At 69.1% G+C, this 57,671-nt stretch carries 49 protein-coding genes and 1 tRNA gene (2 of these 50 cut by a window edge); 28 read left to right on the top strand and 22 right to left on the bottom strand.

The genetic code is table 11. The annotated features are described in order from the left end of the window. The 3 genes in view from IEY87_RS01815 to IEY87_RS01805 are tightly spaced (at most 6 nt apart) and all read right to left on the bottom strand, a layout consistent with a single transcriptional unit that may run on beyond the window. Window positions 1-1,713 carry the 5' portion of a dipeptide/oligopeptide/nickel ABC transporter permease/ATP-binding protein gene (locus tag IEY87_RS01815; RefSeq protein WP_189136680.1) on the bottom strand. The gene continues 240 nt to the left of window position 1, outside the view, so the window shows 1,713 of its 1,953 coding nt (coding positions 1-1,713); its start codon is at window positions 1,711-1,713; its stop codon lies beyond the left edge, outside the window. Further along, window positions 1,710-2,669, bottom strand: a complete 960-nt coding sequence (locus IEY87_RS01810) for an ABC transporter permease (protein ID WP_189136679.1) — start codon at window positions 2,667-2,669, stop codon at window positions 1,710-1,712. Before IEY87_RS01810 ends, IEY87_RS01815 begins: the two co-directional genes overlap by 4 nt. 6 nt (window positions 2,670-2,675) lie before the next feature. Beyond that, complete coding sequence (locus IEY87_RS01805; protein WP_225276835.1) at window positions 2,676-4,283, bottom strand: ABC transporter substrate-binding protein; 1,608 nt, start codon at window positions 4,281-4,283, stop codon at window positions 2,676-2,678. A gap of 187 nt (window positions 4,284-4,470) precedes the next feature. Between IEY87_RS01805 and IEY87_RS01800 the strand changes: the two genes are divergently transcribed. Together IEY87_RS01800 and IEY87_RS01795 are read left to right on the top strand one after the other, a co-directional pair. Then, the gene (locus tag IEY87_RS01800) at window positions 4,471-5,190 is read left to right on the top strand and encodes a FadR/GntR family transcriptional regulator (protein ID WP_189136677.1); all 720 of its coding nucleotides are present in this window, start codon (window positions 4,471-4,473) and stop codon (window positions 5,188-5,190) included. Between the two features lie 90 nt (window positions 5,191-5,280). Continuing rightward, window positions 5,281-6,129 (top strand): DUF4429 domain-containing protein, encoded by an 849-nt coding sequence (locus IEY87_RS01795; RefSeq protein WP_189136676.1) that lies wholly within the window; start codon window positions 5,281-5,283, stop codon window positions 6,127-6,129. Window positions 6,130-6,132: 3 nt separating this feature from the next. On the opposite strand, the gene IEY87_RS01790 is transcribed toward IEY87_RS01795, so the two are convergent. Beyond that, complete coding sequence (locus IEY87_RS01790) at window positions 6,133-7,797, bottom strand: catalase (protein ID WP_189136675.1); 1,665 nt, start codon at window positions 7,795-7,797, stop codon at window positions 6,133-6,135. A gap of 167 nt (window positions 7,798-7,964) precedes the next feature. Beyond that, on the bottom strand, window positions 7,965-8,789 hold the full coding sequence (locus IEY87_RS01785; protein WP_225276836.1) for an alpha/beta fold hydrolase: 825 nt from the start codon (window positions 8,787-8,789) through the stop codon (window positions 7,965-7,967). A gap of 3 nt (window positions 8,790-8,792) precedes the next feature. Between IEY87_RS01785 and IEY87_RS01780 the strand changes: the two genes are divergently transcribed. After that, entirely contained in the window at window positions 8,793-9,458 is a 666-nt protein-coding gene (locus tag IEY87_RS01780; protein ID WP_189136674.1) for a TetR/AcrR family transcriptional regulator, read from the top strand. Window positions 9,459-9,573: 115 nt separating this feature from the next. Here the strand turns inward: IEY87_RS01780 and IEY87_RS01775 are convergent, their stop codons facing one another. After that, window positions 9,574-10,578, bottom strand: coding sequence for a LacI family DNA-binding transcriptional regulator (locus IEY87_RS01775; RefSeq protein WP_225276837.1), 1,005 nt, complete (start codon window positions 10,576-10,578; stop codon window positions 9,574-9,576). A gap of 79 nt (window positions 10,579-10,657) precedes the next feature. Here IEY87_RS01775 and IEY87_RS01770 point away from each other — a divergent pair, with 79 nt between their 5' ends. From IEY87_RS01770 to IEY87_RS01750, 5 genes are all read left to right on the top strand, one after another. Next, window positions 10,658-11,947 (top strand): polysaccharide pyruvyl transferase family protein, encoded by a 1,290-nt coding sequence (locus tag IEY87_RS01770; protein WP_189136672.1) that lies wholly within the window; start codon window positions 10,658-10,660, stop codon window positions 11,945-11,947. Next, a complete protein-coding gene (locus IEY87_RS01765) occupies window positions 11,940-12,851 on the top strand; it encodes an ABC transporter permease (RefSeq protein WP_189136671.1) in 912 nt (303 codons plus the stop codon). The genes IEY87_RS01770 and IEY87_RS01765 overlap by 8 nt, the downstream gene beginning before the upstream one ends. Window positions 12,852-12,862: 11 nt before the next feature. Further along, window positions 12,863-13,819 (top strand): carbohydrate ABC transporter permease, encoded by a 957-nt coding sequence (locus IEY87_RS01760; protein WP_225276838.1) that lies wholly within the window; start codon window positions 12,863-12,865, stop codon window positions 13,817-13,819. Window positions 13,820-13,852: 33 nt separating this feature from the next. Beyond that, window positions 13,853-15,475 (top strand): extracellular solute-binding protein, encoded by a 1,623-nt coding sequence (locus IEY87_RS01755; protein ID WP_189136670.1) that lies wholly within the window; start codon window positions 13,853-13,855, stop codon window positions 15,473-15,475. A gap of 99 nt (window positions 15,476-15,574) precedes the next feature. Then, on the top strand, window positions 15,575-18,994 hold the full coding sequence (locus IEY87_RS01750) for an alginate lyase family protein (RefSeq protein ID WP_189136669.1): 3,420 nt from the start codon (window positions 15,575-15,577) through the stop codon (window positions 18,992-18,994). 236 nt (window positions 18,995-19,230) lie between these two features. Here the strand turns inward: IEY87_RS01750 and IEY87_RS01745 are convergent. From IEY87_RS01745 to IEY87_RS01735, 3 genes are all read right to left on the bottom strand, one after another. Further along, window positions 19,231-19,304 (bottom strand) — tRNA-Lys (locus IEY87_RS01745). 57 nt (window positions 19,305-19,361) lie between these two features. Next, window positions 19,362-20,288, bottom strand: a complete 927-nt coding sequence (locus tag IEY87_RS01740; protein ID WP_189136668.1) for a nucleoside hydrolase — start codon at window positions 20,286-20,288, stop codon at window positions 19,362-19,364. A 333-nt stretch (window positions 20,289-20,621) separates the two neighbouring features. Continuing rightward, entirely contained in the window at window positions 20,622-21,014 is a 393-nt protein-coding gene (locus tag IEY87_RS01735) for an OsmC family protein (protein ID WP_189136667.1), read from the bottom strand. A 52-nt stretch (window positions 21,015-21,066) separates the two neighbouring features. Between IEY87_RS01735 and IEY87_RS01730 the strand changes: the two genes are divergently transcribed. Then, window positions 21,067-21,774, top strand: coding sequence for a ferredoxin reductase domain-containing protein (locus IEY87_RS01730; protein ID WP_189136666.1), 708 nt, complete (start codon window positions 21,067-21,069; stop codon window positions 21,772-21,774). 72 nt (window positions 21,775-21,846) lie between these two features. On the opposite strand, the gene IEY87_RS01725 is transcribed toward IEY87_RS01730, so the two are convergent. Then, on the bottom strand, window positions 21,847-22,116 hold the full coding sequence (locus tag IEY87_RS01725) for a hypothetical protein (protein ID WP_189136665.1): 270 nt from the start codon (window positions 22,114-22,116) through the stop codon (window positions 21,847-21,849). 138 nt (window positions 22,117-22,254) lie between these two features. Between IEY87_RS01725 and IEY87_RS45400 the strand changes: the two genes are divergently transcribed. Together IEY87_RS45400 and IEY87_RS01715 are read left to right on the top strand one after the other, a co-directional pair. Continuing rightward, window positions 22,255-22,635 carry a phage holin family protein gene (locus tag IEY87_RS45400; RefSeq protein ID WP_225276839.1) on the top strand — a complete coding sequence of 127 codons (381 nt, stop codon included), beginning with the start codon at window positions 22,255-22,257 and terminating at the stop codon, window positions 22,633-22,635. A gap of 7 nt (window positions 22,636-22,642) precedes the next feature. After that, the gene (locus tag IEY87_RS01715; RefSeq protein ID WP_189136663.1) at window positions 22,643-24,022 is read left to right on the top strand and encodes an aromatic amino acid ammonia-lyase; all 1,380 of its coding nucleotides are present in this window, start codon (window positions 22,643-22,645) and stop codon (window positions 24,020-24,022) included. On the opposite strand, the gene IEY87_RS01710 is transcribed toward IEY87_RS01715, so the two are convergent. Next, window positions 24,019-25,014 (bottom strand): LacI family DNA-binding transcriptional regulator, encoded by a 996-nt coding sequence (locus tag IEY87_RS01710; RefSeq protein WP_189136662.1) that lies wholly within the window; start codon window positions 25,012-25,014, stop codon window positions 24,019-24,021. The two genes, IEY87_RS01715 and IEY87_RS01710, sit on opposite strands and share 4 nt — an antisense overlap. Before the next feature lie 181 nt (window positions 25,015-25,195). Here IEY87_RS01710 and IEY87_RS01705 point away from each other — a divergent pair, with 181 nt between their 5' ends. Together IEY87_RS01705 and IEY87_RS01700 are read left to right on the top strand one after the other, a co-directional pair. After that, window positions 25,196-26,056: an amidohydrolase family protein gene (locus IEY87_RS01705; RefSeq protein ID WP_189136661.1), complete on the top strand. Its 861-nt coding sequence runs from the start codon at window positions 25,196-25,198 to the stop codon at window positions 26,054-26,056. Further along, window positions 26,053-26,637, top strand: a complete 585-nt coding sequence (locus IEY87_RS01700) for a cysteine dioxygenase (protein ID WP_189136660.1) — start codon at window positions 26,053-26,055, stop codon at window positions 26,635-26,637. The genes IEY87_RS01705 and IEY87_RS01700 overlap by 4 nt, the downstream gene beginning before the upstream one ends. On the opposite strand, the gene IEY87_RS01695 is transcribed toward IEY87_RS01700, so the two are convergent. Continuing rightward, complete coding sequence (locus IEY87_RS01695; RefSeq protein WP_189136659.1) at window positions 26,609-27,274, bottom strand: (2Fe-2S)-binding protein; 666 nt, start codon at window positions 27,272-27,274, stop codon at window positions 26,609-26,611. The genes IEY87_RS01700 and IEY87_RS01695 overlap by 29 nt on opposite strands. Window positions 27,275-27,300: 26 nt before the next feature. After that, the gene (locus IEY87_RS01690) at window positions 27,301-28,464 is read right to left on the bottom strand and encodes a CynX/NimT family MFS transporter (protein ID WP_189136658.1); all 1,164 of its coding nucleotides are present in this window, start codon (window positions 28,462-28,464) and stop codon (window positions 27,301-27,303) included. Between the two features lie 69 nt (window positions 28,465-28,533). Here IEY87_RS01690 and IEY87_RS01685 point away from each other — a divergent pair, with 69 nt between their 5' ends. Beyond that, a complete protein-coding gene (locus tag IEY87_RS01685) occupies window positions 28,534-29,514 on the top strand; it encodes a LacI family DNA-binding transcriptional regulator (RefSeq protein WP_225276840.1) in 981 nt (326 codons plus the stop codon). A gap of 37 nt (window positions 29,515-29,551) precedes the next feature. On the opposite strand, the gene IEY87_RS01680 is transcribed toward IEY87_RS01685, so the two are convergent. Then, window positions 29,552-29,764, bottom strand: a complete 213-nt coding sequence (locus IEY87_RS01680; RefSeq protein WP_189136657.1) for a hypothetical protein — start codon at window positions 29,762-29,764, stop codon at window positions 29,552-29,554. Further along, on the bottom strand, window positions 29,761-30,168 hold the full coding sequence (locus tag IEY87_RS01675) for a hypothetical protein (RefSeq protein ID WP_189136656.1): 408 nt from the start codon (window positions 30,166-30,168) through the stop codon (window positions 29,761-29,763). The genes IEY87_RS01680 and IEY87_RS01675 overlap by 4 nt, the downstream gene beginning before the upstream one ends. A 158-nt stretch (window positions 30,169-30,326) precedes the next feature. On the opposite strand from IEY87_RS01675, the gene IEY87_RS01670 reads away from it, so the two are divergent. The 4 genes from IEY87_RS01670 to tgmC are packed head-to-tail and all read left to right on the top strand — an operon-like array spanning window position 30,327 to window position 33,902. After that, window positions 30,327-31,457, top strand: a complete 1,131-nt coding sequence (locus tag IEY87_RS01670; RefSeq protein ID WP_189136655.1) for a helix-turn-helix domain-containing protein — start codon at window positions 30,327-30,329, stop codon at window positions 31,455-31,457. Window positions 31,458-31,472: 15 nt separating this feature from the next. After that, window positions 31,473-31,802 carry a putative ATP-grasp-modified RiPP gene (tgmA, locus tag IEY87_RS47080; RefSeq protein ID WP_373294319.1) on the top strand — a complete coding sequence of 110 codons (330 nt, stop codon included), beginning with the start codon at window positions 31,473-31,475 and terminating at the stop codon, window positions 31,800-31,802. A gap of 4 nt (window positions 31,803-31,806) precedes the next feature. Further along, window positions 31,807-32,784, top strand: a complete 978-nt coding sequence (tgmB, locus tag IEY87_RS01660) for an ATP-grasp ribosomal peptide maturase (protein WP_189136653.1) — start codon at window positions 31,807-31,809, stop codon at window positions 32,782-32,784. After that, window positions 32,772-33,902, top strand: a complete 1,131-nt coding sequence (gene tgmC, locus IEY87_RS01655) for an ATP-grasp peptide maturase system methyltransferase (protein ID WP_189136652.1) — start codon at window positions 32,772-32,774, stop codon at window positions 33,900-33,902. The genes tgmB and tgmC overlap by 13 nt, the downstream gene beginning before the upstream one ends. A gap of 102 nt (window positions 33,903-34,004) precedes the next feature. On the opposite strand, the gene IEY87_RS01650 is transcribed toward tgmC, so the two are convergent. The 4 genes from IEY87_RS01650 to IEY87_RS01635 form a co-directional block, all read right to left on the bottom strand. Then, window positions 34,005-34,523, bottom strand: a complete 519-nt coding sequence (locus tag IEY87_RS01650; RefSeq protein ID WP_189136651.1) for a transposase — start codon at window positions 34,521-34,523, stop codon at window positions 34,005-34,007. Between the two features lie 155 nt (window positions 34,524-34,678). After that, window positions 34,679-34,936, bottom strand: a complete 258-nt coding sequence (locus tag IEY87_RS01645; protein WP_189136650.1) for a DUF7660 family protein — start codon at window positions 34,934-34,936, stop codon at window positions 34,679-34,681. Beyond that, on the bottom strand, window positions 34,920-41,618 hold the full coding sequence (locus tag IEY87_RS01640) for a polymorphic toxin-type HINT domain-containing protein (protein WP_189136649.1): 6,699 nt from the start codon (window positions 41,616-41,618) through the stop codon (window positions 34,920-34,922). The genes IEY87_RS01645 and IEY87_RS01640 overlap by 17 nt, the downstream gene beginning before the upstream one ends. 379 nt (window positions 41,619-41,997) lie before the next feature. After that, entirely contained in the window at window positions 41,998-43,296 is a 1,299-nt protein-coding gene (locus IEY87_RS01635) for an MFS transporter (RefSeq protein ID WP_225276842.1), read from the bottom strand. Between the two features lie 86 nt (window positions 43,297-43,382). Here IEY87_RS01635 and IEY87_RS01630 point away from each other — a divergent pair, with 86 nt between their 5' ends. From IEY87_RS01630 to IEY87_RS01590, 9 genes are all read left to right on the top strand, one after another. Continuing rightward, the gene (locus IEY87_RS01630) at window positions 43,383-44,369 is read left to right on the top strand and encodes an ArsR/SmtB family transcription factor (protein ID WP_225276843.1); all 987 of its coding nucleotides are present in this window, start codon (window positions 43,383-43,385) and stop codon (window positions 44,367-44,369) included. 130 nt (window positions 44,370-44,499) lie between these two features. Continuing rightward, complete coding sequence (locus IEY87_RS01625) at window positions 44,500-45,453, top strand: sugar-binding transcriptional regulator (RefSeq protein ID WP_189136648.1); 954 nt, start codon at window positions 44,500-44,502, stop codon at window positions 45,451-45,453. Window positions 45,454-45,698: 245 nt separating this feature from the next. Continuing rightward, window positions 45,699-46,793 (top strand): ABC transporter substrate-binding protein, encoded by a 1,095-nt coding sequence (locus IEY87_RS01620; protein WP_225276844.1) that lies wholly within the window; start codon window positions 45,699-45,701, stop codon window positions 46,791-46,793. A 10-nt stretch (window positions 46,794-46,803) separates the two neighbouring features. Continuing rightward, window positions 46,804-47,607 carry an ATP-binding cassette domain-containing protein gene (locus IEY87_RS01615; RefSeq protein WP_189136647.1) on the top strand — a complete coding sequence of 268 codons (804 nt, stop codon included), beginning with the start codon at window positions 46,804-46,806 and terminating at the stop codon, window positions 47,605-47,607. Next, a complete protein-coding gene (locus IEY87_RS01610) occupies window positions 47,604-48,839 on the top strand; it encodes a sugar ABC transporter permease (protein WP_225276845.1) in 1,236 nt (411 codons plus the stop codon). Before IEY87_RS01615 ends, IEY87_RS01610 begins: the two co-directional genes overlap by 4 nt. Then, window positions 48,839-50,314: an FGGY-family carbohydrate kinase gene (locus tag IEY87_RS01605; RefSeq protein WP_189136646.1), complete on the top strand. Its 1,476-nt coding sequence runs from the start codon at window positions 48,839-48,841 to the stop codon at window positions 50,312-50,314. The genes IEY87_RS01610 and IEY87_RS01605 overlap by 1 nt, the downstream gene beginning before the upstream one ends. Next, window positions 50,311-51,924, top strand: coding sequence for an FGGY-family carbohydrate kinase (locus IEY87_RS01600; protein WP_189136645.1), 1,614 nt, complete (start codon window positions 50,311-50,313; stop codon window positions 51,922-51,924). The genes IEY87_RS01605 and IEY87_RS01600 overlap by 4 nt, the downstream gene beginning before the upstream one ends. Further along, window positions 51,921-52,583, top strand: coding sequence for a histidine phosphatase family protein (locus IEY87_RS01595; protein ID WP_189136644.1), 663 nt, complete (start codon window positions 51,921-51,923; stop codon window positions 52,581-52,583). The genes IEY87_RS01600 and IEY87_RS01595 overlap by 4 nt, the downstream gene beginning before the upstream one ends. Then, window positions 52,580-53,629 (top strand): 2-hydroxyacid dehydrogenase, encoded by a 1,050-nt coding sequence (locus IEY87_RS01590; RefSeq protein ID WP_189136643.1) that lies wholly within the window; start codon window positions 52,580-52,582, stop codon window positions 53,627-53,629. Before IEY87_RS01595 ends, IEY87_RS01590 begins: the two co-directional genes overlap by 4 nt. Here IEY87_RS01590 and IEY87_RS01585 read toward each other — a convergent pair. The 3 genes from IEY87_RS01585 to IEY87_RS01575 form a co-directional block, all read right to left on the bottom strand. Next, entirely contained in the window at window positions 53,592-54,449 is an 858-nt protein-coding gene (locus IEY87_RS01585; RefSeq protein ID WP_189136642.1) for a carbohydrate ABC transporter permease, read from the bottom strand. The two genes, IEY87_RS01590 and IEY87_RS01585, sit on opposite strands and share 38 nt — an antisense overlap. Continuing rightward, window positions 54,446-55,327, bottom strand: a complete 882-nt coding sequence (locus IEY87_RS01580) for a carbohydrate ABC transporter permease (RefSeq protein WP_189136641.1) — start codon at window positions 55,325-55,327, stop codon at window positions 54,446-54,448. Before IEY87_RS01580 ends, IEY87_RS01585 begins: the two co-directional genes overlap by 4 nt. Window positions 55,328-55,390: 63 nt before the next feature. After that, a complete protein-coding gene (locus tag IEY87_RS01575; protein WP_225276892.1) occupies window positions 55,391-56,647 on the bottom strand; it encodes an ABC transporter substrate-binding protein in 1,257 nt (418 codons plus the stop codon). A gap of 201 nt (window positions 56,648-56,848) precedes the next feature. On the opposite strand from IEY87_RS01575, the gene IEY87_RS01570 reads away from it, so the two are divergent. Next, a protein-coding gene (locus IEY87_RS01570; RefSeq protein WP_189136639.1) for an ABC transporter ATP-binding protein crosses the window boundary here: on the top strand, window positions 56,849-57,671 show its start. It continues 1,040 nt past the right edge of the window; the window shows 823 of its 1,863 coding nt (coding positions 1-823); its start codon is at window positions 56,849-56,851; the stop codon falls past the right edge of the window.

Here is a 57,671-nt window from a genome sequence, read left to right as displayed (position 1 = left end):
CGAGCCCAGCAGCCCCCGGGCGTAGTGGTGGGCCGGCGCGCCGACCAGGGCCGCGGTGGTCCCGGTCTCCACGATCTGCCCGCCGTACATGACCACCACGCGGTCGGTGACGTCGGCGACCAGCGCGAGATCGTGCGAGACGAGGATGAGCGCGAAGCCCAGCTCCTCGCGCAGCCGGAGCAGCAGCTCGATGACCTGCGCCTGGACGGTCACGTCGAGGGCGGTGGTGGGCTCGTCGGCGACGATCAGCTTGGGCTCGCGGGACAGCGCCATCGCGATCAGCACCCGCTGCCGCTGCCCGCCGGACAGCTCGTGCGGGTAGGAGGTGAGCGTGCGGCGCGCGTCCAGGCCGACCAGGTCCAGCAGCTCGGCCGGAGTGCGCCGGCCGCCCCGGCGGGTGACCTGCTTCAGCTGGGCCTTGATGGTCATGGCCGGGTTCAGGGAGGAGAGCGCGTCCTGGTAGATCATCGCCATGTCATGGCCGAGCAGCTTCCTGCGCGCCTTGCGGGGCAGGGTGAGCAGCTGCTCACCGGCGAAGGTGATGTCGCCGGTGACGCGGGCGTTGCCCGGCTGCAGGCCCATGACCGTCAGCGCGGTCAGCGACTTGCCGCAGCCGGACTCGCCGACCAGGCCGAGCACCTCGCCCGGCCGGACGTCGAAGCTGATGCCGTCGACGATGTCCACCCCGGCGTCGAACCCGATTCGCAGGTTCGCCACCGACAGGATCGGCGGCCCCTGCGGCAGTGGGCGGGCCCGCTCGGCCAGCCTGCGGGCGGCCTCGGCCAGGCCCGGCAGCTCGGTGATCTCGCCGGTGCCCGGCTCGGCCCGCTCGAAGGCGTCGTCGGCCTTGGGGACCGGGCGCCGGGCGGCCGGGGCGGCCCACGCGTCGGAGATGCCCTCGGACAGGATGTTCAGCGCGAGCACCGTGACCAGGATGAGCAGGCCGGGGAAGACCGTGCCCCACCAGCCGCCGAGCAGCACCAGGTTCTTGCCGTCGGCGATGACGCTGCCCCAGGACGGGTCCGGGGGGCGCACGCCCGCGCCGATGAACGACAGCGACGCCTCGAACACGATCGCGTCGGCCACCATCACCGTGCAGAAGACCAGCACCGGGGCCGCGCAGTTGATCGCGACGTGCTTGACGAGGATGTGCGGGGTGCGGGCGCCGATGACGCGCTCGGCCGCCACGTAGTCCTCGCCGTACTGGGCCAGCACGTTCGCCCGCACCACCCGGGCCACCGACGGCATGTAGAGGAAGGCCATGGCCATGACCAGCACCGTGATGCTGCCGCCGAACACGGCCACCAGCACCGCGGCCAGCGCGATCCCGGGGAAGGCCATGATCACGTCGAGCAGCCGCATGATCGTCTCGTCGACGGCCTTGCGGGAGGTGGCCGCGACCGCGCCGATGATCGCCCCGGTCACCAGGGCCAGACCGGTCGCGCCGAGGCCGATGATCAGCGACCAGCGGGCGCCGTACAGCAGCCTGGAGAAGATGTCGCGGTTGGCGCTGTCGAGCCCCATCCAATGCTCGGCGGACGGGCCGCCGCCGAGCGAGTTCTGGAAGTACGGCGAGTGCGGCGCGAGGAGCGGCGCGAACAGCGCCGCCAGCACGACGACCAGCACGATGCCGACCGCCAGCCACGACAGCGGCGGCAGCCTCCTGAACGTCATGCCCGGCCGGGCCAGGCGCTCTGTCAGTCCTCGTCTCATGCGGCACTCCTGAGCCGGGGGTTGACCAGCAGGTAGAGGACGTCGACCGCGAGGTTGACGACCATGAAGCCGACCGCGATCGTCAGCACCACGCCCTGCACGACGGCGGGATCGCCGTCGCGCACCGCGTTGATCATGAGCTGGCCCATGCCGGGCAGGCCGTAGATGGTCTCGATGACCACGGTGCCGCCGATCAGGTAGCCGATCCGCAGGCCGAGCACGGTCAGCGGGTTGATCAGCGCGTTGCGCAGCACGTTGCGGCCGACCACCACGATCGGCGGCAGGCCGCTGCCGATCGCGGTGCGCACGTAGTCGCGGTCGAGCTCCTCCACCATCGAGGTCCGGATGATCCGGATGAGCTGGGCGGCGATCGGCAGCGACAGCGACAGGGCGGGCAGCGTCATGGAGCGCAGCCAGCCGGGGAAGGAGTCCGCCGGGTTGATGTAACCGCCCGTCGGGAACAGGCCCTCACCCACCGCCAGCCACTGGATCATCAGCAGCGCCAGCCAGAACGACGGCGCCGCCACCCCGATCAGCGACACCATGCGGATCACCTGGTCCGGCCAGCGGTCCCGGAACAGCGCGCCGGCGACGCCGAACACCAGCGACAGCACGACGGCCACGGCCAGGCCGAGGAAGGTGAGCTGGAGCGTCAGCGGCAGCGCCGTCATGATCGACTCGATCACCGGCTTCTTGGTCAGCACGCTGGTGCCCATGTCGCCCTGCAGGAGGTCGCCGACGAAGCGCAGGTAGCGCAGCGGCAGCGGGTCCAGCAGGCCGTTCTCGACCTGGAACCGGTGGATCTGCTCGGCGGTCGGGTTGGCGCCCTGGAAGTAGGCGTACTCCGGCTTGCTGTTGGAGAAGCGCATCACGACGAAGACGAACGCGATGACGCCGAGCACGAGCGGGACCAGGATGAGGACCCGCCGCAGCAGCATTCTGGCGATGAGGACCATGGCGACTCAGGTGCGCTTGGCTTGGAGCACGTTGATGCCCGGGTAGGCCTGGGCCCGCACGCCGGAGATCTTCTTCGGGTCCCAGGCGGTCATCAGCTCGGTGTGCACGACCGGGTAGAGGACGGCCTGCTCAGCGATCACGTCCAGATATTTCTGGACCTTGGTGGTCTTGGCTGCCTTGTCCGGCTCCTGGGTGGCCTCGTCCATCAGCTTGAACAGGGCCTTGGCATCCTTGCTGCCGTCGAAGTGGGCGTACTTCATCCACAGGCCGCCCTCGACGAAGTTGTAGCGAAGGATCAGGTCGGCGTCCATGCCGAACTGGTTGGGGTTCGAGGCCGCCGCGACCACCTGATAGTCCTGGAACTGGTCCATCTTGGTGAACAGCGCGGCGGTGTCCTGCGGCTCCAGCGTGGTCTTGACGCCGATGGCCTCCCAGGAGGCGGCGATGGTCGGCAGGCAGTCGGCGAGCCAGCTCACGTTCACCGCCATCAGGTTGACCGTCAGGTTGTCGGCCCCGGCCTCCTTGAGCAGCGCCTTGGCCTTGTCCGGGTCGTAGTCGTAGACGACCGAGGCCCGCTTGTGGTCGGGGTGTCCCTCGTTGAGGAAGGAGCTGGAGGCGGTGCCGTGGCCCTTGAGCGCCACGTCGATCATCTTCTGCTTGTCGATCGCGTAGTGCAGCGCCTGCCGCACCCGGACGTCGTCGAACGGCTTGGTCGCGGTGTTGAACATCAGGAACATGTGGTTCATGCCCGCGCCGCCCTCGACCGTGAGCCCCTGCTGCTTGAGCTGGTCCACGTTGGCGTACGGGATGTTGTCGGCGATCTGCGCCTCGGCCGAGCCGCCGGAGATCTTGGCGACCCGCGCCGCCGCGTCCACGATCGTCAGCCAGTTCATCTTCTGAACCGTGGCCGGGCGCGGCCCGTTGTAGTCCGCGAACGCCTCGAAGGCGGTGTTGGACTTGGGGTTGTGCTGGACCAGCTTGTACGGTCCCGAGCCGACGGCCTTGCCGCCCTTGGCCTGGTCCCACGCGCCCTGCTGGCCGAAGACGTGCTTGGGCATGATCTTGGCGATGGTCAGCCTCGGCGCCGCGTCCGGGAAGGCGTACTTGAAGGTGAGTTCGACCGTGCGGTCGTCGACCTTCTTGACCTCCCGCAGCCAGGACCGGAAGAAGTTGCCCACCAGCACGTTGGCCTCGGGGTCGAGGATCCGCTCGAAGGTGAAGACCACGTCGTCGGCGGTGACCGGCTTGCCGTCGTGCCACTTGGCGCCCTCGCGGAGGGTGAACGTCCAGGCGGTGGCGTTCGGATCCGTGGGCAGGGCCGTCGCGAGCGCGGCGTAGGGCTCCCGGGTGATCGGGTCGGTGTCGAGCAGGCCCTCGTAGATGTGGTTGATGCCGGCCATGGCGAAGGCCGAGGCCGTCTGCGTCGGGTCCCAGCTCTGGTCGTTGCCGTAGCCGATGACGGCGGTGATCAGGTCCTTGTTCGATCCGGCGCCGACGGAGCCGGTCGAGGCCGGGCCTCCGCTGCAGGCGGCGAGCGTGGACGCGATGATCGCGGCCGCGCCTGTCGCACCGCTGTAACGCAGGAAGTCGCGGCGGCTGAACTCAGAGCTCACGGATGCCTCCCGGGGGGTTGGTGCAGTATTGCTACCTGCGATAGGCCGCTCGGGGCGGCTATCGTAGAACGTGGGACATCCCATGTCCTATGTTGTGCGTACGGTGGACGCTAGATGCCCGGCAGGGTTGTGGTCAACAGGAGGTTTCCGGAATGTTACGCAAAGGCCTAATGGAAAGGGATCCTTCATGACCGCTGTCCCGCGCCCCCGGCCCCGTCCGAGCCGGGCCGTCGAGGCCCAGGAGGGGGTCAAGGAGCTCATCCTCCAGCGCGGGCTGGTGGCCGGCGCCCCACTCCCCACCGAGTCCGAGCTGATGGAGGAGCTGGGCGTCAGCCGCAACTCCATCCGGGAGGCGCTCAAGGCGCTGCAGGCCGTCGGCATCGTCGACATCCGGCACGGCTTCGGCATGTTCGTGGGCCGCATGTCCCTGGCCGGCCTCGTGGACGAGCTCGCCTTTCACAGCCGCATCACCCTCCAGGACGGCCGCAACGCGCTGGCCAACCTCATCGAAATCCGCGAGATCCTGGAGATCGGCCTGGTCCAGCGCCTCATCGACCTGGGCCCCGACGTCGACCTGACGCCCGTCGCCGACGTGATCGCCCGCATGGAGGCCGAGGCGGTGGTGGACGCCGTCTCACCGGAGACCGACCGGCTCTTTCACGACCTGCTCTACCGGCCGCTGGACAACGCGGTGGTCAGCCAGCTCCTGGGCGCGTTCTGGGACGTCTACCACCAGCTCCGCGACCACCTCGGCGCGCCTGACGAGACACCGGACGACGTGGTCCGGCGCCACCGCGACATCTACACGGCGGTGCTCGCGGGCGACAAGGCGCAGGCGATGGCGGCCGTCTACGCCCACTTCGACGGCGTACGCAACCGCCTGGCCAGGCTGCGCCCGCCCACCTGACCGACCTCTGCCGTGCCGTCCCAGGCCGGTGGTCGATTACCGACCAAAGGAGGTTATCGATCTCTGCCGTGCTGTCCTAGGCTGGTGGTCATGGCCGAAATGGCGGTGTCCGACGGGGTGTGGACGTTCAACGGCGAGACCCTGCGGGTCGTGCCGGGCAGCGGCCGGGACGTGCACGAGCTGCGCAAGACACTCGGCGAGCTGGTGATCTCGATCGAGGCGATCGCCGGCGTCACGTTCGAGCCGTCCCGCAAGGGCGGGCACCTGCGGTTGCGGCTGCGCAAAGGGGCCGATCCGCTGACCGACGCGGTCGCCGGCTCGCTCACCGCCCCCGCCGACCCCTACCGGCTGGCGATCCCCAAGGGGCGCACCGGCGCCGCCGAATACTTCGCCGACGAGATACGTGACGTGCTGACCGTGTGGCAGACGCCGAGCGCGCCGAGCGAGGAGTTCCTGCTGCCCGGCCCCGCGGTGCCGATCACGACCAGCGCGGGCGACGGCACCGTCCACTTCGACGGCGAGCGGGTGCGCCTGGAATGGACCCCCTTCGCCAGCAGCGCCAAGGACGAGGCGGGCCCGCAGGAGTTCGCGCTGGCGGACCTGGCGGGCGTGGAGTGGAAGCCGCTGACCGGCCTGGGTTACGGCTCGCTGCGCTTCCGGCTCAAGGACGAGGGCCCCGACAAGCCGCCGCAGAAAGACCCGCGCTGCGTCTCCTGGGGCGTGCAGAAGTTCGGCGGCACGACCGCGCTCGTCGCCGCGGCCGTGCTCGCCCGCATCCCTCGTGGCCTCGCCGAGCTGCCCCCGCCGCCGAGCACGCCCGGCGAGACGGAGACCGTCCTGCGCCACCTGGCGGAGCTGGGCGAGCTGCACCGCTCCGGCGTGCTCACCGACGAGGAGTTCAGCACGGCCAAACAGGCCCTGCTACGCCGCCTGGAGTGAGGCTCACGCCCGCTCGGCGTGCGCGGCCCGCTCGTTCGGCACGCAGTGCGTCATCTTCAGCCCGTGCACGTCCCGCTGCCCGTTCGCGCCCAGCTTGGCCAGGCGGTCGCGGTCCTCGTCGGTCAGGTCTTGACTGGCGAGCGGCTCCAGGCCGCTGACGTCGTCGGGCGTGATGCCGAGCCCTTCGCCGACGCGCAACCCCAGCTCGTCCTCCACGAGCAGCAGGTGCCACACCATGCGCTCGGCGACCCGGCGCTCGCACTGCTTGAACAGGGCGACGAAGTTGTTCACCAGGTCGTCCCGCTCCCACTGCTCCATCAGCAGATAGCGCTGGCCGGCCTGCGCGTAGTCGTTGGTCCGGGGAATGCGCTTACGGGTGAGCCGCCCGGAGATGACCGGCCCCTCCTCGTCCACGGTCGGATACTCCGCCTCGCGCAGCCCGCCGAGCAGCGACGGCTCGTAGTTGATGTGCGGCGACTCCCCGGCCGAGTCCACGAAGTACGTCATCTGGCCGTCGCGCTGGTTGGTCCTGATCTCCGCGTTCTTCGCCTGGTTGACGGGCAGCTGCAGGTAGTTCGGGCCGACCCGGTAGCGCTGCGTGTCGCTGTAGGAGAAGGTCCGGCCGACCAGCATCTTGTCCTCGGAGAAGTCCAGGCCGTCGACCAGGACGCCGGTGCCGAAGGAGATCTGCTCGTTCTCGGCGAAGTTGTTGCCCACCGCCTTGTCGAGCACCATCCGCCCCACCGGCCTGGCCGGGAACTCGTTCTCCGGCCACACCTTGGTGTCGTCGAGCGGGTCGAAGTCCAGCTCAGGATGCTCCTCGTCGCTCATCATCTGCACGAGCAGCTCCCACTCGGGATACTCGCCCCGCTCGATGGCGTCGCGCAGATCCTTGGTGGCGTGCCCCAGCTCCTGCCCCTGGATCACCGCCGCGTCGGCCTCGGTCATGCTCCGCACGCCCTGCTTGGGCATCCAGTGATACTTGACCAAAACCGTGTCGCCCTGCTGGTTGACCCACTTATAGGTGTTGACGCCGAATCCCTGCATGTGCCGGTAGTCGGCGGGGATCCCGCGCGGGCTGAACAGGTTGACGAGCATGTGCATGCACTCCGGCGTCTGCGACATGAAGTCGAAGATCCGGTTCGGCTCCTGCCTGAACGTGACCGGGTCCGGCTTGAGCGCGTGGATCACGTCAGGGAATTTGATCGCGTCCCTGATGAAGAAGACCGCCAGGTTGTTGCCGACCAGGTCCCAGTTGCCGTCCTCGGTGTAAAACTTGACCGCGAACCCCCGCGGGTCCCGCGCGGTCTCCGCCGAGTCCCGCCCGCCGATCACGGTGGAGAACCGCACCGCCACCTCGGTCCGCTTGCCCGCCTCCTGAAACAGCTTGGCCCGGGTGAACCGGCTGATCGGCTCGTCGCCGAACGTGCCGTACGCCTCGAAATAGCCGTAGGCCGTCGTCCCCCTGGCATGCACGACGCGCTCGGGGATGCGCTCACGGTCGAAGTGACTGATCTTCTCCAGGAACTGGTAGTTCTCCAGCGTCGCCGGACCTCGTGCGCCCACGGTCCGCTGGTTCTGATTGTCGTAGACCGGGTGCCCCTGCCGGTTGGTCAGCACCTCACGCCGGTCTCCAGGCCTAGATCCCTGGCCGGAAACATCAGTCATGTCAGTATTCCTCTCCTCCGGTGTCCTGTTCCCCCGCTGCCCCCAAGCGGCCGTGCGACACCGGCAAAGACTCACCCAGCGCGGCGGGCCGGTCGAGGAGTTGGAGCGCGTCAGCACTGAACGCCCCACCTCCGATTTGGTGTGCGCTCGCATGGTCAGGAAGGTCTTCAGGAACGGAGGCCGCGAACCTCGTCGACAATCCTGTCCCACACGGGCTCGGGCAGTTCGTGACCGACTCCTGGGAGGATCCGCAGGCGCGCACCTGGGACGCGAACCGCGATCCGGCGGGCCGCGCTGGGGCGGATCAAGGGGTCGCCCTCCCCGTGCAGCACCAGCGTGGGCGCCTTGATCGTACTGATCGGCGGGCCGTGCCATTGGGCGCCGATCTGACGACTCTGGCTGCGCGCGTCCCGGACGCCCGCGTCGGCGATGCGCGTGATCGCCTCGCGAGAGGAACGCTCGTCGAACGGGTAACCGGGCGAGGAGATGAGCCGGGCGACGGCGACACCGGATTCGATGTCGCCTTCGACCGTGTCGGGAAATTTCAGGCGCGAAAGCTTGACGAGCGTGCTCAGCCGGACGTACCGGATGGTCTCCAGGCCCGCTGCGTCGCCGGGGACGGCCGACATCGTCGTCAGCGTGCGGACACGACTGGGGTGCCGTATGGCGATGCGCTGGGCGATGGCGCCGCCGAGCGAGACGCCGAACAGGTGCGCGGACTCCCAGCCCAGCGCGTCCAGCACGGCGATCGCGTCGTCGGTCATCTCCTCTGCGGTGTAGGCCGCACCGCGCCTGCCGAGCAGCGCCGCGATGGGGCTGCGTGCCGCGGTGGCCGGCAGGCGGGTTGACTGTCCCGCATCCCGCTGGTCGTAGCGGGCCACGGCGAAGCCGCGTGCGCCGAAGGCCTCGCTCAGTCCCTGGGGCCACCACAGCCGGGAGACGCCGAGGCCGGCGATCAGCAGCAGAGGTTCTCCCTGATCGTTGCCGGTCAATGGATGAGACCCGAACGGGGCGCGCGCGGTCCCGCACCCGAACGCAGCCGGGCGCAGATCGCCGTGGTCGCCATCGACCTGGCCAATGCGGGCGGGCTGGCGGCTGTGTCCACAAGGCAGATCGCCAAGGTGCTCGGCACCGGCCCCGCCTCCCTCTATCGGTATGTCGCCACGCGTGACGACCTCATCGACCTGATGCACGACGCCGTGACCGGCGAGGTCGACCTCAGCGTCCCGCTCACCGGCGATCCGGTCGAAGACCTCCTCTCACTGGCCGTCCGCACCAAAGACCTTTACCTGCGATATCCCTGGCTTCTGGACGTCCCCGTCGAACGAACCCGGCTGGGCCCACACGCCGCCGACTACCTGGAGCACGCGCTGCGTGCCCTCCAGCACGTACCGATGACGGGACGCCAGAAGCTCGAGGCCATCAGCCTGTTGAACGGCCTGGTGACGCTGTTCGCGCACATCGAGATTCAGGAACGGCGAACACCCACGGCCCGCCAGGCCGCCCAGGCGGCCTATCGCGCCCAGCTCGCCGCCGACGGGCGCCACCCTCTGATCGCGGCTGCCATGGCGGACTCGACCCTCGACCCACCCGACGATCCCCGGCGATCATTCGAGCGCATGACACGGCGGCTTCTCACCGGGCTGGGGTTGCCGGAGTGACGGCGGTCGCCGGCTCTGTCCCGGACGCCGTCGCCACCCGACTCCCCGCCGCCAGCCGTGCCCCATCACATGGGCTGACGACCATCGATATGAGCCGCGGGCGATCATGCGAACGCTAATCGCGGATCCGGGTCAGAGCAGTCGCTGAGTCACGGATCACCAGTTTGGGCTCGGGGTCGGTGATGACACCGCCTGCGCTTGGCCGCCCCGCGATCAGGTCGTAAAGCGCCTCGACGCCGGCCCGGCCGAGTTGGTACATGGGCATCCGGACTGCGGTGACGGCCGGGCGCAGGTGTTGCATCAGGTCGACGTCGTGGATGCCGACCACCGACAGCTGGTCGGGGATGGCGATGCCGAGGTCGCGTGCGGCGGCCAGGACCCCGACCGCGCTCATGATGTTGTTGACGACGATGGCGGTCGGCGCGGTTGCCGCCTGCATGGCCTGCCGGACCCCGTCGGCGCCGGCCTGCTCACCGAACCCGGTGGCCAGGTGCGGGGCCGGTGTCAGCCCGGCGGCGTCCATCGCCTGCTGGTAGCCCAGGTAGCGCTGCTGGGAGATGTATCCCGAGCCCCCGACGAAGACGATGTGGCGGTGGTGGAGGTTGACCAGGAATCGGGTAGCGATCTCGCTTGCGCGGCGATCGTCTATGTCGATCCAGGGATGGTCCAGTGCATGTTCCAGGATGAGGATCGGCTTGGGGTGGGAGCTGAGTTCGGCCATCACGTCGTCGTCCAGCAGCCCTTCGCCGCGGATCAGAATGCCATCGACCGTGCCCTGGCTGAGCAGCCGGGTCAGGAACTGGCTGCCGGAGCGCATCGTCTCGGCATCGCCCAGCAGGACCGTCGCGCCGTGCTCCGCCGCCGCCTCGTAGACCCCATGCCGCAGCGGTCCGTAGACCGGGTTGTCGATCTTGTTGAGGATCATCGCGATCATGTCGGTTTGGTTGAGCCGCAGCGAGCGCGCCGTCTGGTTCGGCTGGTAGCCCAACTGCTGCATCGCCTGGAGCACCCGGGTGCGGGTGGATTCCTTCATCCGGGTGTGGCTCGTGCCGTTGACCACCGCCGACACCACGGCGAGTGACACCCCAGCCGCCCGCGCGACGTCACGTTGCGTTGCCATGGTGAAAGCCTACTCGGTTATTGACGTGACGTCTCATCATCCCTATGTTGAATTAACGTTACGTCAACAAGGAGTATCTATGACATCGACACGTCGCACCGTCCTCCTGCGGTCCTCCTGGGCGACGGTGAACATCGGCGACGTGGCTCACTCCCCTGGCGTGGTGCGGGCGTTTCAGCGGTTCGCCCCCGAGGTCGAGGTCATCCTCTGGCCGGTGCGGCTGGAGGAGCGCGAACGATCCATGCTGCGGCACACGTTTCCCGGCCTGCGCGTCGTCGATGGCACTCTCGGCGGGGACGGGCCGAGCACCCCGGAGTTGGCCGCCGCCATCGACGGCGCGGACGTCCTCATGCACGGATCAGGCGCCGACGCCTTCCAGAGCACCGAGATCGATTGGTGGCGCGAGCACGTGGGCCGCCCGTACGGGTACTTCGGGGTCACCGTGGATCCGCTGTGCCCACCGACCATGGCGACGCTGCCGGAGCTGACACAGATGGTCGATCTGCTCCCACCGTCCTATCTCAAGGACGACGTCAAGGACCGTTTCGACAGCGCCGACTTCGTGTACTGCCGCGAAACGCTGACCCTGGCCACCCTGCGCGGCCAGAAGATAACCGGGCCCGACCTCGCCTTCGGGCCGGATGGCACGTTCGCGTTCGACCACACTGACGCCGTCGCCGCCGCTCGCCTGCTGGAGGAGTTCGGCCTGCAGCCTGGCCGGTTCGCCTGCTTCGTCCCGCGGCTGCGCTACGCCCCCTACGCGAAGATCTACGGCACGGAACCGACCCGCGAGCAGATGCGGCGCGACGCGATCAACCGGGCCACCGTGACGCACGACCTGGCGGTGCTGGCGGCGGCGATCGAGACCTGGGTACGCGTCAGCGGCCTGCCGGCCGTCGTGGTGCCCGAAATGAGCTATGCCGTCGAGCTCGCCCACGAGCAGCTTCCCAGCCTGCTCAGCCCGCAGACGCTCGGTCAGGTCCAGATCCTGGACCGGTACTGGCCGCTGGAGGAGGCGACCGGCGTCTACGCCGTCTCGTCGCTGGTGGTCAGCATGGAGTGTCATTCGCCGATCATGGCCGCGCGACATGCGATCCCGACGATTTACCTGCGGCAGCCGACCGAGACCACGAAGTCCCAGATGTTCGCCGACCTCGGCGCCCCGGACCTGGTGGTCGAGCTCGACCATCGTGCCGCGGCGACGGTCGTCGCGGCGGTCACCGACATCGCGACCGACCCGGCGCCCGCGGTCGCCCGGAGCAGGAGGGTCGCGGCCAATGCCGACGACCGGCTTCGGGCGGCGGTGCAAGCCTGCGTCGCGGGCCGGCCCATCGGCCTGCCCGCACCGGTGGAGACCGGCGATGCGTAGCCTGCGCGACCGCTGGCGGCGCGACCGGGTCCTGCTGCTGCTGGCGCTTCCCGGGGTCACGGCGCTGCTGCTGTTCCACTATCTGCCGCTCGGCGGGAACGTCATCGCGTTCCAGGACTTCCAGCCGTTCCTCGGAATCTGGCACAGCCCGTACGTCGGGCTGGACAACTTCGAGCCGGTGCTCACCGGCGACCCGGTGTTCCTCAACGCACTCGTCAACACACTGATCATCACGCTGATCCAGGTGGTCTTCGTGTTCCCGCTGCCGATCTGCCTCGCGTTGATCCTGAACGCGACCATCAGCGAACGGCTCAAACGCCTCACCCAGTCGATCCTCTACATGCCGCACTTCCTGTCCTGGGTCATCGTGGTCGCCCTGTTCCAGCAGATGTTCGGCAACGGCGGGATGCTCAACGCCTGGCTGCGCTCGGCCGACCTGTCCACGTTCTCCATCGTCGGCGTACCCGAGTTGTTCAAACTCATGATCACATCACAGGTGATCTGGAAGGACACCGGCTGGTCGACGATCATCTTCCTCGCCGCACTGTCCAGAGTGGATCCGGCGCAGATGGAGGCCGCGGTGGTGGACGGCGCCTCGGCAGCTCGCCGCCTGTGGCACGTGACCCTGCCCTACATCCGCCCGGTGATCGTCCTGCTGCTGATTCTGCGGCTCGGTGACTCGCTGTCCGTCGGGTTCGAGCAGATCATCCTGCAGCAGGCACAGGTCGGTGCCGGCGCCAGCGAAGTACTCGACACATACGTCTACAACCACGGAATCGTCGGCGGCGACTGGGGCACCGCGGCCGCGGTGGGGCTGATCAAAGGCATTGTCGGTGTCGCGCTCGTGCTCGGCGCCAACCGGTTGGCCCACGCCCTGGGCGAGCAGGGGGTGTACGCCAAGTGACGAGCCGATCTGTGCGGACTGCGGTGTCCGTGGCGCGCCCCGCCGCGGGCACAGGGCCGCGGCGGCCACGCTCGGGCCGCAGCCGGCGTCCGGCCTGGATGGGCGAGCCGAGCAAGCTGGGGGTCGGTGCGCGGGGACTCGTGCTCGGCCTGGGCTGCCTGGCGGTTCTGGTGCCGTTCTGGGCGGTGCTCATGACCAGCATCGCCTCCCCGGAGGAGATCAACAGGGCGGGCGGCTTCGTGCTGTGGACGAACGAACCGACGCTGGACTCCTACCGGGCCGTCCTGTCCGGCGGAATCGTCACCCGTGCACTGCTGGTGAGCGCCGGCATCACCGCGGTCGGCACGGCACTCAGCCTCGTCAGCACGATCGCTCTGGCGTACGCGCTGTCGCGGCCAGGTGCGTTGCTGCAGAAGCCGATTCTGCTGATGACGGTGTTCACCCTGCTGTTCAACCCGGGCATCATCCCGATGTACCTGACGGTCAAACAGCTCGGCCTGCTGGACAGCTACCTGGCACTGATCCTGCCGGTGCTGGTGAACGCGTTCAACGTCATCGTCATGCGCGCGTTCTTCCAGGGAATCCCCGGCGAGCTGCGGGAAAGCGCCTATATAGACGGTGCCGGGGAGATGCGCGTCCTGCTGCGGATCGTCCTGCCACTGTCGAAGGCGGTCGTCTCCGTGATCGGGCTGTTCTACGCGGTGGCGTACTGGAACGCCTTCTTCTCCGCGATGTTGTACCTCCAGTCGTCGGAAAAGTGGCCGCTGCAACTGGTGCTGCGCACCTACGTCGTCAACAACACCCCGATCGGGTCCGACCAGCTCAGCTCGAACCTGGAGAACCTGCCACCACAGATCTCCGTCCAGATGGCGATTCTCGTCATCTCCGTCCTGCCCATCCTGTTCATCTACCCCTTCATCCAAAAGCACTTCGCCAAGGGACTCATGGTCGGCGCCGTCAAGGGCTGACCGGTCGTCCACGCAGTGTGGCAAGGAGACGTCATGGCACCCACCTTCAGCCGCCGCCACGTCCTGGCACTCGGCGCGGCAACAGGGCTGGCCCCGCTGCTCGGGGCCTGCGGCGACGGCAGCCCGAGTTCGCCGAACAGCTCGACCGGGTCGGTCAAGCTGCCCACCTACAAGCCCGTCACCGCGGTCACGCCCGACCTGGCCGCCGCGCCGGCCGGGGTTTCGCCGGGATACTTCACCTACCCGGCCGCCTCCAGCGCCGCATCACAACCGGTGCGGGGCGAAGCCGTCACGGCACTGACGTACACCTATGATCCGATCGCCCCCGCGCTCGGCTCGAACCCCTACTGGCAGAACCTCAACAGCAAACTCGGCACCGAACTGAAGATCACGTACGTCGCCTCGACTGACTACAAGAGCAAGGTCGCCACGACCATTGCCGGTGGCGATCTGCCCGACATCGTGGCCATCCAGGGCGTTGTCCAGCAGATGCCGGCCATGCTGAAGGCGACATTCACCGACCTCACCGAGTACCTGTCCGGGGACGCGGTCCTCGCCTACCCGAACCTCGCCGCCCTGCCCACCGATGCCTGGCGCAGCACCGTCTACGACCAGCGGATCTGGGGCATTCCCGTGCCGCGGGCACGGATCGGCACCGTGCTGTACACCCGGGCCGACCTGCTGGCCAAGGCAGGACTCAGCCTCCAGCCCCGTTCGTTGGCCGAGTTCAAGGAGATGGCGGGCGCGCTGACCGACGAGCGGGCCGGTCGGTGGGCGTTCGGACAGATCCCGTTCAACACGATCCTTGAGATGAACGGGATCACCGGCAACTGGCCCGGCGGCACCGGCGTCTGGCAGGCCGAAGGTGGCGTCTTCACCCACTCCGGGACGACACCGCAGTTCATGCAGGCCCTCGAGGACACCGTCGAGCTGGTGAAGTCGGGGGTGGTGCATCCCGACCACGCGGGCGCGCCCAACACGAAGCGCAACGCGTGGATGCTGGCCGGCACGACCTCGTTCACCATCGGCGGGTACGCCGGGTGGGGCAAGTTCTACGGCCAGGCGAAAGACGTGCCCGGCTTCCGCCTGACCGGCATGCTCTCGCCCACCCGAGACGGCACAGGGACGCGGGTACGCACGCCCGGCCCGACCCTGTCCAGCTTCACCGCTGTAGCCAAGACCGACAACGCCGACCGGATCAAACAGATCCTCAAGGTCCTCGACTGGTTGTGCGCACCCTTCGGCAGCAGCGAGTACCTGGCCCTCCGGTACGGCGTCGAGGGCCAGACGTTCACCCGCGACGGCTCCGACCCGACCCTCACCGAGGGCGGGCGCAGCCAGATATTCCTGCCGGTGCGGTACCTCGCCGAAGCATCGCCCGTCATCTACGAGCCGGGCAACCGCCAGGCCGTACAGGACCAGCACGACCACCAGGCCGCCGGCGTCCCGCTTGCCGTCGCGGACCCGACCCTCGGGCTGTACTCGGAGACCGCCGCCAGCAAGGCTGCCAGCGAGCAGCAGGAACTGGACTCGGTGCTGCAGGAGATCCAGCTGGGGAACAAGCCCGTCTCGGCGTGGCAGCCGGCCATCAAGAAGTTCATGGACCGGGTGGGCAACAAGATCAAGGCCGAGTACGAGGAGCAGGCGGGTGGTTGACGTGGACTCAGCTGACACTCTCACAGGGTTAGGGAGAAGACAGTGGTGAGACGGAGCACGTTACGTTGGTACACGCGTCGTCGGGTCCGTGCGGCGGTCGTGCTGGCTCTGGTGGCGGCGTTTCTGTCGCCGGGCAGTGCCGCCTTCGCCGACATGTCGGATCTCGGCAGGCTGCTCGACCTGACGCGCCCGGGGCTCAGCGCGGTGGCGGCCAAGTTAGCCGCCGGTGATGAAGCGGGCGCCGCGAGCGAGCTCAAGGTGTATTACGCGGGCCGCGCCGACGTCCACTACCCGGCTCCGGCCGAGGGCCTGGGCGGTGGCGACTCGGGCCCCGACGAGCTCGCGGCGGGGATCTTCCGGTTCGGCTCCGAAACTCGCACCTTCTACAACAGCGCCGAGCAGCGGATCGACATCGACTGGCAGGACCTTTGGGGTGGGACGCAGACCACCCCGGGCGGCGCGCAGACCTTGATGAGCGACTTCACGTTCATCCCCAAACTGACCTACGCCTACGTGTCCGAAAGCGATCCGGCGAAGCGTGCGGCGTACGCGGCGGCGTGGATGGACATCTCGCTGGACTTCTTCGCCGACAATCAGAGCTGGCCGCAGGGCCGCAACCTGTCGGCGGCCAAGCGGCTCGCCCAGCTGGTCAGCGCGTTCTCCGTGTTCCGGACCGATCCTGGCATCGACGCGAGCGATCTCGTGAAGTACCTGTCCGGCGTGCACGCCACGACGGACTTCCTCGCCGGCGTGATGCAGATACATGTCGGAAACAACTGGTATGTGTCGATGGCCCGCTCCGTCCACGCGGCAGCCGTGTATCTGCCCGAGTTCTCGTCATCGCCTGGCTGGGAGTGGTTCGCGGTGCGCTCGGCCGAGCGGTTTCTGCGCGCGCACGTGAAGGGCGACGGTGTGTACCGCGAGCCGGCGTTCAACTATCAGGCATACGTCGCAGACATCCTCAATTCCATCGTGGCAGTCGCGAATGCCAACGGGCGAACCGTTCCTGATTCGCTCGTCCAGGGGGCGGACTGGATCGCGGATTCGCTGTTCGCGACCCGTCAGCCGAATCTCGAACCCGCGGCGATCGGCGACACGCCGAACAACTACGCGGGTACGTCGGCCATTCGCAGGAGCGGTGTACGCAACTCCTGGCCCGATTTCACCTGGGTCGCCTCCGGCCGAACGGAGGGGACCGCCCCGACGCTGTCGTCCACGGTGTTTCCGATCAGCTTCGCGGTTCAGCGTTCCGGGTGGGATGCCGATGCCCGGTACATGCTGATCAACAACCAGAATTCCAGTTACACCGCCTCGCATCGGCATCCGGACGACCTCAGCCTGGTGATGGCGGCGTACGGGCGTCCGCTGATCGTCGACTCCGGGGTGGGGGACTACAGCGCGACCGACACGAACAACTGGATGCGTCGTGAAACCGAGGCGCACAACACCATCGAGGTCGACGGAGAGCCGCAGGCCAAAGGCGTTCCCCGCACGACGTCACTGTGGCGCTCGAACGCGGGCCTCGACATCTACCGCGGTGCGGCGATGGGCTACCGGCCGGTCGCGCACGACCGCGCGGTCTACTTCATCAAGCCCGGCTTCTGGGTGGTCTCCGACGACCTCACCGGTGACACCGCCGCGCACGAATACCGGCAGCTCTGGCACTTCCCCGGTGATCCGGTGACCGTCAATCCGACGACGAAGGTCGCCACGGTCGGGTTCGACACCGTGCCCGGAGCCGCACCCGTCGCCGGCGTGCGGCTCATCCCGGTGGCCACGGCCGGCGCCGCGGTGACCCCCAGGGTCCACAAGAATGGCGCCGTACGCGTCGGCGAGCGGGTACTCACCGACGTCGACTACCTGTCGTACGACTGGTCCTCCACCGGGTCGACGGGACTGGACACGGTCGTGGTTCCCGGCCAGGCCGGCGCGGCGCCCTCGGTGACGGCGAAGCGCATCGCCATGCCCGGGGTGAGTCACTCCGTGGCGACGGCGATGGAGATCGCCCTGCCGGACGCGACCGGACGCTTCTACCTGTCGCGCGAGGCGACTCCCTCGTCGAGGGCGTTCGGGGCCGCCACGACCAACGCCGAGACCGCGTACCTCGAGCGTGCTTCGGGCGGCGGGCTCACCAGGTACGCGCTGACCAGAGGGTCGTCGCTGATCGACCAAGGCAACACCGTTATCAGCGCATCCGCACCGGTGTCCGATGCCAGTGTGGAACTGCGCGGCGCGACCGCCCGGATCTCGCTGGGGGACCCGTTCACCGGCACGCTCTCCATCAACGCGCCGAACGCGAACGCGGTGAAGGTGAACGACACCCCGATCGCGTTCACCCGCACGGGCAACCTCATCACCGTGTCACTCGAGGAACACTTCGCCCCGGCACCCGTGCTCAACGACGAGTTCGACGATGCCGGCCTGGAGCGCACCGTTCATGACTTCAACGGATCCTTCGGCGGCTGGAGGCCGGTCCAGGGGACCTGGGCGCTGACCGGCGCACAGCCGGACACGCAGCTGGCACAGACCTCGACTGCGGACATGATGTCGTTCGCGGCGCTGCGGGACGTACCCGATGACGTGGTCATGGCCGCGGACATCGTTCCCGGACCACGCGGGCAGACGACATCCCGTACCGGTCTCGCGTTCCGCTACCACGATTCCCACAACTACTACCGGGCCGAAGTGCTCAACTCCACGTCGGGAGCGACGCTGAAGCTCGTGAAGATATACGACTCCAAGACCGAGATTCTCGCGGAGACCGAGCTGCCGAGCGGCGCCAACGTCCCGCACAAGCTGGTCGTATCCGCGATCGGGAGGCATCTGAGCGCCAAAGTCGGCGACACGTCGATCTCCGCGGACGACGGACAGTTGCCGACGGGTGGTGCCGCCGCCTTCACGCATCGGCGGGCCGCGACCTTCGACAACATCGTGATCAGGGAAGGGCTCGATCAGGCCAATTGGCGAGGAATAACAGGGTCTGTGTCCGTCGCCTCGGGCAAGTTGCACCTCACGCCGCCTTCCGGTGGCCGGGCGCACGTACTGGCCGACTCGACACTGCCGAAGCGCTTCTCCGAGGCGTGCGACTACGCCGTGGAGACCACGGTCACGATCGACGGATCCGTCGGTAACGCGGGAATCTCGCTGCGAGACACCACGGACGCGTACGGGTATCGGATCCACGTCGGCAAGACGAGCAACGGAACCCAGTACGCGAGCATCATCCGCGAGGCGCACGCGTCGGGTCCCGTCACAGTGGCCACGGCATCCATCAGCAACCCGTTGACAGGTCCCGTGCGACTGGGTGCGGCGATTCACGGCGACCGCATCACCGTGACGTTGAACGGCGTTGAGATCCTGAAGGATCGCGACACCGTTGTGCGCAGCGGCGGCGTCGGGCTTTACGCATCCACGGAGAGCTCGTTCGAGAACGTCACTGTTGCTCGGTCCTGCGGAGGGCGGGAGCGCCTGCGGCCACGTGCCCCCGGCGCCGGCAACCGCTGGGACCACCACGACTAAGCGGTCTCGCTCGTCAATCATTCGGGGGTTACGCGGCTGAGGCGGGTACGACAGGCTGCGGCCTGGGCGCCCGCCCACAGTCCGCTCCATCCGCGCTCTCGTCCTGCGCCTGGTGTGCCCGGAAACCGTGCCGAAGAGCATCCGGCGAGCAACCACGGGAGCACCTCGACGCCGCCAGAGCCACTCGAAAATCGAAAAACCCCAGCTCAGCGCACTGAGCTAGGGTTTCGATGCGGTGCGCCGCCAGGGACTCGAACCCCGGACCCGCTGATTAAGAGTCAGCTGCTCTAACCATCTGAGCTAGCGGCGCCTGCAACACGGGTAACTGTATCAGCCGCCACGCACTGCCCGCACACTGTCGCGGGCCTCATCCGCCCAGCCGCGCCGCCAGTCTTCCGTACGCCTCCAGCACGAGATCCCAGAACCGCGGCACGTTCAGCGCGGTGGCCACCAGGGCGTTCGGCCGGCGATCGCGCAGTTGGAAGTCCACCACCGTCATCCCCCGGGTGAACTCCCCGACGGTCTCCACGTTCACCACTGCGGGCACCATCGTGACCAGGGACGGGTCCAGCACGTACGCGACCGCGCAGGCGTCGTGGATGGCCGGGCCGCCGTGCTCGGTCACCTCGCCGTAGAACTGGGCGGCGGGCACCAGCAGCTCGGCCAGCCGTCCCAGGGGTCGCATCCGGTCCAGCTCGGCGGTGGTGACCATCGCGGTCAGCGTCACGTCCAGGCCGAGCATCTTCACCGTCCAGCCCGCCCCGAACACGATCGCGGCGGCCTCCGGGTCGGCGAGGATGTTGAACTCGGCGGCGGGGTTGTGGTTGCCCCGAGTGAAGGAGCCGCCCATGATCACCAGGTCGTGGGCCCACTCGACGACGCGCGGCTCGCGCCGTACGGCCAGGGCGAGGTTGGTGAGGGGGCCGATCGCCACCAGCGTGATCTCACCCGGCGCCGCCCGCAGGGTGTCGATGATGCAGTCCACCGCGTGCCCCTCGGCCACCGCGAGCAGCGGCGGCGGCAGCACGGCCCCGCCGAGGCCGGTGTCGCCGTGGACGTCACCGGCGCGAACGGTGCGGTGCATGAGGGCCCCGGCGCTCCCGGGCGTGACCGGGATGTCCCCGAGGCCGAGGAACTCCCTGAGTGCCAGCGCGTTGGCCGTGGTCAGGGAGAGGTCGACGTTGCCGCCGACGGTGGTGATGGCGACGAGGTCGAGGCCGGTGGCGCCGGCGGCGAGGGCGAGCGCCATGGCGTCGTCGATGCCCGGATCGCAGTCGATGAGAACTTTGGTCACGTGTCCGTACGATACGAGGCGGACCTGCGAAAAAAGAGATCGGGGTCGGGCAGTCCCCCAAAGTCTGCCCGACCCCGATCCCGACGGCGGTCCAGGCCGGCGCTTTCCCCCAAAAGCGACGGCGGTCCCGCACTGGCAGACGGCGGTCCCCCTCCGCGTCCGCTCCGGTGTAGGTCTTACGGCCGGTCACCATGCTTCCGACCTGCTTCGACACTACCGAGGTCTATGCAACGGCTGTGTCATAACGCGGTCGAATATCCGTTCGGTGAACGCCAAGGAATGTTAGCGATTCACCCGGTTTGAACCGGTGCGGAGCGAGGGGGCGCCAAGCGGTTAGGGAATCTCCAGACGGACCTCCGTGCCCTCCGCGAGCGAGCGGCTGACCGTGCAGTACTGGTCGTGCACCCGCCCCGCCACCGCGCGGAAGACCTCGTCGGCCTCCTTCGCGGGCAGTTCGACGTCGTAGGTCACGGTCACCGGGCCCAGCCGGTTCGACTCGACCTTGTCCGCCTGCACCGTCATCGCGAGCCGGACGAGCCGGTGGCCGCGCTTGGCCGTCAGCGGCTCCACGGTCACGATGTTGCACCCGCCCACGGCGGCCAGCAGCAACTCCACCGGCGTGAACACACCGTCGTCCGCGTTGCTGCCCAGGCGCACCTCCGCGCCACGGTCGTTCGTCGCCCGAAATCCGCCGTCGTCAGTCCGCTCCACACGCACGTTAGCCATGTTTTAGACCTTACTCAGACAGCTCTCATGTTCGGCGCGCATGGTTCGATACATGGGTAGCGAGGCGAGTTCCACAGGTCCGGTGCTCTTCTGGTGCGGTGTCGCGGTCGCCGAGTTCGGCGCCGTCCAGCCCGGCTACGGCCTGGCGTGGCAGCCCGCCGCCTACGCCGGCGCGGCGCTGCTGGTCGCGCTCGGCCTGATCGTCGTCAGGTCCGCCGGCCGCCTGCGGTCGCGGCGGGCCGGGCGACGCCTGCGGCTTGCCGCCTATCTGGCGGGCACGCTCCTCGTCGCGTACCACCTCAGCGCCGCCTCCCCCTCACCCATGACCGTCACGGCCCTGCTGGTGTACGCCGTGGCGTCGGTGATGGCGGTCTGGAGCCACGGCGGCGGCGCCGCCCGGACCAGGGCCACGCTGCTCATCGCCACCGACCTGGAGCCCGGGACGCTGCGCACGCTGCTGGCCGGGCGCGACCAGAGCACCGTGGCGGTCTACCGCACCGAGCTGATCACCGACGAGCTGCGTGAGCTTCAGGAGAGGTACGGCCTGGTGCTGGTCGTCGGGCAGGAGCACGATCCGAGGGCCAAGGAGCGGCTGAGCGCCTCCGGGCTGAGCCGCCAGGTGCCCGACATCGCCGACCGCGAGGTGGTGCTGGCCGGTCCACGCCATTTCACGAGGTACGTGCGCGGCGCCCTGGCCCGGCTGGCCGTGCCCGGCACACAGGTCACGACGGCGAGCGTCCGGCTCCGGCAGCGAGCCTGACCGTACGGCTCACATCGGGCAGCGAGCCGGGCCGTACAGGTCACAAGCGGGCAGCGCGCCGGACCGTACGGCTCAGGCGTCGGGGTGGGCGCGCAGATACTCCAGGTAGACCGGTCGCAGTGCTTCGCCCAGATCGCCCTCGCCCGCGGCGATGGCGTCGCTGAGCAGCGCCGAGACGTGGCTGAGGTCGGCGGTCATCTCCCGGCCCGTGGCGGCCTCGGCCGCCGGGATCACCTTGAGCAGGTTCCACAGGAACCCGAGATCCCCATGGTGCACGGCATAGCGCACAGCGCGTTCGTGCAGCTCGCTCGCGGACAGCGACTCGAGACCAGTGGTGTCCATCTCGCTCCTTCCCCTTCGGACCGACCTTTCCCGCGAGGGGCGTCCGAAACACGGAGCCACTTCAGCAGAGCGCAAAGTGATCGGCCGGCGCATAGGGTCCCTGTTGGAGTGCCGGTCACCGTGGGAGGATCATCCAGCGTGAGATTCATCATCAGAACCCTGGCAGCCGCGGTTGCCCTCTGGGTCGCCATCCAGTTCCTCGACGGCATCGACATCACCACGAAGGCGTACTCCCCCGAATACTGGGGGACGCTGCTGATCGTGACGTTGATCTTCGGCGTCGTCAACGCCATCGTCAGGCCCATCGTCAAAGCCCTGGGCTGCGCGCTCATCGTGCTCACCCTGGGGCTGTTCCTGCTGGTCATCAACGCGGGCATGCTGCTGCTGACCAGCTGGATCTCCGGGCAGTTCGACATCCCCTTCCACGTCGACGACTTCTGGCCCAGCGCAGTCCTGGGCGCGATCATCATCAGCGTGGTCACCTGGCTGCTCAGCCTGGTCATCCCCGACGGCGACTGACAGCCCCATGGACATCGGCGGCAGCGGGCTGACCTGCTCGCGGGTGCACGCGGTCGCCCACGGCGAGGCCCGGGTCACCATCTCCGGCACCGACCGGGCCCTTGCCGCGTGGACCGCCGCCCAGCGGCTCACCACTGTCGTGTACGGACGCGGCACCGGCGTGGGCGCCAACAAGGACGTCCTGGTCGAGCAGGGCGGGGCCGCCCTGCTGCGCAGCCACGCGTGCGGCGCCGGGCCGCTGGTCGAGCCGGAACGGGCCAGGGCGATGCTGGTCGTCCGCCTCAACCAGCTCCTCGCGGGCGGCTCCGGCGTCGACCCCGGCGTGCTGCCGGTGCTGGCCCAGGCGATCAACGACGGCTTCACCCCACCGGTACGCACCTACGGCGCCATCGGCACCGGCGACCTGACCGCCCTGTCCACCACCGCCCTGTGCCTACTCGGCGAACTCCCCTGGCACTCACCCCCCACCGGCACGGGAACGGGAACCGGCAGCAGCGCCGACACAGGCACGGGCACCGGCGCGGGCATTGCCCCTGCCGCCGTTCCCCGCTATGCGTTGGCTGACGCCGATGCGCTGCCGTTCATCAGCTCGGGCGCCGCCACCCTCGGCGACGCCGCGCTCGCCTGTCACCGGCTGCGCCTGCTGCTCGACGCGGCCGTCGACGGAGCCGCCCGCTCCTTCGCGGCTGTGGACGCCTCCGCCGAGCCGCTGGCGGCGGCCGTACAGGAGGCGCGTCCCCACCCCGGGCAGGCGGTCGTGGCCGCCCGGCTGCGCGCCCTGCTCCCCAAGGGCCCGAGCCCTCGCGTCCAGGACCCGTACGGCTACCGTGCCTTCGCCCAGGTGCACGGCGCCGCCATGGACGCGCTGGACCGCGCGGAGGCGGTGGTCGAGACGGACCTCAACGCGGCGGCGGAGAACCCGCTCATCGCCGGCTCGCTCGCCTGGCACAACGGCAACTTCCACTCCGCCCCCGTGGCCCTGGCCCTCGACACGCTGCGCGCCTCGCTCGTCCAGGTGGCGCAGCTCAGCACGGCCCGGCTGGCGACGCTGATGAACCCCGAGTTCACCGGCCTGCTGCCGTTCCTCGCCGATCGGCCCGGCGGCTCGGGGGCGCTCATCCTGGAGTACGTGGCCCAGGACGCCCTGGCGGAGCTGCGCCACCTCGCCGCCCCGGTCACCACGGGCACGGCGGTCATCTCCCTGGGCGCGGAGGATCACGCGGGCTTCGCCACCCAGGCCGCCCGCCACGCCCTGCGCTGCGTCGAGCCGCTGGAGATCGTGCTGGCCTGCGAGCACACCGCCGCCGCCCGAGCCTTGCACGGCCCGAAGCCGGACACCCCGCTCACCGCCGACCTGGAGACAGCCCGCCAGGCCCTGCGCGGCTAGGAGGTCGTCAGGTCGGCGACGGAGCCGCGTTGGCGGAGGGTGGGCTGCTGGACGATCCGGCGGCGGCGGGTGCCTCCGTCTGCGGCGGCGGCCATCAGCCGGACGGCGGCCCGGACGATGCCGTCGATGTTCCAGTCGACGGTGGACAGACCCGGCGTGAGCAGGCCGGACATGGGATGGGCGTCGTAGCCCATGACCGAGATGTCGCGGGGGATGGACAGCCCCAGCTCTCCCGCCGCGGCGTAGACGCCATAGGCGATCGAGTCGGCGAAGCAGAAGACGGCGCTCGGCCGGCCGTCGGCGAGCAGGTCGTGGGCCGCCTGGGTGGCGGCGGCCAGGCCGTGCTGGGCGGTGGCGACCCGGATGTCCAGGCCGAGCCGCTCGCCCTCGGCCGTGACGTGCACGTCGGCCGGGCGGTCGGGTGTGCTGGCCCGGGTGGGGGTGAGGACGCCGATGCAGCGGTGGCCGAGCGCGCGCAGGTGCTCCAGGGCGAGGGTGACGCCGCGCCGGTTGTCGAAGATGACCTCACCGGCGGTGCCGGGCAGGGAGTCGCCGATCGCGACCACCGGCAGCGACTCGCACAGCTGGGCCCAGAAGGGCGCGGCGGGGTCGATCGGCTGCACGATCATGCCGTCGACGCGCTGGTCGCGGAGCTGCTGGGCGAGGGCGCGCTCGCGGTCGGGATCGCCGACGGCGTCCAGGATGAGCGCGTAGCGGTCCTTCTCGCGCAGGCCGCGGCTGATGCCGACGGCGAGCGACTGCTGCCAGAGGTCCTCCAGCGAGCCGCAGAGCAGGCCGATCATGCCGGTGCGGCCGCTGGCCAGCGCTCTGGCGATGGGGTCGGCCTCGTAGCCCAGCTCGGCCGCCGCCGCGCGGACCCGCTCCATCGTCTCCTCGGAGACCTGCAGACCACGCAGCGCGTAGGAGACGGCGGCCGGTGACAGGCCGGTCGCCTGGGCCACTTCCCGAATCGTCGCTCTCTTCCGAGCCATCCGACAACCTTATGGGCTGACACCGACAGCCAGGGCGGGTGCCTGGTAAGGATGCGCGACGTTGACAATCTCTCATGTGAAGCGGTTCACTGAAGCGTATCAGTGAAGCGGTTCACCAGCTCGATTCCCACAATGTAGGGTTTACCTATAAAGTCGGTAGGAAATAAGGGGAGGCGTGATCATGAGTATCGACGTGCACCAGCACCTATGGACCGGTGCGTTCGTCGACGCCCTGCGTCGCCGCACCTCGCCGCCCCGCCTGGACGGCTGGACGCTGCTCCTCGACGACGAGCCTCCCTACCAGGTCGACCCCACGGCCCACGACGAACGCGACACCACGGGCCTGGAGCTGGCCCTGGTCTCGCTCTCCAGCCCGCTCGGCATCGAGTCGCTGCCGCCCGAGGAGGCCTGGCCGCTGATCGACGCCTACCACGACGGCTCGCTGGCGCTGCCCGAGCCGTTCGGCGCCTGGGCCGCCACCTGCCACAGCGAGCCCGATCCGGAGCGGCTGGCCAAGGATCTGGACCGGGGCCTGGCCGGGCTGCAGATGCCCGCGACGGCCGCGTTCGACGACCGGCTGCTGGAGGTGCTCACCGACCGGGACCTGCCGCTGTTCGTCCACCCCGGTCCGTGCGCCACGCCCCCGGGCGCGCCGTCCTGGTGGCCGGCCGTGGTGCCGTACGTCCAGCAGATGCACCAGGCCTGGCACCACTTCCACGCCGCCGTCCGGCCCCGGCACCCCCGGCTGCGCGTCTGCTTCGCCCTGCTGGCCGGGCTGGCCCCGCTGCACTCCGAACGGCTCATGACCCGGGGCGGCGGCGGCCGGGGCGAGGTCGATCCCCGCTGCTACGTGGAGACCTCCTCCTACGGCCCGCGCGCGATCGACGCGATCGTCCGCGAGCTCGGCGTCGACGTGGTCGTCAACGGCTCCGACGCCCCCTACGCCACCGCCCCTGACCCCGGCCTCGGTCAGGCGGCCGCCCATGCCATCCGCGTCACCAACCCACGTCGCCTACTCGGCAGGAAGGAGACTCGTTCGTGAACGAGCAGCACGGCAGCCAGGATGGGAGCTCCCCCCTCCCCGAACGCACGCTCGACCGCCGTGAGCTGCGCGATCTGGTCAACCGGCTGGCGGCCGACCCTGCCCGCTGGCAGGAGCAGGTCGACTTCCCTGCGGACGGCGGCAGGCACTACGCCTCGCTCCACCGGGACGCGTACATCGACGTGTGGCTACTGTGCTGGCGGCCCGAGGACGACACCGGCTGGCACGACCACGACCTGTCCTCCGGCGCGGTGCACGTCGTCAGCGGCGCGCTGCTGGAGTGCAACCCGCGCATCGGCGGCGAGCACCTGGAGACCGTGGTCAGCGAGGGACAGTCGTTCTCCTTCGGGCCCGACCACATCCACCGGCTCACCGGCGCGGTGGAGCACAGCGTCTCCATCCACGCCTACTCACCGCCGCTGTGGCGGCTGGGTCAGTACTCCATCGACGACACCGGCGTCATGCGCCGCGTCTCGGTGAGCTACGCCGACGAGTTGCGACCCATGGACAACGCCGCCACGGCGGCACTCCCGGAGACGCACCCGGCGACGCTCACGGAGACGGGGAGCGCCGTGGCCTGAGCACGCAGCAGCTTCCGCAGGCCTGCGCGTCCGGCAGGGTGACCCACAGGCAGCAGGTCCTGCGGAAGTAGGCGTCGTCGGCGGGCTCGACCAGCCCGTCGACGGGCTTGCCGATCCGCTTGAGCAGCGCCATGTAGTCGCCCGGCATGACCTGGGTCAGGGGGTGCGCGAACGCCTCGGCGGTCGAGCCCCACAGGGTCCGCTCCCCCACCTTGGCCATCGCGCTGAGCACCTTGACCAGCGGCGCCTGCGACTCGGCGAGCACGTCCCCGATCGCCTCGGCGTCGGCGGCCCACCGCACGTCCGTGGCCGCGACCGTGATCCCGGCCTCGGACTCCTTGAAGTAGGTGTCGGCCAGCCGCATGACCGGGATCCGCCCGTCCAGCGCCCAGCCGAGCGCCAGCGGCATCGTGTGCCAGTAGGAATAGGTCTTCCACAACAGCGCCGCGCCGACGTGCCGCGGCGCGTTCCAGCGCGCGGCGGTCGCGTCCACCAACTGCCCGAGCAGGGTGTACGGCTCCCGCACCAGCTCGGTGACGGGCGTCCAGCTCTCGTCCGGGTCGATGACCAGCTTCGGCTCGACGCCGAGAACACCGCCACGCTCGGCGGCCATACGGTCGAGCAGCTCGGTCAGCACGCCCTGTCCCCTATCTATAGGTAAGCCTAACCTAAGGTAGCAGGGCGTCCGGCGAACCAGCCAGCGACCGTCTGCGCCCCCACCACGGCGATCCCGAACGCCAGCGGCGCCCACCAGCCGCCGGACACCTCCCGCAGCAGCCCGAACAGCACCGGCCCCAGCGCGGCGAGCAGATAGCCCACCGACTGGGCCATCGCGGACAGCGCGGTGACCAGCACCGGATTCGCCGGGCGCAGCGCGATGATCAGCAAGGCCAGCGCGAACGACGCCCCCTGCCCGACCCCGAGCACGATCATCCACAGCCAGGGCAGCGTGGCCGGAGCCAGCAGCACGCCCAGGTAGCCCGCGGCGGTCAGCGCCGACGAGACGTACACGTACCAGACCTGCGAGTGCCGCCGGCCGGCCAGGATCGGCACCACGAGCGTGGCGCCCACCTGGACGACGGTGGTCGCGCTCAGCAGGTAGCCGGCCTGGTCGGCCGGGATGCCCGCCTCCAGGAAGATCGTCGGGAGCCAGGCGAGCATGACGTAGAAGGTGAACGACTGCAGGCCCATGAACGCGGTCACGTACCAGGTCACCCGGCTGCGCAGCAGCAGGCCGAACGCGCTGGGCCCGTCGCGCGGCGGCCTGGTGTGCCGGCGGAGCGCCTGCGGCAGCCAGAGCAGCGCGGCGGCCAGCGCGGGCACGGCCAGCAGCGCCGAGACGCCGCGCCAGTCGAGCCCGGTGAGCCGCTCCAGCGGGATGAGCGCCCCCGAGGCGATGGCGGCCCCGCTCACGATGGCGGAGACGTAGACGCCGGTCATGAGGTTCACCCGGGCCGGGAAGTGCTGTTTGACGACGCCGGGCATGATGACGTTCATCACCGCGATGGCCGTGGCCGCGACGGCGGCGCCCGTGTAGAGCATGAGGGGCCCGTCCAGGCTGCGCAGGGCGATGCCGGTGGCGAGCACGACCAGCCCGAGCAGCAGGGTGCGGTCCAGGCCGATCCGCCTGGCCAGGAGCGGGGCGAGCGGCCCGAACACCCCCAGGCAGACGATCATGACGGTGGTGATGGCGCCGCCGGCCGCCGGGGTGAGGCCGACGTCTTTCATGACCTCGTCGAGCAGCGGCGAGAGGCCCGCGATCGCCGGGCGCAGGTTGAGTGCGGCCAGCAGAAAACCGGCCATGAGCAGTGCGGATCTCGGCGCCATAGCGACTTACTCTGGCACAGGCCCTTGACAACGTTGTCCGGCGGTCGGCGGGTAAGGCAGGATCCAGGAGTGAGACCGACGATGAAGGACGTCGCCTCGGCGGCGGGCGTGGCGCTCAAGACGGTGTCCCGCGTGGTGAACGGCGAGCCGGGCGTCCACCCGGGAACCGCCGAACGCGTGCGCGAGGCCATCGAGCTGCTCGGCTACAGCCGCAACGAGAGCGCCAGCGTGCTGCGCAGCGGGCGGACCGCGACCGTCGGGCTGGTCATCGAGGACGTCGCCGACCCGTTCTACGCCGTGCTGAGCCGCGCGGTCGAGGACGTCACCACCGGCTACGGCTGCATGCTGCTGAGCGGCTCGTCCAGCGAGGATCCCGTCCGGGAGCGCGAGCTGGTGGGCGCCTTCTGCGCCCGGCGGGTGGGCGGGCTGATCGTGGTGCCGGCCGGCGCGGACCACTCCTACCTGCGGCCCGAGCTTGAGGCGGGCACGCCGGCGGTGTTCGTGGACCGGCCGCCGGGGCCGGGTCTCGACGTCGACACCGTGCTCACCGACAACGCCGGCGGGGCCGGCCTGGCGGTCCGTCACCTGCTCGGGCACGGGCACACCAGGATCGCCTTCCTCGGCGACGAGCCGTCGATCTTCACCGCCGCCCGGCGGTTGCACGGCTTCCGCGCCGCCCTGGGGCACCTGTTCGACGAGCGCCTCGTCGCCATGCGGACGCCCACCCCAGCGGGCGTACGCGCCGACGTCGATCGCATGCTGGCCCTGGACGCCCCGCCCACCGCGCTGTTCACCGGAAACGGCAGGCTCACCGTCACCGCGCTGCGGGCCCTGGCCGGGCGGCTGCCGGCGCTGGTCGGGTTCGACGACTTCGAGCTGGCGGACCTGCTCGTCCCCGGCGTGACGGTGGTGGCGCAGGACCCGGCGCAGATGGGCCGGGTGGCGGCCGAGCTGCTGTTCCGCCGCATGCACGGCGACACCGGACCGTCGGAGCATCCGCTGCTCCCGGTACGCCTGATCCCCCGGGGCTCCGGTGAACTACCGGCCTGACGGCCTTTCCCCATCCAGGTGGCTCAACTGCGCCGCCCTACATAGGACGCTGGGTGGAGATCCGGCGGTCTGGCTGCTGGTCGAGTTGACTCGCCAGGTCGTCCGGGTTCGCGCCGATCAGGGCGTACAAGTAGCCCTGCCCGAACTGTTCGGAAGTCGGTACACGCTTTCTGACCGCCGCCGTTCCCCAGCGCAGGGGATAGATGTGCCAGTCCCGGCCGTACCGCGCTTCGAGGTCTTCGCAGTTCATGGCCTGTAGCCCGGGATCAGCGCGGCGGCCTTGTCGGGCGAGTCTCCGGGGACCAGCGTCACCCTGTCGGGGAGGACAATGTCGTTCTTCCCGGCCTGGGCAACCTCCACGATGTACGCGCTGGACCGTGGCGCTATCCGCACGGTGGCGACGCGCCACCCTTGAGGAGAGAAGACCAGCAGCTCCGGCGGATACCGGACGAGAGAACTCGTGGGCTGGAGGGGAAACCTTGACGACCTGAGCGTGAGCTTGAGCCATTCGACCACCTGGCTACGCATTCCGCGCTTGGTCAGCAGTAGCCGTAGCTTGGCCAGCGCTTCGTCATGCCGACCGGCGACGACGTCGCTGATCGGCTCGCGGACAGGGTTCTCTTCGGCTGCTCTTTCCAACAGTTCGTGAATCATCCGTTGCCCTCCATCGGCTCACCACACTCCCGGTGCGGTGATCTCCCTCACGGTTGGGCCACCATGGTTACGACCGGTTTCTGGCAGCACCAGCAAGGGAATTGCTTAGAGCAATAGCGACATAGAGAAGAGATTGCTTTCAGCTATACGCTCACGCCATGGACGTTCGCACCTTCCCAGACGCTCTCAAAGCGATCATGGCGCAGCGGGGATGGACGCAAGCTGGTCTCGCACGGGAACTAGGCGTGTCACAGACCTGGGTCAGTCATGTGTCCAGAGGACTCAGGGACACAACGACTGCCAGGGCAACCGCCCTGCTCGCTCGCGTTGGCTGGGAAGTTCGAATGTCTCCAGTAACGGAGGAGCCTGTGGAACGCCGGGAATTTCTCGTAGCCGCCGCGTCTGTATTCGTACCTTCTACTAAAAAGAACCCCTACCAAGACCCTGACTATGTGAGCACCTTGGCCGAAAGCCTGGCGCGGAATCGCTACGAATCCGGCGGCATACCTCTCGCCTCTCGCGCACTGAGCCACGTGAAGAACGTCGACAAGATAGCCGGCATATCCGGGAGTCGGCTCCAGAGTGCCGTTTCCGAGATGGCGTATCAAGCCACGCTGGTGCTGTACGACGCCGGGAAGCTCGCGCATGCCGAGCGCACAGGCATGCTCGCTTTGGAGCTTGCGCACCGCGCCGCCGACACCGGTGCCGAGGCCCACGCCATGGAGAGCCTGAGCCGCGTCGCCCTCTACCGTGGTGATGCCGCCAGGGCCATCATGTATGCCCGTCGAGGGCTGAACCTCCCGGACCTTCCGCCCAGCAGAGCGGCATCGCTGGCCATGAGGCTCGGTCGTTCGCTCGCACGTATACCGGAAAACTCCGTAGCGGCGAGAGACACCCTCGACAGGGCACTCAACGTTGACGGCTTGTCGCCGTTCACCGAGGCGGTCATTGTGGGGGATGTCGCCATAGGTCTGAGCAGGCTCGGTCGCTATGACGAGGCCGGCGCCCTGCTACGGCGGGCAGCGGACGACATAGGAGAATACTCACCGCTCTTCCGTGCGCAGTACATCGGCCGCCAAGTACAGACAGCGATAAAGGCCGCCGATCCTGGCCTCGCCGCTGATCGAATCGCGTTGCTGACAAGGGCAGTGCCCTTCGTATCATCAGCGCGGGTGAATAAGCGCGTGGCGGACATTCTTCGCGAGTCGGCCAAATGGCAGAATATACCCGAAGTCAGGGAAGCCCGGCAGCATCTTGCGATGGTCTCCTCTGAATCGCCCATCTCTTGACGCCGATGCTCTTTTGTGCATGGCCATACGCAGGCATGCATCTCATGTGACTCCGTGGCAATCTCCGTCCAGGAAATTCCCTGCACACGGAGGTCCTTGGATGATGTCCAACGCGCAACTACAAAGCCTTGGGGCCTGACCCGAGCCACCCGTCTCCACCCGCTCACCCCGACGCCCTACGCCACAATTCAGCTCGACCCCGCCACTCAGGTCACCCGCTTTCTCGACGAGAAGCTGAGGATGGTGGACACGGGCACCTTCGCAACGGTGACCCAGTCCAGGCCACATGACGGCGCGACGAACGCGCCCCATTCAGCGGACGACTCCAACACCGATCAGAAGTAGCAGAATGCAGTCCCCGCAGAGCACCGTCATAGTGATCACATCGGCGGAAGACGTAACCGCCAACCTGGTGATCATGGCGCTCAACGAGCGTCAAGGCGTGCAGGTTGCGCACGTAGACCCTGCTGACATCGGCGATGTGCTGTCGTTCGACGCCCACATGGGTGTGGAGCTCGGCCAGTGGTCAGGCCGGCTCCACACGCCGAGCCGGGACGTCGCACTGGACGAGGTCGGGGCGGTGTACTACCGCCGTCCCAGCCCTTTCTCCAGCCGCTTCGCTCACCTACCGGAAAGGGAAAAAGAGTTCGCCGTCACCGAGGCCTGGCATGGACTTGGCGGTGTCCTCTACAACCTGCACGGCGCCGTGTACGTCAACCATCCCAGCGCGATCAACCGGGCGGACTTCAAGCCCGCCCAACTCCAAACGGCCGCCCAACTCTGCATGCCCGTACCCCGAACTTTGATCACCAACGATGCGGCGCGGGCACGAGAGTTCGCTGCCGAGCACGGCCCGATCATCTACAAGTCTTTCCGAGGGGCTCCACATGCCTCGGATGGTCAGGTCGCGGCGATATGGACGCAGCCGGTCACCGAGCACGAGATCGATGACTCGATCGCGATGACCGCGCACATGTTCCAGGTACAGGTTCTCAAGAACGCGGACGCCAGGGTGACCATGATCGGACAGAAGGTGTTCGCGTACCGCATCACGACTCCTGACGGCGCGCTGGACTGGCGTCGGGGAGACTGGGGCACGCTGGTTCACGAACCGATCGACGTGCCCGAACCGATCGAAGCAGCTCTGCACGCCTATCTCGACGCCTTCGGCCTGGCCTTCGGCTGCTTCGACTTCGCGATCGAAGCAGAGACCGGACAATGGGTCTTCATCGAATGCAATCCCAACGGGCAGTGGGCTTGGCTGCCCGACGCCGAGGCGATGGCTCAAGCCTTCGCTGACGAGATCCTCAAAGGATGGTGGTCGTGACCACTGCCGCACACCTCCGCCTAGCGCTGGCGGAGAGCATCAAGTCTCCCGATTGGCGCGAAGCCTTGGAGGCGGTGCCCCGCACGACCTTCCTGGGAGACGCCGTCTACAGACACGATCCTCATCTCGGCTGGGTACCCACGCATCGCACAGAGATGACCACCGAAGAGTGGCTCGCCTTGGCGTACGAGGACGAGACCTGGGTGACCCAGGTCGATGGGGTGCTCGCGGAGGACGCGACCGAGCCCGTCACGATCCTGCGACCCACGTCATCATCCACGCAACCGAGCCTGGTCGTACGGATGCTCGAAGCTGCGGGCGTCCGCGAAGGGGACACGGTTCTGGAGATAGGCACAGGTACCGGCTACTCCACGGCATTGATGTGCCACCGCTTGGGCGCGGCATCGGTGACATCCATCGAGTACGACCCCGTGATTGCGACTCGTGCGAAGCGAGCCATCAACGAGGCCGGCTACTCGCCTACCCTCATCGAGGGTGACGGGCTGCTGGGCTATGAGAGCAATGCTCCCTATGATCAACTGATCGCCACGTGCGCTGTACGAACCATTCCGCTGGCCTGGCTCCGGCAGCTCAGGGATGAAGGAACCATCACGGCGCCCATGCTCGGCTGGCTGGGCGGAGTCGCGTTCGCCCATCTCCACGTCAGCGAGGACGGCACTGCAAGCGGCCGATTCCGCGAGGATGACGTCTACTTCATGCCTGCGCGGGCACACGCCGCGCCTCCACGGCCTACTTTGCAGATGGGCATCGGCGAAGTCGGTCACAGCGAGGTCGACCCGGCAATCCTCAAGGACGATACGGCGCTCTTCGTGGCCCAACTCGCCGTCCCACAGGCCCACCACGGGTGGGCGGAAGACACCTTGGTCCTGCATGACGTGACCACCGGCTCCCAGACCGACATCCGCCCATCGCCTGGCGGCGGCTGGGTGGTCCATCAGCACGGGCCACACCGTCTGTGGGACCAGGTAGAAGAGATCATCCTCACCTGGATGGAGGCAGGCCGACCCCACCAGTCGGGCTTCGGGCTCACCGTGACATCAAAAGATCAGCGCATCTGGCTCGGCGACCCTGACGGGCTTTCCTGGGAACTCCCGTAATACCGATTCATTTGAATTCTCTCCAGCGAGCCACGGCGCGCCGGCAAAGGGAGAGAGCAAATGTTCCGAAATTATCTCCGAGCCTTTCCATGTTTTCACGGTCTAGAGCTCCAGGATTCCAAACGGACCGTCCTTGACGTACAAGCGGACCAAGACCGGCAGGCAGACCGCTCGAGGGAGAAACGGCAGGTGGACGATGATGCCGAGGGTGACGAAGCAGTTGCCGCGGCTGGTCTTCCTGCCGTCCGGCGTGGAGCCGTCGTACTGCCAGAACGCGCCGTGCACCTTCTTGCCGCTTCGGCGGGTGACGCTGTCGTCGATCGCCACCACGATCGGTGCGCCGGCCTCGACCAGCGTGGCGATGACCAGCCGTGCTGCGACCATGCCGACGTGGTCGATGCACCAGCAGGCGCGGGAGAAGAAGCGGTGCGCGCGCTCGTGCCGCCACAGCAGGTTCATCCCCGCGCCGACCAGCATCCCGGTGATCGTGCGAAACCGGGTGCAGGCCACCAAACCCGTGGTCAGCGCACAGAACACCGGGAAAGTGGAGGAAGAGAAGCAGCGTCGGAACTCTGCCAGCAGCGAGCGCCAGCTTGCCGGTAGGGTCGGGTCCGGAAACATCGGCGGACACCCTGCCCGAATTGGGTCAGCTATTACCAGCAGCGGAGGCGTCGCCAGTCGCACGCATGGAATCAACCCCGGTCAAAGTCTCGAGACGCCGATGCCGTGGTCACAAGGGGTGCAGAATTTCGAGCGGCATCGACCGATCAGGCCGCCTACTCGTACAGGGTTGCTGCCGCCAGCATTTCCCCTACGAGTTTCCACGAAGGCTGCTCAGGCTCATTAAGACCCTGATTCACGAAGTAGCCCCTCATCCCATAGAGCCAGCCCGATAGTCCGTCCAAGAAACGTGGGAGATTATTATTCTCCCACTCATCTACTTCCGGCGAATCCGCAGCAGCAGCCAACGCTGCAACGAAATTCGCCAAATCTTCCCTTGTTACGATTCGCTCAGTGTCAGTCACAAGGTCCATGCCACTCACCACCCCTGATCTTGATGCCCACTCCATCCGTCTCTGTCGTGAACTTCTTACGCCACTCCTTCCGGATCTCAGCTGGTGTTGCCATCCGATGCGGGACAGAATCCAGGCCAGCTTGCTGGTACGCCACGAGACGCCGATTGTCAAGTGTATAGAGCTTTCCATCCCGCTCCACCAGGCGGATCGGGTCGAGATCGTGCGGGCTTAGTTTACCATCCCGGAGGGCGTCTCTAGTCTCTTCAATAGTGTGGCCATCCTTAAATCGACGGCCAACGCTGTCGTGCGTAAAACGGACGTCGTTCGGATTAATTTCATCGAAGGGATCAGCGCTGTTATGAACCAGGATAGCCTGGTCGCCTGCCACCACGTAGTACGTGTGCGTGTCGGCTACGGTGAGGTTGTGGACACGCTGTTCTGCGGAGGTCCACGCGGTGATCGCCGAAACTTGGACGTAGGTACCCTGGCCTGTCCGTAGATACTGCCCTGGCCATAGCGTGTTTGCCTGCTGCCACTGCCGGATGGTTGGCACCCAGAAGGGATGTTCGCCGGTCGCGGTAAGGATGCCCGCCTCATCATCGCTGCCCACGGTTACCCGTACCAGGTTCTTGACGCCCTTGGAGGTGATCGGGGCGAGAACCTGCTTGGCCGCCGTTTCTCCGGTCACGGGGTCTGTGGCTATGACCTTATCGCCGGCTTTGATGTCTTCGATGGGTTTGGTGGTGCCGTCTGCCATGAGGACTTTGGTGCCGGGGACGAAGCTGCTGCACGGTCCGCTTTTGATCGACGTTTGGGTTTTGCCGCCGATGCGCGTCTTCAGGGTCTGCCGCATGGACGGGTACCTGGAGCTGACCATCCCGTGCTCGTCGTCTAGCCCCACGTTTTGCATCGTCCAGCGATAGGCTTCGATGTCTTCTTTTGCGATGGCTGCTTTACGATTGTGATGCTGGGACCGTTTGGCCTCACGCTTCTTCCAAGCAGCGATGTCCTTCCGCTGCTTCTCGGTCTTCTTCTGCCGGTCTCTGTGGATCTTGCGTTCGCGGCTGGTCTTTTTCTTGCCGCTGGCCTGGTGGGTTTTGGCGAAGTTCTGGTTGGCGTTGGGGCGTTTCTTGCTGCGGGAGTAGCCGTAGCTCGTGTCTTTGCTGCCGCCGCCGGTGTCGACGCGGCGGCCGTCGGGGTCGGATTGGTCGATGGGGTTGTTGGCGGCGTAGCTGTAGGGGTTGGCCCATTCGGGGGTGCGCAGGTCGAGTTCGGGGTCGGTGGAGATGAATTTGGCGATGGTGGGGTCGTAGTAGCGGGCGCCCAGATAGGTGAGGTCGGTGGAGGGGTCTTCGGTTTTGCCGAGGAAGCCGCGGTCGGTGAAGGGCAGGTCGTCGCCGCCGCGGCGCTGGCCGAAGGGCAGGTAGCGTTCGCGGCTGACCGCGCCGGTGGCGTCGTTGACGGCGAGTTGGGTGCTGCCGTGCAGGCCGGCGAGCATCCAGGTGACGCCGCTGCTCTGACGCATGGCGATCAGGGAGGCGTCCGGGGAGCTGTAGTAGCGCTTGGCGGTGACCTGGCCCGCGATCAGCTTGAGTTCGGTTGAGCCGAGGCAAAGGGTGACGCTGGCGTCGGGGTCACGGCGGATGAGGCGTTCACCTGCGGCGTCGTACACCATGGCGGTGTTCTGGCCGTTGATGGTGGCCTGGTCGAGTTGGCCGAGCGGGTTCCAGGTGAGGGTGGCCTGTTTGCCGTCGACGGTGCGGGCGGCGAGTTGGCCGGCGTCGTCGTAGGCGTAGGTGTCGGTGCGGTCGGGGTGGGTGATGGCGGTGACGGCGTTCGGGCGGACGGCGGAGGCGCCGGGGGTGGGGTAGGTGTAGGTGGCGGCCTGGCCGTTGGAGGTCAGGGTGGTGAGGTTGCCGACCTTGTCGTAGGCGTAGGCCTGGTCGTAGGGGTCGATGCCGAGGCCGTCGCCGGAGCCGGCGCAGGAGCTCGCGGTGGTGGTGTAAGCGGTCTTGAGGCGGAGTAAGCCGTCGTAGGTGAAGCATTCGGACTGGCCGGTAGTGCCGTCGGCGGCCGAGGCGGCGTCCAGGACGCGCGTGATGTTGCCGGCGGTGTTGTAGCCGTACTGGTCGTCCTGGACGGTGTCGGGGGTGGGGGTGTCGGCCTTGGATTGGGTGGTGACGCGCGACAGCCAGTCGGTGGTGGGGTCGCGTTCGAGCAGGCGTTTGATCTGGCCGTTGGCGCCGAGGGAGCGGCTTTCGAGCTTGCCGGTCAGCGTGAAGGCGGTGTTCTCGATGTAGGTGAAGCCGCCCAGGTCGGAGGTCATGCTGTCGGCGAAGCCGAGGTCGGTGTAGGAGAAGGTGACCTTTTCGGCGGGCAGGCCGCCTGCTGCGGGCAGGGTCTGTTCGCGGAGGTTGCCTGCCGCGTCGTAGGCCAGGGCGGTGGTGTAGTCGCCGCCGAGGGCGCCTTCACTGGCGGGAACGGTGACCTTGCTGCCGGTGGGCCGGTAGTCGTTGTCGTAGCCGGTCACCGTCTGGGTGTAGGGGCGGCCTGCGGTGTGGCGGGTGGCGGCGGTGGGCTGGCCCTTGGCGAGGGTGTCGTAGCTCCACTCGGCGAGTTTGGTGCCGGTGCCGATCTCACCGGCCCATTGGGCGGTGCGGCGGCCGAGGTCGTCGTAGCTGTTGGAGATCTTCTGGTTGTTGCCGTCGATGCTCCACGCCAGTTGCCCGGCCAGGTCGTAGCCGTAGCTGGAGGATCCGGCGTCGGGGTCGGTGGCGGCGGTGCGCCGGTTCAGCCAGTCGTGGGTGTAGGTGCGGACGTTGCCGTTGGCGTCCGTCATCGTGGTGAGGTTGCCGTTCAGGTCGTAGCCGTAGGTGGTGTCGGCGTGGGTGGCGCCGTCCGACCATTCCTCGACCTTGACGGTGCGGCCGAACACGTCGGTGACGGTGGCCGTCTTGCCGCCGACCGGCGGGGTGACCTCGGTGCGTTCGCTGCCCGGGTAGGCGGTGGTGGTGCGGCGCAGCTCCGTGCCCAGGTGGTAGGCGATCGTGGCGACCGGCCGTTCCTGGTCGTCGTAGGTGTTCTTGGTCCACTGCGGCAGGCTGGTGGTCGCCGGGTTGAGCAGGCCGCTGCCGGCCTCGTCGGTGTTGTGCACCGGCTCGGACTGGGTCGCGGTCAGGCCGCGCGGGTCGTAGGTGGTGGCGGTGACGATCCGGCCGCCGGCCGGGGAGGCGGTCTGAGCTTCCCGGGTGCGGCCGAGGCCGTCTTCGTAGCTGTAGGTGGTCGTGTAGGTGGTGCCGGTCAGCAGCTGGCTGACGGTGGTCTTGATCGGCTCGGTGGGCTGTCCCTGCCAACCGTCGAACGCGATGTCGTAGGCGACGGTCGCGCTCGGGGTGCCGCCGCTGCGCGGCTGGCCCGGCTTCCACAACGCGGTGGTACGGCCGAGTGCGTCGTAGTCCATCTCGGTGGTCTTGCCGTTGGCGTCGGTGACCGAGACGGCCTCGCCCAAGGTGTGCGACAGCCGGGCGGTGACGGTATGACCAAGCGGGTTGGTGGTGGCCACCCCGGTGTGGGGCCAGCCGACCGGCGGCGTGTAGGTGGTGGTGCTGGTCTTGCCGAGCGGGTCGGTGGCGGTGCGCGGGCGGCCGTAGTCGTCGAAGGTCGCCTTGCTGGTGGAGATGGTGCTCGCGCCGGCGTAGGAGCGGACCTCGGTGGGGTTGCCGTCGCTGGGCTTGTTCGTGGCCGGGTTCGTGCCCAGGTCGTACAGGGTGATGCTCTTGCCGATCAGCGTCCCGGACGTGCAGGTGTCGCCGGCGCGCTCTTCCACGACGGAGGGGAAGGCGGTCAGCCATTGGCCGGCGTCGGTGTTGCGGGCGTAGGTGGTGCTGGTGCAAGTGTTGTCACCGGCCACGCCTTCCTGGCCGAAGTCGTTGACCGTGATCGGTAAACCGTCGGCGTTGTAGGCGGTGCGCTCGTCGGTGTAGCGCCAGGCGCCGGTGCCGAGCTTCTCACGTGAGCGTTCCCGGGTGGTGAGCACGAGTGCGGGGTCCATGGTGCCGGGTCCGTTGCCGGTGTTCTGGATCGTGTACTCGTACCGGGTGGAGTCCACCTCGGTGTAGGCGCGCGGGCTGAGCGCGGTCATCTTCCACGACTGCTCCTGCAGCACCTGGCCCTGCAGCGGCTTCGCGTCGGTGATGGTGTTGCCGTCGAAGTCGGTGATCGGATCGGTGGTGCCGCCCAGGAAGGTGCGGGTGGCGACCGAGTACGCCGACGGGTCGGTGCCGGCGCCCTCAAGGGTGCGCACCTGGGCATAACCGCGCCATTCGGACTTGTCCGGCGCTTGGCCGGGTTCGATGTCCTGGCGGGGGTCGATCCAGCGGGGGGTGCCCAGGAACTCGTACTGGTGCACCATGTCCGGCGAGCCGGCCACCATGTCGCGTTCGACGACCTTGGTGGCGAGCTGTTTGAAGAACCGGCTCCAGGTTTCGTAGCCCTGCTCGGGGTCGCTGCCCATGTCGAGCTGGTAGCAGTCGCCGGTCTTGTCGGCCAGGTAGTTGCCGCCGACCCTGCCCCGGCCGCCGCCGCACGGGCTGGCCTGACCGTAGGTGACCTCGATCCGGCCGCCCATGCCGTTGGCGATGCCGGCGATGCGCGGCACCATCCGCCACGACAGCAGGTCGGTCCAGTCCGACATGGTGTCGTAGTCCATCTTCCCGGCCAGCATCACCGCGTCGAAGTCCAGCGGCGGCAACATCACCGGCGGCTCGGCGGCCACACCCATCTGCTGCACCGTGTCCAGCCACAGCACCGGGTCGAACGCCCACCCGAAGTCGGTGCGCTGGTAGATCCACTCGTGGGTGAGGTCGAGGCGGTCCACCGGATCCCATTCACCCGAGCCCGGGTTGAGCGATTCGGTCTCCACCGACACGAGCTTGCTGGTGGAGTAGAACGCGATCGCGTCGTTCTCGCAGTCCATGGCCTGCTCGCAGTGCAGGTCGGTGGGCACGTCCTCGCCGTCGCGGGGGACGGTGATGAACACCGTGCGCGCGGTCGGCTCGCTGCCGGCCACCTGCGTGTTGTGCCCCCAGGTCACCTCGGCCAGGAACCCGCCCCGGTCGTAGGGCAGCACCCGGTAGGTCTCGTGGATGCAGGAGGGCAGGCAGAAGTAGTTCGTCTCCCGGGTGTAGGAGTAGTCGATCACGTTCTCGTTGCTGTCGATCTCCTGGTCCAGGTTCCACCGCCACACCCCCGTACAGGTCGGCGGGATCACGTCGTTGAAGTAGCGGTCGTAGCACGGCTCGTCGGCCACGCCCAGCGGGTCGTGCTCGTTGCCCACGTACGGGGTCTGCCACTGCGCGTCCCGGTCGTGGCCGAACCGCCACACCTGGCCTTCCTGGCTGGTGATCTTCCAGTACGGCTGGCCGTCCGCGCCCCCGGCCACCTGCTCGACCTTCCACCCGAAGTCCGGCACCGTCTTCCACGCCTGACTCGTGCGGTCCTGCACGATCGACGCCGAGCGGCCACCCGCCGACAGCACCAGATCCGACTGCGTCTGATCGTTGGTGGACCCATCGTTGTCGTTCTGGTCCGGCGACTCCCAGCACAACGCCCCACCGCTGGCCCTCTCCGTGGCCTCCCAGATCAGTTCAGCGTCACCGTTGTACCAGTTGTCGACAAGGCAGCGCCGATAGCGCCGCTCGATGAACCCCGCGCTCAGATCCCAGCCCACCCCGACCACACCGGACTGGTTGTTGGTCCAGCGCCCCTGCCCATCGACGGAAGAGGCGTCGTACTGCAACGACAGATCCGGGCCGTTACCCGCCACCGACGGCGCCTCGGGCAGCGGCACGTCGTAGTCGAACCCGCCACCGGAGGTGCCCGCCTGCCAGGTGCCCGACGGCTTCAGATCGGTCGCGCCCCAGTTCCCGTCCGGCCCGGTCAGGCCGGCCGCGAGCACATACACCGACCCTGCGGCGAACTGCGCCGCCTGTACCGCTTCCATCGCCTCCGCGGCGGTCTTCTTCTCCTTACCCGGCGCCGACTTGACCGGGGCGGGCGCGGCGTCGGGCGCCGTCGCCTCCACCTGCGCGCTCACCGTCTCGGCCTTCGGGTCGTTCACCGACTGCACCGCCACCGGCCGGACCACACACGAACGCGGACGCGGCGACTCCAGCACACACGCCGGCAACCGCAGGAGCTGCAGCCGCCCGGCGAAGTTGCCGCCGTAGGCATCCCGGAATCCGGCGTAGGAGAACTCGGCGCGCACCTTGCCCGCCGCCTTCTCACCATCAGCGCGCGTCACCCGGGCCGCGATCCCCACCCCGCCCAACGCGCGCACCGCCTCCGGCGCCAAGGTCTGCACCGTGACCCTGTCCAACCCCGCACCCTTGACCGAGCCCACCCGGACCGGCAAGCCCTCGGCCTCGGTCACCTTGCCCGCCTCAGCAACCCGCACCTCAGCGGTGCCGGCCTTCGGCCACACCGGCTTCCTCGGCTCCACCTTCGGCACGGAGTCCTCCGCGCCCTTGGCCACCTTCTTGCCGGGCACGGCACGCCCATCGACCGACTGCTCAGGATCCGGCCCGGAGGCGGCCGCCTGCGAGATCAGAACGTCCGGCACCCCCACACCGGAGATCATCACCAGCGAGCAAAGCCCGATGACCAGCGCCACGAACCACACCGGCAGACGTCGACTCGGCATCCCGAAACCCCTTCAGGGCACGCTGACGCAGACCCCGGTGAAGAGGCCCTTCACACGCCATAAGGAAGAAATAAACGATCTATCGGGATGTGATCGCCAAACCAAGATCGGTCAACAACGGGAGCGTCACTTATCTGACACAAACAGTCAGAAACTGAGTCGAAGCTCAGTGCATGCGTACTGGTCAACCCACCCGCTACGAAAACCAGCAGACCCAGCGATCGACACACTGTGATTTACATCACACTCATAGTCAACCAGATCCCACAGGTACCGAACTGGCGACCCCTGCCGTCAGGCACAACGCCAGCAACGAGGCCACGCCATACCGGATCCCGCGCCGATCGCGCGCGGAATATCCAAACGACGATCATGACGGCTAGGCCGGGCCAACATCAGGGCGGGATACCTCTTTTTTCCCAAGGGCCTCCAGAGACGGCACGGTCTCCGGGCGGAGGGCTCGGGACAGGGCGAGTGCCACCAGGATGGCCGCGCCGCCGGCGGCGACGATCGCGAGCCGTGGGGAGAACAGCTCGCCGAGCACGCCGATCAGCGCCGCCCCGATGGCCTGCCCGGTCATCAAGCCGGTGGACAGCAGGCCGAACGCCTGCCCGCGCACCTCCTCCGGCACCGCGTCCACGAAGCGCCGCTGCAGGCCGAGCTGGTAGGCCAGCCCCGCGGCGGCCGTGGCCGCGATCGCGGCGGCCCAGCCGGCCCCGGGTGCGGCCAGGAAGCCCAGCCACGGGATCCCGAGCAGCGCCGCCAGCGGCAGCGACAGCCGTTCGCGCAGCGCCGGGGCCGCGAACCTGCCGACGGCGAACTCGCCGACCGCCATCCCGCACGCTGCCGCCGCGAGCACGATCCCGGCCTGCCCCTGACCGCCCAGGTAGGGCACAATCATCGCTTCCGCCCCGGCCAGGCACAGCGGCGGCAGCCAGGAGGCCAGCAGCAGCCCGCGCACCCGCCGATCGGCCACCAACAGCCGATTCACTCGCAACGTCGCCCGCACCGCCCCTTCCCCACCCACCTCGCCCACACCGGACCCGCTCGTACGGGATCCGTTCTGGATGTGAGGGGCTCCCTGGCGGGCGGGCCGGTACGGGAGACCGTAGCGGAGGAGGAGCGCTGCCAGCGCCGACAGCCCCGCCGTCGCCGCGAGGGCGCCGTGCGGGCCGGCCACGGCCAGGAAGGCGCCGCCGACGGCCAGGCCGGCCACCTGGGCGCCGGCCGAGGTGACGCCCAGGAGCGAGCGGCCCAGCACGAACGCGTCCCCCGGCAGCACGTCGGGCAGCAGCGCGCTGCGCGCGGCGCCGAACACCGGCGAGAACAGCCCGGTGACCAGCACCAGCGCCAGCATGGCCCAGACCGGCAGCCCGGCATAGGCCAGCAGCATGCACACCACCACCCGGACCAGTTCGCCGACGACCATGACGGCCCGGGGCGGCAGCCGGTCGGCCAGCGACAGCAGGAACATCCCGCCGGCGATGTAGGGCAGCCACCCGGCCATGTAGGCGGCGGCCGACAGCCCGGGCGACCCCGTCTGGGCGTACACCAGCACCGACAGCGCCAGCATCTTGATGGAGTCGCCGGCGACGAGCAGCGCGAAGCTGCCGAACAGCACCCGGAACTCCCGGACGGCGAACACCTCGCCGTAGGTGGCGCCGCGCTCTGTGGACACGATTCTCCTCGGGTCGGTCGAAGGAACGCCTCCGATGCTGGGACCGGAGCGGACCGACTGGCGAAGCTTTCGGATATAACCGAAAGGTGGTGTTCAGGATCGAGGTCACCCCTCAGGACGTGGCGGCCAGCAGGTTCGCCATCTCCCCGCTGATCGAGACCATGCACGCGCAGTGGGTGCTGGAGGGCCGGACCGCGGCGGGCGTGCACCGGCGGTGGGTGGAGCGCTGGCGCGGACCGTACCAAGAGCTGGCGCGCCAGCACCCCGCGCTGCGCGCGACCGCGGTCATCTCCGGCAACATGGGCAGCGCGAACGTGGACTTCATCGCGCCCCCGCCGTCGGGGACGAGCGTGCCGTTCGAGGTGGAGCTGGCCGCGATGCGCGCGACCCCGCTCGCCGTGGCGCACCGGGAGATCGCGCAGGTGCTGGCCGCCAGGGCGCCCGCGCCCGCCGAGGTCAGGGAGTTGCTGTTCGGGCCGGACGTGGTGCGGCTGATCGCCGACGCCTTCGAGGCGCTGTGGACGGAGATCCTCGCCAAGAGCTGGCCGCGCTTTCACGCGATCCTGGAACGCGACGTGGTGCAGCGTGCCGGGCGGCTGGTCACCGCCGGCTGGGGGGCGGCGCTCGACGACCTCAACGCGCAGGTCCGCTGGCATGACGACGGCCACATCGCGATCGCGATGGGCAGGCGTGAGGAGTGGCACCGGCTCGGCGGCAGGGGCCTGCTCTTCCTGCCGTCGGTGTTCACCGCCAGCGTCGGCGCCTACCTGGAGGAGGCGTGGCCGTACGCGCTGCTCTATCCGGCGCGCGGCATCGCCGCGGAGCCGCCGGGGGCCGGCGCGGGGCTGGCCGCGCTGCTCGGGCGCTCGCGCGCCCGCGTCCTGTCCGAGCTGGCCACCCCGGCCACCACCACGCACCTGGCCGCGCTGCTCGGCCAGAGCCTCGGCGGCACCGGCGGCCACGTGGCGGCGCTGCGCGGGGCGGGCCTCATCAGCGGCACCCGCACCGGTCGCAGCGTCCTGTACGCGCGCACCCCGCTGGGCGACGCCCTGGTGGCCGGCTCTCTCGCGTGAGACGCCTGGTGGCCGGCTCTCTCTCGCGTGAGTTGTACGGAATCGCTACCGTTCACTGCGGGGGGCGCGAAGGTATAGTCGTTTGCGCATACGTTCAGCACAATCGTTCATTAGCTCAGGGAGCGCGCGCATGAATGCCGCCGACACCACCCAGGAAGCCCGCTTCCCCCAGGAGCTGATGTACGCGGCGGCGTCGCAGTACTACCTCCAGGACGCTACCCAGGCCGACATCGCCAAACGGCTCGGCGTCAGCAGGGCGACCGTGAGCAGGCTGCTGACCGAAGCCCGCAGGCAGGGCATCGTCGAGATCCGGGTGCACCAGCCCGCCGCGCTGGCCGAGGGCCCGCTGGCCAGCGAGGTCGCCGACGCCCTGGCGCTGAAGCGGGTCTACCTCGTGCCTAAGGTCAGCGGCCCGGCGATGGGCCCCATGCTCGCCCCCGGCCTGGCCAGAGCGCTGGCCAGGGCGGAGCTGGAGTCCGGCGACGTGGTGCTGGTGTCGTCGGGCAGCACGGTGTACGAGTGCGCCCGCGAGGGGCTCGGCCACTACCCCGGCGTGACGATCGCGCCGGCCGTGGGCGGCCAGCAGGATCCGCAGCCCTGGTTCCAGACCAACGAGGCCACCCGCCTGCTGGCCGAGCGGCTCGGCGGCGTGCCCAGCTACCTTTACGCGCCCGCGCTGCCGGGCCCCGAGCTGTTCTACTCGCTGCAGCACGAGCCGTCGGTGCGCCGGGTGATGGACCTGTGGGCGCAGGCCAAGTGCGCGATCGTGGGCGTCGGCTCGCCGCCGCTGATGCGGCAAGTGGTGCCCGCGTTCGTGCCGCGCGACGCGCCCAGCCTGCGCCAGGCCGTGGGCGACGTGTGCTCCCGGTTCTACGACCGCGACGGCGCGCCGGTGGACTATCCGGGCAGCGAGCGCCTGGTCGCGACCGGGCTGGAGGAGCTGCGGCGGATCCCGTGCTCGATCGCCGTGGCGGTCGGGGCGGAGAAGGTCCTGTCGATCATCGCCGGGGCCAAGGGCGGCTACTTCAACCATCTCGTCACCGACGCGCTCACCGCCGAAAGCCTGCTCGTCGCCTCCCGCTGACCGCCGGGATCCTGCTCGCCGCCTCTCGCTGACGAACCCCCTTCGGGTTGACTCGGTGTTACCGACATGTGAACACATTGAACATCCGTGCTGGACAAATGTTCCGGCCTCGCGCTAGCGTGAAGTGCATCACAGGACGTCACCTGCTGGGGGACGTCCCTCGGTCGCAGTCGGGGGGGCGAGCGACGTCGATGAGCGACGCAATGAGATCGTCCGCGAGGACGAAGCGAGTGAGGAATGATCCCGTGAACAGAACCAAGATGCGGACCACCGTGCTCGCCGCGGCGGCGGTCCTGGCGACCTCCGCGCTGGCCGCGTGCGGCTCCGACGCCACCGGTGGCGACGCCGCCGCGCCCACCGGAAACGGCGCGGCGGTGGAGAACGCCAAGGTGGCCTTCCTCATGCCCGACCTCGCCTCGACCCGATACGAGCTGCAGGACAAGCCGCTCTTCGAGGCCAAGATGAAGCAGCTCTGCCCGAGCTGCACGGTCATCTACCAGAACGCCGACTCCGACGCCGCCAAACAGCAGCAGCAGGCGAACTCGGCGCTCGCGCAGGGCGTCAAGGCGATCGTGATCGACCCGGTCGACTCCGCGGCGGCGGCCACCATCGTGCAGACCGCGCAGGCGCAGCAGGTCCCGGTGATCGCCTACGACCGGCCCATCCCCGCCAAGCCGGCCGACTACTACATCTCCTTCGACAACGAGAAGATCGGCGCGCTGATCGGCCAGTCGCTCGTCGACCACCTCAAGGAGGAGAAGGCCGAGGGCGGCCTCCTCCAGGTGAACGGCTCGCCGACGGACGCCGCGGCCGGCCTGATCAAGAAGGGTATCCACAGCGCCATCGACCCCAGCGGCTTCAAGCTGCTGGCCGAGTACGACACCCCCGACTGGGAGCCGGCCAAGGCGCAGGCCTGGGTCAGCGGCCAGATCACCCAGTTCGGTGACGACATCGCAGGCGTGGTCGCGGCCAACGACGGCACCGGCGGCGGCACGATCTCGGCCTTCAAGGCCGCGGGCAAGAAGGTGCCGCCGGTCACCGGCAACGACGCCGAGGTGGCCGCCGCCCAGCGCATCATCAAGGGCGACCAGTACAACACCATCTCCAAGCCGATCAAGATCGTGGCCGAGGCCGCGGCCGACGTCTCCTACCAGTTCATGCAGGGCCAGAAGCCCGCCGGCAAGGACACGCTCTTCGACACCCCGTCGGAGCTGTTCGTCCCCACCGTGGTGACCAAGGAGAACATCAAGGAGGTGCTGTTCGACAGCGGCATCATGAAGGCCGCCGACGTCTGCACCGCCGAGTACGCCGACGGCTGCGCCGAGCTCGGCATCAAGTAGGGGGAGTTCCGTGTCGCCCACTCAGCAGACGGACAGCGTCCTGTCCCTGCGCGGGATCAGCAAGACCTTCGGAGCGGTCGCCGCACTGACCGACATCTCCCTCGACGTGGCCGCGGGCCAGGTCGTGGCCATCGTCGGGGACAACGGCGCGGGCAAGTCCACGCTGGTCAAGATCCTCTCGGGGGTTCACCCGCCGGACACGGGCGAGATCACGTTCGCTGGGCGGGCGGTGCGGATCCCCACCCCGGCGGCGGCCCACAAGCTGGGCATCGCCACCGTCTTCCAGGACCTCGCCCTGTGCGAGAACCTCAACGTCATCCAGAACCTGTTCCTGGGCCAGGAGATCCGCCCGCTCAGGCTGAACGACGTGGCGATGGAGACCCGTTCGTGGGAGTTGCTCCGCCAGCTCTCGGCGAAGATCCCCAGCGTCCGGGTGCCGGTGGCGGCGCTGTCCGGCGGCCAGCGGCAGACGGTGGCGATCGCCAGGTCGCTGCTCGGCGACCCGAAGATCATCATCCTGGACGAGCCCACCGCCGCCCTGGGCGTCGCCCAGACCGCCGAGGTGCTCAACCTGATCGACCGGCTCCGCGAGAACGGCCACGGCGTCATCATGATCAGCCACAACATGGCGGACGTGAAGGCCGTGGCCGACACCGTGGTGGTGCTCAGGCTGGGCCGCAACAACGGGGTGTTCGGCGTCGACGACGTCAGCACGGAGGACATCATCGCCGCGATCACCGGCGCCACCGACAACGCGGTGACGCGGCGGGTGCCGCGCCGGGGGGAAGACCAGAAGGAAGGATCGCCCTCGTGAACAGCACGATGACCACCGACCGCCAGGACGAGCGGCTGCGCGGCGGCACCGGCCTGCGCGGCGCGTTCACCGGCGTGCTCGACCGGGCCCGCGCGGGCGACCTCGGCGTGATCCCGGTCGTGGTCGGGCTCGTCGTCATCTGGACCGTTCTGCAGATCCTCAACCCGATCTTCCTGTCCAGCGCGAACCTGGTGAACCTCACCCTGGAGTCGGCCGCCGTCGGCGTGATCGCGCTGGGCATCGTCTGCGTGCTGCTCGTCGGCCAGATCGACCTGTCGGTCGGCTCGGTCAGCGGGCTGTCGGGGGCGGTGCTGGCGGTGCTGTTCGTCAGCGAGGGGCTGCCCGTCTGGCTGGCCATCCTGGCCGCCGTCGTCCTCGGCGCGGTGATCGGCTGGGTGTACGCCCAGTTGTTCAACCGGTTCGGGGTGCCGAGCTTCGTCATCACACTCGCCGGGCTCCTCGGCTTCCTGGGGCTGCAGCTCTACGTGCTCGGCACCAAGGGCTCGATCAACCTGCCGTTCGACTCGGGCCTGGTGAACTTCGCCCAGCTCGCCTTCGTGCCGGCCTGGCTCTCGTACACCTTCGCCGTCGTCGCGGCCGGTGGGCTGTTCGCCAGCGGCTGGCTGCACGCCAGGGAGCGCCGCAAGGCGGGACTGTCGGCCATGGGCATGCCCGCGCTCGTGCTGCGCAGCGCGGCGCTGCTGGTGGCGCTGGCCTTTCTGGTCTGGTACCTCGGCCAGACGCGCGGCGTCGGCTGGATGTTCGTCTTCTTCGTGGCCCTCGTCCTGATCATGCACTACCTGCTGTCGCGGACGAAGTGGGGCCGGTCGGTCTACGCGGTCGGCGGCAACGTGGAGGCGGCACGCCGGGCCGGCATCAACGTCAAGGCCGTCTTCACCTCGGTGTTCGTGCTCTGCTCCACCTTCGCGGCGGTGGGCGGCATCCTGGCCGCGGCCCGGCTGGCCGCCGCCAACCAGAGCAGCGGCGGCGGCGACGTCAACCTCAACGCCATCGCGGCCGCCGTGATCGGCGGGACGAGCCTGTTCGGCGGGCGCGGCACGGCGTTCGGGGCGCTGCTCGGCATCATCGTCATCCAGTCGATCTCCAGCGGCCTGACGCTGCTGAACCTCGACTCCTCCATCAGGTTCATGGTCACCGGGGCCGTCCTGCTGCTGGCGGTGGTCGTCGACTCCGTCTCGCGCCGGTCGAGGACCTCACACGGCAGGGCCTGATGGCGGCCATCTGCGTCGACGCCGGCACCACGGTGATCAAGGCCGTCGGCTATGACGACTCCGGCGCCGAGGCCGTCGTGGTCCGGCACTCGACCAGCGTGTCCCGGCCCGCGCCCGGCCAGGCCGAGCAGGACATGGGCGCGGTCTGGGAGGCGGTCGTCCGCACGGTGCGCGGCGTCGCCGCCGAGCTCGCCGGCAGCGTCGACTTCGTCGCGGTGACCGCGCAGGGCGACGGCTGCTGGCTGGTCGACGCCGCCGGCGAGCCGACCGGCCCGGCGATCCTGTGGAACGACGGCAGGGCGGCGGCCACGGTCGACGCCTGGACCCGGTCCGGGCTGGCCGAGCGCGCCTTCAGGACCAACGGCTCCTCGGCCGCCTCCGGGCTGCCGCACGCCATCCTGACCTGGCTGAAGGAGCACGACCCCGCCCGGCTGGAGCGCTCGGCGGCCAACCTCACCTGCGGCGGGTGGATCTTCTCCCGGCTGACCGGCGAGCTCGCCGCCGACGAGTCCGACGCCTCGGCACCCTTCATGGACCTGCGCGCCCGCCGCTACTCCGCCGAACTGCTGGAGCTGTTCGACCTCGGCTGGGCCGCCCGGCTGCTGCCCGAGCTGCGCGACGACGCGCGCCGGGTGGCCGGGCTGACCCCCGGCGCGGCCACGCTGCTCGGCCTGCCCGCCGGCACCCCCGTGGTGATGACGCCCTACGACATCGCCGCCACCGCGCTCGGCGCCGGCGCGGTGCGCACCGGCCAGGCGTGCGCCATCCTCGGCACCACGCTCTGCGTGGAGAGCCTGGTCGAGCGGCCTGACCTGGACGGCGAGCCGGTGGGCATCACGATCGCGCTGCCGGGCGGCTACCTGCGCGCCTTCCCCACCTTCGCCGGCACCGAGGTCGTCCAGTGGGCCTGCCGCCTGCTCGGCCTCGCCCACCCGGCCGAGCTGAGCGAGCTGGCCGCGCTGAGCGAGCCCGGCGCGCGCGGCCTGTCGTTCCAGCCGTACTTCTCCCCCGCCGGGGAACGCGCCCCCTTCTCCGACCCGCTCGCCAGGGGCGCCTTCCTCGGCATGTCCTTCGAGCACGGCCGCGAGCACGTCGCCCGCGCCGTCCTGGAAGGGCTCACCCTCGTCATCCAGGACTGCCTGGCCGCCTCCGGCCGGCCGCCGCGTGAGCTGCGGGTCTGCGGTGGCGGCGCGGCCAGCGCGCTGTGGCTCCAGCTCATCGCCGACGTCACCGGGCTGCCGGTGCTGCGCTCCGCCGACAGCGAGGTCGGCGCCCGGGGCGCCTTCCTGGTCGGCCTGGTCGCCACCGGCGCCGCCGCGAACGTCCGCGCCGCCGCCGACGATCATGTACGGCTGCGCGAGAGCGTCCATCCCCGGCCGGGCCCCTACGGCACGGCCTACCAGGACTTTCTGGCCCTGCGCGAGACCGGCTCCCGGTCCTGGCCGCTGCTGGCCGAGATGCGGAGTCGTACATGAGCGTGTGGATCGGCATCGACCTCGGCACGCAGAGCGTGCGCGCGATGGCCGTCGACGGGAGCGGGCAGGTGCTCGGCGCGGCGAGTCGCGCCCTGACCAGCCACCGCGACGGCCCCCGCCACGAGCAGGACCCCGAGCAGTGGTGGGAGGAGCTGGCCGCGGCCACCCGCGAGGCGCTCGCCGGCGTGCCCGCGAGCCGGATCGCGGGGGTGGCCGTGGACGCCACCTCGGGCACGGTCCTGCTCACCGACGGCCACGGCGACCCGCTCACCCCGGCCCTGATGTACGACGACCGGCGCGCCACCGAGGAGGTGGAGCGGGTCAACGTCGTGGGCGCGCGCGTCTGGGAACGACTCGGCTACCAGCGCATGCAGCCCAACTGGGCGCTGCCCAAACTCCTGTGGCTGCTGCGCGCCGAGGGACGGCCAGCGCCCCAGCACACCGCATCCCGCGCCGGGGGGCAGGGTGGCGGTGACCGTGCCGGGGCGCAGGCGGTGCGGCGTGGTGGTGGTCGCGCGGAGGTTCGGCTGGCGCATCAGAGTGACTTCGTCAATCGGCGCCTGGTCGGCACCGAGGTGGCGACCGATCTGAGCAACGCGCTGAAGACCGGCGTGGATCTGATCGACGAGCGCTGGCCGTACGACGTCCTGGACGCGCTGGGGGTGCCCGCCGAGGTCCTGCCGGATGTCGTACGGCCGGGCAGTGTCCTGGGCGTGGTCTGTGCCGCGGCCGCCGAGGCCACCGGGCTGCCCGAGGGGACGCCGGTGATCGCCGGCACCACGGACGGGTGCGCCGCGCAGCTCGGCGCGGGCGCGCTGCGGCCGGGCAGCTGGAACTCGGTGCTCGGCACCACGCTGGTGCTCAAGGGCGTGACCGAGGAGCTGATCCACGACCCGCTCGGCGTCGTCTACTCCCACCGCGCGCCCGACGGCTCGTGGCTGCCGGGCGGCGCGTCCAGCACCGGCGCCGGCGTCCTGGCCCGCGACCTCCCCGGCCGCGACCTCGCCGCCCTCAGCCGACAGGCCACCGCCCGCTACGGCACCGGCGGGGGCGGCACGGACTTCCTCCCGATCACCTATCCGCTGGTCTCGCGCGGTGAGCGGTTCCCGTTCGCGGCGCCGGAGGCCGAGGGGTTCACCCTCGGTGAGGCCGCCGACGACGTCGAGCGTTATGTGGCGATCCTGCGCGGCGCCGCGTTCGTCGAGCGCCTCTGCTTCGACTACCTCGACCTCCTCGGCGCACCCGTGGACGGGGAGATCATCCTGACCGGTGGCGCGACGAGGAGCGCGTACTGGAACCAGCTCAGGGCGGATGTCCTGGGACGTCCGGTGACACTGCGCGAGAACGCCGAGCCCGCCCTGGGCATGGCCCTGCTCGCCGCAAGCGCGACCACCGGTCCCGCCATCACCGATCCCGCCACCGCCGGGACCGGACCCGCCGCTGCGGCGACCGCGGCGAGCGGCGGTGGGATGGTCCGCACGCGCGCGGTCATCGACCCCTCGGGGGCCGAGTTTCACGAGCCCTACCTGCGCTTCATCGCCGAACTCGAAGACCGCGGCTGGCTGCCGACGGCGGCCGCCGACCATGCCCGCGAGAGGACCGCACGATGACGAACCTGGTGCTGGTGCGCCACGGCGAGACCGTCTGGCACGCCGAGAACCGCTACGCCGGGATCAGCGACATCGAGCTGACCCCGGCCGGGCACGAGCAGGCCGCGCGACTCGCCGCCTGGGCCGCCACGGCGGGCCTGTCCGGCGTGTGGGCGTCCACGCTGAGCCGCTCCCGGATCACCGCCGCCGCCGGTGCCGACGCCGCGCGCGTCAAACTCGCGGTCGACGTACGGCTGCGGGAGGTGGACTTCGGCAAGGGCGAGGGGCTCACCGCCGCCGAGATGCGCGAGCTCTTCCCCGAGGCCCGCGCCGCCTTCGAGGCCGACCCGGGCGCCAACCCGCTGCCCGGCGGCGAGGACCCGGCCCTGGCGGCGGACCGGTTCGTGGCGGCCCTGCGCGACATCGCCGCCACAGTGTCCTCCACCGGGTCCTCCGCCGTGTCCTCCACAGCGTCCTCCACCGGGCCCGGCGAGCGGGTGCTGGTGGTCGCGCACACCACCGTCATCAGGCTCGCGCTGTGCAGGCTGATCGGGGTGCCGCTGGGCGAGTACCGGCGGCTGTTCCCCAGGCTGGACAACTGCGCGATCACCGAGCTGCGCCTGCGCGGCGACCGGGCCGCGATCCTGCAGTACAACTCCCCGATTGGAGCCGTTCGTTGACCACCCGAGTCCTAGCCGCAGGTGACCATTTCGTGCAGAACCGCCTGCTCGTCGACGCGCTCAGGCGGGAGGTGCCCGGTGCGGTGGAGACCAGCGAGCTCACGCTGCCGTGGCCGATGGTGCCGTTCGGCCCGGTGGGCGAGGTCGACGAGGCGTCCGACGTGGAGGACGAGCTGATCGAGGCGCTGCGCGGCGTCGAGGTCTGCGTGACCCAGATGGCCCCGCTGACCAGCCGGGTGCTGAAGGCCAGCCCGGACCTCAGGCTGTTCTGCGTCAGCCGGGGCGGCCCGGTCAACGCCAATCTGGCGGCCGCCACCGAAGCGGGCGTGGCGGTCACGTTCGCGCCCGGCCGCAATGCGGTGGCCACCGCGGAGCACACGCTGGCCATGCTGCTCGCCGCCACGCGCCGCATCCCGCAGACGCACGCCGACCTGGCCGGCGGCGTGTGGCGGGGAGATTACTACAGCTACGACAACGTCGGCCCCGAGCTGGAGGGCAGCACCGTCGGGCTGGTCGGCTACGGCGCGATCGGCCGGCGGGTGGCCCGCATGCTGGCGGGCTTCGGCGCCGAGGTGCTGGTCCACGACCCGTACGTGGACGTGGACGTGCCCGGCCGGGTCGAGCTGGACGAGTTGCTGCGCCGCTCCCGGTTCGTCTCCCTGCATGCCCGCGCCACGCCCGAGACCACCGGCATGATCGGCGCCGCGCAGATCGCCGCGATGCCCGCCGGATCCGTCCTGGTCAACTGCGCCAGGGGCGCGCTGCTCGACTACGACGCCCTGTGCGACGCGCTGGACTCCGGCCATCTGTTCGGCGCCGCGATGGACGTCTTCCCGGAGGAGCCGATCCCGGCGAAGTCGCGGCTGCTCGCCGTACCGAATCTGGTGATGACCCCGCACCTGGCGGGCGCGAGCAAGGAGACCGCCGCGAAGGCGGCCACGATCGTGGCCGCCGACGTGGCCCGGTATGTGCGCCGCGAGCCGCTGCTGCACTGCGCGAACCCGGAGGTCAGCCTTTCAGCGCGCCGGCCATCAGGCCGCGCATGAAGAAGCGGCCCAGCAGGACGTAGATGAGCATGGTCGGGATGGACGACAGGATCGCCGCCGCCATCTGCTGGCTGTAGGGCGTGGCCTGGGCGCCGGCGATGTTGTTGAGCATCACCGTGGCGGGCCAGCTCTGCGGGCCGGTGAGGAAGACGGCGAACAGGAAGTCGTTCCAGAGCGAGGTGAACTGCCAGATGATCACGACCGCGATGGCGGGCGCGGACACCGGCAGCACCACCGACCAGTACGTCCGCAGCATGCCCGCGCCGTCCACCCGGGACGCCTCAATGAGCTCGTCGGGGATGGTGACGTAGTAGTTGCGGAAGATCAGGGTGCAGATCGGGATGCCGTAGACCACGTGCGCCAGGATCAGGCCGGGCAGGCCGCCGTAGAAGACGCCCGGCAGCCCGGTGAGGTCGTTCAGCCCGACCAGGAGCTGCACCAGCGGGATCATCACCCCCTGGTAGGGGATGAACATGCCGAACAGGAACAGCGTGAACACCAGGTCGGAGCCGGGAAAGCGCCATTTCGACAGCACGTAGCCGTTCATCGAGCCGAACGCGCACGACAGCAGCGAGCCGGGCACCGCCAGCAGGACGCTGTTCCACATGCCGGGGGCGAGCTTCTCCCAGGCCACCCCCCACGCCTCGAACGTCCAGGTCCGCGGCAGGTTCCACGCCTGGCCGGGGTCCGCCTCGGTCAGCGGCTTGAAGCTGGTGACCAGCAGGACGTAGATCGGGATGAGGACGATCACCACGAAGGCGAGCAGCACCGCGAGCCGCACCCAGGTGAAGGCGGGCTTGCGCCCTGCCACCGCCGTCATGAGCGCCTCTCCTTACGCACGGACCAGACCAGGTACGGGATCACGAACACGGCCACGCTCAGCACGATGTAGGACGCGATGGTGGCGCCCTTGGCCGGGTCGTGGGAGTCGAAGACCGCCACCCACATGAACACCGCCGGCACGTCGGTGATGATCTGCTTGCCGGAGACCGCGACGATCAGGTCGAACACCTTGAGCGAGATGTGCCCCAGGATGATCAGCGCCGAGAGCGTGACCGGGCGCAGCAGCGGCAGCACCACGTGCCGGTAGACGCCCCACTCGTTGCAGCCGTCGACCCGCGCCGCCTCACGCAGCTCCTCGGGGACGCCCCGGAAGCCAGCTAAGAACAAAGCCATGACATATCCGGACATCTGCCAGATGGCGGGGAGCGCCATCGCGGCCATCCCCCAGTCCGGATCGCGGAACCACTGCCACTGCGGCAGCCCGATCGCGTCGAACAGCCGGTTGAGCCCGACCGCCCGCTCCTCCATCCCGGAGTTCATCAGCCACCGCCACACGATGCCGGTGGCGACGAAAGACACGGCCATCGGGAACAGGTAGATCGCCCGGAACGTGCCCTCGCCCCAGATCCCCTTCTCCATCAGGAACGCCAGCAGCCAGCCGAGCACCAGCGCGCCGACCACGAACACGATCGTGAAGACGATGGCGTGGTTGACCGAGAGATGCCATCTCGGCTGGTCCCAGATGTCGATGAAGTTCTGCAACCCGACGAAGTTTCCCTCGGACACCTCGTCGTGCTTGTCCGTCATGGCCAGCTGGAAGTTCCATCCCAGCATGCCGTACACGAACACGCCGATCGCCACGATCGACGGCGCGACGAGGAGCAGCCCCGGGAGCCAGGTGCGTGCCCGCCTCACGAAACACTCCCTTTCACGAAAAGGGGTACGGCAGGCGTGCGGAACGCCTGCCGTACCCGTCGGCTACTGGGCGTTCGCCGTCGCGGCGTCGGCCAGGGCCTTCTGCAGTGCGGCCACGTCCTTGGTGCCGATGAACAGCCCGACCGCCTCGTTGATCGAGGCCAGCCACGGCTGGTTCACCGCGACACCGTGCTGGATGGAGCCGGCGAGCTTGTTGCTCGCCCAGTCCTTCAGCGCGTCGGCCAGGTAGTCGGTGTACAGGGACTGGTCGGCGTCCTTACGGGCGGGGATGGAGCCCTTGAGGGGATTGAAGGCGTCCTGCCCCTCCTTGCTCGCCGCGACCTTCAGCCAGGCCACGGCCCCGTCGCGGTTCTTCGCGCCCTTGGGCAGGGTGAAGCTGTCCGACAGCCACAGGTAGGAGCCCTCGGTGCCGGGTGAGGGCGCCCAGTCGAAGTCGGTCTTCGACGTCTTGCCCAGCCCGCCTTCCGGCGGGTTGTGGAAGTAGCCGTACGCCCAGTCGCCCATGATGTTGAACGCGGCCTCGCCGTCGGCCACCTGCTTGGCCGCGGGCTGCCAGTCGTCCTGCGGGTCGCCCGCGTACGACAGGATCGTCTTGAAGCTCTCCAGCGCCTTGGTGACCTCGGCGCTGTTCCAGTCCGCGCCCGCCTTGAACAGCGCGTTGTATCCGTCCGTGCCGAGCGAGCCGAGCAGCACGCTCTCCAGCAGGTGGGTGACGGTCCACTCCGAGCCGATGGACAGCGGGATCTTGCCCTTGGCCTTGACCTTCTCCATGGCGGCGACGAACTCGTCGATCGACTTCGGCGCCCCGGCGACGCCCGCGTCCTTGAGGACGGTCGGGTTGAACCACAGGACGTTCGACCTGTGGATGTTCACCGGCACCGAGTAGATCTTGCCGTCGACGCTGATCTGCTCGACGAGCTGCTCCGGGAAGGCCTCACGCAGCTTCAGCTCGTCGTAGATGGAGTTGAGCTCCTCCAGGTCACCGGCCTTGATGTAGCCCTGCAGCTCCGCGCCGGCGTGACCCTGGAAGGTGTCGGGCGGCGTGTCGGCCTGCAGCTTCGACTGCAGCAGCGCCTTGGCCTTGTCGCCCGAACCGCCGGCGACGGCGGCGTCGAAGAAGGTGAGCGTCGGGTTCTGCTGCTCGAAGATCTTCCGCATGGCCTGCAGACCGTCGGCCTCGCCCGGCCCGGTCCACCAGGAGAAGACCTCGACCTGTTGTTTGTCGCCGCCGCCACTGGCGCTGGGTTGCGCCGCCTGCTCACCACCGCCACAGGCGGACAAGCTCAGCACGCTTGCCATAGTGATCGCGGCGGCTGTCATCCACCGTCGTCTCATGCGCACACCATCCCTTCCAAACCCCCCGAGTTGGTGAGTTGACAACGTTGTCAGTAGGTGCCATCAACCCACTTCCCGGTCGGACCCGTCAAGCAGGTACGGGTAACAGGTCCGCATACGCGACGCTCATAGGAAACTGTCGGTGCTGGAGTGCACACTCTTCGTATGGCTGATGAGCCCCTCGAATTGGGCGAGATATCCCTGTCCGACTGGCACGCGCACGCCGACACGATGGCCGAGGTCGGTTTCCTCACCATCGCCAGGCGACTCCCGTCACTCGTTCGCCAGGCGATGGGCATGGCCTGGCGAGCCAGCCCCCGCGACACCGTGGCGACGATCGTGCTCAACCTGCTGGGCGGGCTCTTCACCGCCTTCGGCCTGCTGGCCACCACGGGCGTGCTCAACGCTCTGTTCAGCGAGGGGCCCACCCCCGACCGGGTGATCGCGGCGCTGCCCAGCCTGGCCCTGGTGGCCACCGCCGCGGCGCTGCGCACCGTGGTGCAGGCGGGCGCCGGCTGGGCGCAGTCCCGCCTCAATCCGCAGGTCAGCCGCCGGACCGAAGAGCGGCTCTACGGCCTGACCAGCCGCGTCGAACTGGCCGCCTTCGACGACCCGGACTTCCACGACGCCCTTGAGCGAGCCAGGTCGCGCGGCGTGGCCATAGCCGACTCGGTCGTGACCTCGACCATCAACGTGGTGACGGCCGCCGTCGGCATCGCGGCCGTGGCCGGCGTGCTCGGCGTGCTCCACCCGGTGCTGCTGCCCTTGCTGCTGCTCGCGGTGCTGCCGGACGCCTGGGCGGCCGTGCGCACCGCCCGGATGCGCTACACGGCCAGGTTCGCGCTGATTCCCGTCATCCGGCGCAAGTGGATCATCGCCGAGTTACTCGCCGAGCGTGCACCGGCGGCCGAGGTCCGCTCGTTCACCATGCGGGGCTTCCTGCTGCGCATGTACGACGCGGCGGCCAAGGCGGAGCAGGACACGATGC

It is taken from the genome of Nonomuraea glycinis (genome assembly GCF_014646515.1).
GTDB lineage: Bacteria > Actinomycetota > Actinomycetes > Streptosporangiales > Streptosporangiaceae > Nonomuraea > Nonomuraea glycinis.
Note: the sequence above shows the minus strand (reverse complement) of the source record. Positions and strands in the feature narration are given on the sequence as shown.

Bases quoted from the DNA above. Each gene is read 5' to 3' on its own strand.
- IEY87_RS01810 (WP_189136679.1), bottom strand. From the start codon at position 2,669: ATGGTCCTCATCGCCAGAATGCTGCTGCGGCGGGTCCTCATCCTGGTC.
- IEY87_RS01800 (WP_189136677.1), top strand. From the start codon at position 4,471: ATGACCGCTGTCCCGCGCCCCCGGCCCCGTCCGAGCCGGGCCGTCGAG.
- IEY87_RS01795 (WP_189136676.1), top strand. From the start codon at position 5,281: ATGGCCGAAATGGCGGTGTCCGACGGGGTGTGGACGTTCAACGGCGAG.
- IEY87_RS01790 (WP_189136675.1), bottom strand. From the start codon at position 7,797: ATGACTGATGTTTCCGGCCAGGGATCTAGGCCTGGAGACCGGCGTGAG.
- IEY87_RS01780 (WP_189136674.1), top strand. From the start codon at position 8,793: ATGAGACCCGAACGGGGCGCGCGCGGTCCCGCACCCGAACGCAGCCGG.
- IEY87_RS01775 (WP_225276837.1), bottom strand. From the start codon at position 10,578: ATGGCAACGCAACGTGACGTCGCGCGGGCGGCTGGGGTGTCACTCGCC.
- IEY87_RS01770 (WP_189136672.1), top strand. From the start codon at position 10,658: ATGACATCGACACGTCGCACCGTCCTCCTGCGGTCCTCCTGGGCGACG.
- IEY87_RS01765 (WP_189136671.1), top strand. From the start codon at position 11,940: ATGCGTAGCCTGCGCGACCGCTGGCGGCGCGACCGGGTCCTGCTGCTG.
- IEY87_RS01755 (WP_189136670.1), top strand. From the start codon at position 13,853: ATGGCACCCACCTTCAGCCGCCGCCACGTCCTGGCACTCGGCGCGGCA.
- IEY87_RS01735 (WP_189136667.1), bottom strand. From the start codon at position 21,014: ATGGCTAACGTGCGTGTGGAGCGGACTGACGACGGCGGATTTCGGGCG.
- IEY87_RS01730 (WP_189136666.1), top strand. From the start codon at position 21,067: ATGGGTAGCGAGGCGAGTTCCACAGGTCCGGTGCTCTTCTGGTGCGGT.
- IEY87_RS01725 (WP_189136665.1), bottom strand. From the start codon at position 22,116: ATGGACACCACTGGTCTCGAGTCGCTGTCCGCGAGCGAGCTGCACGAA.
- IEY87_RS01715 (WP_189136663.1), top strand. From the start codon at position 22,643: ATGGACATCGGCGGCAGCGGGCTGACCTGCTCGCGGGTGCACGCGGTC.
- IEY87_RS01710 (WP_189136662.1), bottom strand. From the start codon at position 25,014: ATGGCTCGGAAGAGAGCGACGATTCGGGAAGTGGCCCAGGCGACCGGC.
- IEY87_RS01705 (WP_189136661.1), top strand. From the start codon at position 25,196: ATGAGTATCGACGTGCACCAGCACCTATGGACCGGTGCGTTCGTCGAC.
- IEY87_RS01690 (WP_189136658.1), bottom strand. From the start codon at position 28,464: ATGGCGCCGAGATCCGCACTGCTCATGGCCGGTTTTCTGCTGGCCGCA.
- IEY87_RS01680 (WP_189136657.1), bottom strand. From the start codon at position 29,764: ATGAACTGCGAAGACCTCGAAGCGCGGTACGGCCGGGACTGGCACATC.
- IEY87_RS01675 (WP_189136656.1), bottom strand. From the start codon at position 30,168: ATGATTCACGAACTGTTGGAAAGAGCAGCCGAAGAGAACCCTGTCCGC.
- IEY87_RS01670 (WP_189136655.1), top strand. From the start codon at position 30,327: ATGGACGTTCGCACCTTCCCAGACGCTCTCAAAGCGATCATGGCGCAG.
- tgmB (WP_189136653.1), top strand. From the start codon at position 31,807: ATGCAGTCCCCGCAGAGCACCGTCATAGTGATCACATCGGCGGAAGAC.
- tgmC (WP_189136652.1), top strand. From the start codon at position 32,772: ATGGTGGTCGTGACCACTGCCGCACACCTCCGCCTAGCGCTGGCGGAG.
- IEY87_RS01650 (WP_189136651.1), bottom strand. From the start codon at position 34,523: ATGTTTCCGGACCCGACCCTACCGGCAAGCTGGCGCTCGCTGCTGGCA.
- IEY87_RS01645 (WP_189136650.1), bottom strand. From the start codon at position 34,936: ATGGACCTTGTGACTGACACTGAGCGAATCGTAACAAGGGAAGATTTG.
- IEY87_RS01640 (WP_189136649.1), bottom strand. From the start codon at position 41,618: ATGCCGAGTCGACGTCTGCCGGTGTGGTTCGTGGCGCTGGTCATCGGG.
- IEY87_RS01625 (WP_189136648.1), top strand. From the start codon at position 44,500: ATGAATGCCGCCGACACCACCCAGGAAGCCCGCTTCCCCCAGGAGCTG.
- IEY87_RS01605 (WP_189136646.1), top strand. From the start codon at position 48,839: ATGGCGGCCATCTGCGTCGACGCCGGCACCACGGTGATCAAGGCCGTC.
- IEY87_RS01600 (WP_189136645.1), top strand. From the start codon at position 50,311: ATGAGCGTGTGGATCGGCATCGACCTCGGCACGCAGAGCGTGCGCGCG.
- IEY87_RS01595 (WP_189136644.1), top strand. From the start codon at position 51,921: ATGACGAACCTGGTGCTGGTGCGCCACGGCGAGACCGTCTGGCACGCC.
- IEY87_RS01585 (WP_189136642.1), bottom strand. From the start codon at position 54,449: ATGACGGCGGTGGCAGGGCGCAAGCCCGCCTTCACCTGGGTGCGGCTC.
- IEY87_RS01575 (WP_225276892.1), bottom strand. From the start codon at position 56,647: ATGGCAAGCGTGCTGAGCTTGTCCGCCTGTGGCGGTGGTGAGCAGGCG.